Annotated in this window: 56 protein-coding genes and 1 riboswitch (1 of these 57 only partly in view); of the genes, 35 read left to right on the top strand and 21 right to left on the bottom strand. The window is 61.0% G+C overall.

The genetic code is table 11. From position 1 onward, the window contains the following. Positions 1-353: 353 nt before the first annotated feature. From AC1D2R_RS20195 to AC1D2R_RS20205, 3 genes are read right to left on the bottom strand one after another with little or no spacing between them, the layout of a single operon-like run. Positions 354-1,454, bottom strand: coding sequence for a D-TA family PLP-dependent enzyme (locus AC1D2R_RS20195; protein ID WP_477969762.1), 1,101 nt, complete (start codon positions 1,452-1,454; stop codon positions 354-356). Position 1,455: 1 nt separating this feature from the next. Further along, positions 1,456-2,931 carry a M81 family metallopeptidase gene (locus AC1D2R_RS20200; protein WP_477969764.1) on the bottom strand — a complete coding sequence of 492 codons (1,476 nt, stop codon included), beginning with the start codon at positions 2,929-2,931 and terminating at the stop codon, positions 1,456-1,458. Between the two features lie 20 nt (positions 2,932-2,951). Continuing rightward, positions 2,952-3,437 carry a hypothetical protein gene (locus tag AC1D2R_RS20205; RefSeq protein ID WP_477969766.1) on the bottom strand — a complete coding sequence of 162 codons (486 nt, stop codon included), beginning with the start codon at positions 3,435-3,437 and terminating at the stop codon, positions 2,952-2,954. A gap of 110 nt (positions 3,438-3,547) precedes the next feature. Here AC1D2R_RS20205 and AC1D2R_RS20210 point away from each other — a divergent pair, with 110 nt between their 5' ends. From AC1D2R_RS20210 to AC1D2R_RS20235, 6 genes are read left to right on the top strand one after another with little or no spacing between them, the layout of a single operon-like run. Beyond that, positions 3,548-3,937 carry a RidA family protein gene (locus AC1D2R_RS20210; RefSeq protein WP_477969768.1) on the top strand — a complete coding sequence of 130 codons (390 nt, stop codon included), beginning with the start codon at positions 3,548-3,550 and terminating at the stop codon, positions 3,935-3,937. A 27-nt stretch (positions 3,938-3,964) separates the two neighbouring features. Next, positions 3,965-4,828, top strand: coding sequence for a MurR/RpiR family transcriptional regulator (locus tag AC1D2R_RS20215; RefSeq protein WP_477969770.1), 864 nt, complete (start codon positions 3,965-3,967; stop codon positions 4,826-4,828). A gap of 27 nt (positions 4,829-4,855) precedes the next feature. Further along, entirely contained in the window at positions 4,856-5,632 is a 777-nt protein-coding gene (locus AC1D2R_RS20220; RefSeq protein ID WP_477969772.1) for an SDR family oxidoreductase, read from the top strand. Positions 5,633-5,658: 26 nt separating this feature from the next. After that, positions 5,659-7,578, top strand: a complete 1,920-nt coding sequence (locus AC1D2R_RS20225; RefSeq protein WP_477969774.1) for a beta-N-acetylhexosaminidase — start codon at positions 5,659-5,661, stop codon at positions 7,576-7,578. A 10-nt stretch (positions 7,579-7,588) separates the two neighbouring features. Continuing rightward, positions 7,589-9,025 carry a M81 family metallopeptidase gene (locus AC1D2R_RS20230; protein ID WP_477969776.1) on the top strand — a complete coding sequence of 479 codons (1,437 nt, stop codon included), beginning with the start codon at positions 7,589-7,591 and terminating at the stop codon, positions 9,023-9,025. After that, a complete protein-coding gene (locus AC1D2R_RS20235; protein ID WP_477970028.1) occupies positions 9,022-10,323 on the top strand; it encodes an MFS transporter in 1,302 nt (433 codons plus the stop codon). The genes AC1D2R_RS20230 and AC1D2R_RS20235 overlap by 4 nt, the downstream gene beginning before the upstream one ends. A 121-nt stretch (positions 10,324-10,444) precedes the next feature. Here the strand turns inward: AC1D2R_RS20235 and AC1D2R_RS20240 are convergent, their stop codons facing one another. The 4 genes from AC1D2R_RS20240 to AC1D2R_RS20255 all read right to left on the bottom strand — a co-directional run bounded on the left by AC1D2R_RS20240 (position 10,445) and on the right by AC1D2R_RS20255 (position 13,448). Beyond that, on the bottom strand, positions 10,445-11,236 hold the full coding sequence (locus tag AC1D2R_RS20240) for an amino acid ABC transporter ATP-binding protein (protein ID WP_477969778.1): 792 nt from the start codon (positions 11,234-11,236) through the stop codon (positions 10,445-10,447). Further along, positions 11,233-11,901, bottom strand: coding sequence for an amino acid ABC transporter permease (locus tag AC1D2R_RS20245; RefSeq protein WP_477969780.1), 669 nt, complete (start codon positions 11,899-11,901; stop codon positions 11,233-11,235). Before AC1D2R_RS20245 ends, AC1D2R_RS20240 begins: the two co-directional genes overlap by 4 nt. Further along, on the bottom strand, positions 11,898-12,539 hold the full coding sequence (locus tag AC1D2R_RS20250; RefSeq protein ID WP_477969782.1) for an amino acid ABC transporter permease: 642 nt from the start codon (positions 12,537-12,539) through the stop codon (positions 11,898-11,900). Before AC1D2R_RS20250 ends, AC1D2R_RS20245 begins: the two co-directional genes overlap by 4 nt. Positions 12,540-12,620: 81 nt before the next feature. Then, a complete protein-coding gene (locus AC1D2R_RS20255; RefSeq protein ID WP_477969784.1) occupies positions 12,621-13,448 on the bottom strand; it encodes a transporter substrate-binding domain-containing protein in 828 nt (275 codons plus the stop codon). Between the two features lie 238 nt (positions 13,449-13,686). Here AC1D2R_RS20255 and hutC point away from each other — a divergent pair, with 238 nt between their 5' ends. The 4 genes from hutC to AC1D2R_RS20275 all read left to right on the top strand — a co-directional run bounded on the left by hutC (position 13,687) and on the right by AC1D2R_RS20275 (position 17,367). After that, complete coding sequence (gene hutC / locus AC1D2R_RS20260) at positions 13,687-14,430, top strand: histidine utilization repressor (RefSeq protein WP_477969786.1); 744 nt, start codon at positions 13,687-13,689, stop codon at positions 14,428-14,430. Continuing rightward, positions 14,427-15,356, top strand: a complete 930-nt coding sequence (locus tag AC1D2R_RS20265; protein ID WP_477969788.1) for a LysR family transcriptional regulator — start codon at positions 14,427-14,429, stop codon at positions 15,354-15,356. The genes hutC and AC1D2R_RS20265 overlap by 4 nt, the downstream gene beginning before the upstream one ends. 105 nt (positions 15,357-15,461) lie before the next feature. Then, positions 15,462-16,814: an LLM class flavin-dependent oxidoreductase gene (locus AC1D2R_RS20270; RefSeq protein ID WP_477969790.1), complete on the top strand. Its 1,353-nt coding sequence runs from the start codon at positions 15,462-15,464 to the stop codon at positions 16,812-16,814. A gap of 16 nt (positions 16,815-16,830) precedes the next feature. Next, entirely contained in the window at positions 16,831-17,367 is a 537-nt protein-coding gene (locus AC1D2R_RS20275) for a flavin reductase family protein (RefSeq protein ID WP_477969792.1), read from the top strand. Positions 17,368-17,407: 40 nt separating this feature from the next. Here AC1D2R_RS20275 and speB read toward each other — a convergent pair whose 3' ends face one another. After that, complete coding sequence (gene speB / locus AC1D2R_RS20280) at positions 17,408-18,382, bottom strand: agmatinase (protein WP_477969794.1); 975 nt, start codon at positions 18,380-18,382, stop codon at positions 17,408-17,410. A gap of 180 nt (positions 18,383-18,562) precedes the next feature. Continuing rightward, on the bottom strand, positions 18,563-22,276 hold the full coding sequence (gene putA, locus AC1D2R_RS20285; RefSeq protein WP_477969796.1) for a trifunctional transcriptional regulator/proline dehydrogenase/L-glutamate gamma-semialdehyde dehydrogenase: 3,714 nt from the start codon (positions 22,274-22,276) through the stop codon (positions 18,563-18,565). Between the two features lie 118 nt (positions 22,277-22,394). Here putA and AC1D2R_RS20290 point away from each other — a divergent pair, with 118 nt between their 5' ends. After that, a complete protein-coding gene (locus AC1D2R_RS20290; protein WP_477969798.1) occupies positions 22,395-22,865 on the top strand; it encodes an Lrp/AsnC family transcriptional regulator in 471 nt (156 codons plus the stop codon). Positions 22,866-22,887: 22 nt separating this feature from the next. On the opposite strand, the gene AC1D2R_RS20295 is transcribed toward AC1D2R_RS20290, so the two are convergent. Beyond that, positions 22,888-23,847 carry a LysR family transcriptional regulator gene (locus tag AC1D2R_RS20295; protein ID WP_477969800.1) on the bottom strand — a complete coding sequence of 320 codons (960 nt, stop codon included), beginning with the start codon at positions 23,845-23,847 and terminating at the stop codon, positions 22,888-22,890. A 118-nt stretch (positions 23,848-23,965) separates the two neighbouring features. On the opposite strand from AC1D2R_RS20295, the gene AC1D2R_RS20300 reads away from it, so the two are divergent. The 5 genes from AC1D2R_RS20300 to AC1D2R_RS20320 all read left to right on the top strand — a co-directional run bounded on the left by AC1D2R_RS20300 (position 23,966) and on the right by AC1D2R_RS20320 (position 28,629). Next, complete coding sequence (locus tag AC1D2R_RS20300) at positions 23,966-25,366, top strand: MFS transporter (protein ID WP_477969802.1); 1,401 nt, start codon at positions 23,966-23,968, stop codon at positions 25,364-25,366. A 102-nt stretch (positions 25,367-25,468) separates the two neighbouring features. Beyond that, positions 25,469-25,565: riboswitch (TPP riboswitch) on the top strand. 49 nt (positions 25,566-25,614) lie between these two features. Further along, positions 25,615-26,418 (top strand): hydroxyethylthiazole kinase, encoded by an 804-nt coding sequence (gene thiM / locus AC1D2R_RS20305; RefSeq protein WP_477969804.1) that lies wholly within the window; start codon positions 25,615-25,617, stop codon positions 26,416-26,418. After that, entirely contained in the window at positions 26,415-27,050 is a 636-nt protein-coding gene (thiE, locus tag AC1D2R_RS20310; protein ID WP_477969806.1) for a thiamine phosphate synthase, read from the top strand. The genes thiM and thiE overlap by 4 nt, the downstream gene beginning before the upstream one ends. After that, positions 27,047-27,868 (top strand): bifunctional hydroxymethylpyrimidine kinase/phosphomethylpyrimidine kinase, encoded by an 822-nt coding sequence (gene thiD / locus AC1D2R_RS20315; protein ID WP_477969808.1) that lies wholly within the window; start codon positions 27,047-27,049, stop codon positions 27,866-27,868. The genes thiE and thiD overlap by 4 nt, the downstream gene beginning before the upstream one ends. Beyond that, positions 27,865-28,629 carry a 3-oxoacyl-ACP reductase gene (locus AC1D2R_RS20320; protein ID WP_477969810.1) on the top strand — a complete coding sequence of 255 codons (765 nt, stop codon included), beginning with the start codon at positions 27,865-27,867 and terminating at the stop codon, positions 28,627-28,629. The genes thiD and AC1D2R_RS20320 overlap by 4 nt, the downstream gene beginning before the upstream one ends. A gap of 16 nt (positions 28,630-28,645) precedes the next feature. Here the strand turns inward: AC1D2R_RS20320 and AC1D2R_RS20325 are convergent, their stop codons facing one another. The 3 genes from AC1D2R_RS20325 to AC1D2R_RS20335 form a co-directional block, all read right to left on the bottom strand. Then, positions 28,646-29,494 carry a carbohydrate ABC transporter permease gene (locus AC1D2R_RS20325; protein WP_477969812.1) on the bottom strand — a complete coding sequence of 283 codons (849 nt, stop codon included), beginning with the start codon at positions 29,492-29,494 and terminating at the stop codon, positions 28,646-28,648. Beyond that, positions 29,487-30,425 carry a carbohydrate ABC transporter permease gene (locus AC1D2R_RS20330; protein ID WP_477969814.1) on the bottom strand — a complete coding sequence of 313 codons (939 nt, stop codon included), beginning with the start codon at positions 30,423-30,425 and terminating at the stop codon, positions 29,487-29,489. Before AC1D2R_RS20330 ends, AC1D2R_RS20325 begins: the two co-directional genes overlap by 8 nt. Before the next feature lie 66 nt (positions 30,426-30,491). Then, complete coding sequence (locus AC1D2R_RS20335; protein ID WP_477969816.1) at positions 30,492-31,802, bottom strand: ABC transporter substrate-binding protein; 1,311 nt, start codon at positions 31,800-31,802, stop codon at positions 30,492-30,494. Positions 31,803-32,013: 211 nt separating this feature from the next. Here AC1D2R_RS20335 and AC1D2R_RS20340 point away from each other — a divergent pair, with 211 nt between their 5' ends. The 5 genes from AC1D2R_RS20340 (at position 32,014) to AC1D2R_RS20360 (ending at position 36,140) form a co-directional block, all read left to right on the top strand. Further along, positions 32,014-33,213, top strand: a complete 1,200-nt coding sequence (locus AC1D2R_RS20340; protein ID WP_477969818.1) for an ROK family protein — start codon at positions 32,014-32,016, stop codon at positions 33,211-33,213. A 33-nt stretch (positions 33,214-33,246) separates the two neighbouring features. After that, positions 33,247-34,347, top strand: a complete 1,101-nt coding sequence (locus tag AC1D2R_RS20345; RefSeq protein WP_477969820.1) for a Gfo/Idh/MocA family protein — start codon at positions 33,247-33,249, stop codon at positions 34,345-34,347. A gap of 18 nt (positions 34,348-34,365) precedes the next feature. Continuing rightward, positions 34,366-35,007 (top strand): ThuA domain-containing protein, encoded by a 642-nt coding sequence (locus AC1D2R_RS20350; protein ID WP_477969822.1) that lies wholly within the window; start codon positions 34,366-34,368, stop codon positions 35,005-35,007. Positions 35,008-35,097: 90 nt separating this feature from the next. Beyond that, positions 35,098-35,373 (top strand): hypothetical protein, encoded by a 276-nt coding sequence (locus tag AC1D2R_RS20355; RefSeq protein ID WP_477969824.1) that lies wholly within the window; start codon positions 35,098-35,100, stop codon positions 35,371-35,373. Between the two features lie 95 nt (positions 35,374-35,468). Continuing rightward, positions 35,469-36,140, top strand: coding sequence for a spermidine synthase (locus AC1D2R_RS20360; RefSeq protein ID WP_477969826.1), 672 nt, complete (start codon positions 35,469-35,471; stop codon positions 36,138-36,140). A gap of 2 nt (positions 36,141-36,142) precedes the next feature. Here the strand turns inward: AC1D2R_RS20360 and AC1D2R_RS20365 are convergent, their stop codons facing one another. From AC1D2R_RS20365 to AC1D2R_RS20375, 3 genes are read right to left on the bottom strand one after another with little or no spacing between them, the layout of a single operon-like run. Continuing rightward, positions 36,143-36,940: an HpcH/HpaI aldolase family protein gene (locus AC1D2R_RS20365; protein ID WP_477969828.1), complete on the bottom strand. Its 798-nt coding sequence runs from the start codon at positions 36,938-36,940 to the stop codon at positions 36,143-36,145. A 19-nt stretch (positions 36,941-36,959) separates the two neighbouring features. Continuing rightward, positions 36,960-37,820 (bottom strand): sugar phosphate isomerase/epimerase family protein, encoded by an 861-nt coding sequence (locus tag AC1D2R_RS20370; RefSeq protein WP_477969830.1) that lies wholly within the window; start codon positions 37,818-37,820, stop codon positions 36,960-36,962. Between the two features lie 51 nt (positions 37,821-37,871). Further along, on the bottom strand, positions 37,872-39,242 hold the full coding sequence (locus tag AC1D2R_RS20375; RefSeq protein ID WP_477969832.1) for an amidase: 1,371 nt from the start codon (positions 39,240-39,242) through the stop codon (positions 37,872-37,874). A gap of 219 nt (positions 39,243-39,461) precedes the next feature. On the opposite strand from AC1D2R_RS20375, the gene AC1D2R_RS20380 reads away from it, so the two are divergent. The 4 genes from AC1D2R_RS20380 to AC1D2R_RS20395 all read left to right on the top strand — a co-directional run bounded on the left by AC1D2R_RS20380 (position 39,462) and on the right by AC1D2R_RS20395 (position 43,185). Then, positions 39,462-39,770, top strand: a complete 309-nt coding sequence (locus AC1D2R_RS20380) for a hypothetical protein (protein ID WP_477969833.1) — start codon at positions 39,462-39,464, stop codon at positions 39,768-39,770. A gap of 78 nt (positions 39,771-39,848) precedes the next feature. Next, complete coding sequence (locus tag AC1D2R_RS20385) at positions 39,849-40,286, top strand: DUF1810 domain-containing protein (RefSeq protein ID WP_477969835.1); 438 nt, start codon at positions 39,849-39,851, stop codon at positions 40,284-40,286. Between the two features lie 74 nt (positions 40,287-40,360). Beyond that, entirely contained in the window at positions 40,361-41,431 is a 1,071-nt protein-coding gene (locus AC1D2R_RS20390) for a DUF6492 family protein (RefSeq protein ID WP_477969837.1), read from the top strand. A 299-nt stretch (positions 41,432-41,730) separates the two neighbouring features. Beyond that, a complete protein-coding gene (locus AC1D2R_RS20395; protein WP_477969839.1) occupies positions 41,731-43,185 on the top strand; it encodes an O-antigen ligase family protein in 1,455 nt (484 codons plus the stop codon). A 52-nt stretch (positions 43,186-43,237) separates the two neighbouring features. Here the strand turns inward: AC1D2R_RS20395 and AC1D2R_RS20400 are convergent, their stop codons facing one another. After that, positions 43,238-43,426, bottom strand: coding sequence for a hypothetical protein (locus AC1D2R_RS20400; RefSeq protein ID WP_477969841.1), 189 nt, complete (start codon positions 43,424-43,426; stop codon positions 43,238-43,240). A gap of 82 nt (positions 43,427-43,508) precedes the next feature. Continuing rightward, complete coding sequence (locus tag AC1D2R_RS20405; protein WP_477969843.1) at positions 43,509-44,132, bottom strand: TetR/AcrR family transcriptional regulator; 624 nt, start codon at positions 44,130-44,132, stop codon at positions 43,509-43,511. Between the two features lie 130 nt (positions 44,133-44,262). Between AC1D2R_RS20405 and AC1D2R_RS20410 the strand changes: the two genes are divergently transcribed. Then, positions 44,263-44,472, top strand: coding sequence for a hypothetical protein (locus tag AC1D2R_RS20410; RefSeq protein ID WP_477969845.1), 210 nt, complete (start codon positions 44,263-44,265; stop codon positions 44,470-44,472). Positions 44,473-44,557: 85 nt separating this feature from the next. Here the strand turns inward: AC1D2R_RS20410 and AC1D2R_RS20415 are convergent, their stop codons facing one another. Beyond that, positions 44,558-45,433, bottom strand: a complete 876-nt coding sequence (locus AC1D2R_RS20415; RefSeq protein ID WP_477969847.1) for a sigma-70 family RNA polymerase sigma factor — start codon at positions 45,431-45,433, stop codon at positions 44,558-44,560. A gap of 112 nt (positions 45,434-45,545) precedes the next feature. Between AC1D2R_RS20415 and AC1D2R_RS20420 the strand changes: the two genes are divergently transcribed. Further along, positions 45,546-46,004: a carboxymuconolactone decarboxylase family protein gene (locus AC1D2R_RS20420; protein ID WP_477969849.1), complete on the top strand. Its 459-nt coding sequence runs from the start codon at positions 45,546-45,548 to the stop codon at positions 46,002-46,004. A gap of 57 nt (positions 46,005-46,061) precedes the next feature. Here AC1D2R_RS20420 and rhaI read toward each other — a convergent pair whose 3' ends face one another. After that, positions 46,062-47,354 carry an L-rhamnose catabolism isomerase gene (gene rhaI, locus AC1D2R_RS20425; RefSeq protein ID WP_477969851.1) on the bottom strand — a complete coding sequence of 431 codons (1,293 nt, stop codon included), beginning with the start codon at positions 47,352-47,354 and terminating at the stop codon, positions 46,062-46,064. An 81-nt stretch (positions 47,355-47,435) separates the two neighbouring features. On the opposite strand from rhaI, the gene AC1D2R_RS20430 reads away from it, so the two are divergent. After that, on the top strand, positions 47,436-47,594 hold the full coding sequence (locus AC1D2R_RS20430) for a YqaE/Pmp3 family membrane protein (RefSeq protein ID WP_477970030.1): 159 nt from the start codon (positions 47,436-47,438) through the stop codon (positions 47,592-47,594). Between the two features lie 3 nt (positions 47,595-47,597). Here AC1D2R_RS20430 and AC1D2R_RS20435 read toward each other — a convergent pair whose 3' ends face one another. Next, positions 47,598-49,694, bottom strand: coding sequence for a bifunctional rhamnulose-1-phosphate aldolase/short-chain dehydrogenase (locus tag AC1D2R_RS20435; protein WP_477969853.1), 2,097 nt, complete (start codon positions 49,692-49,694; stop codon positions 47,598-47,600). 198 nt (positions 49,695-49,892) lie between these two features. Here AC1D2R_RS20435 and AC1D2R_RS20440 point away from each other — a divergent pair, with 198 nt between their 5' ends. The 7 genes from AC1D2R_RS20440 to AC1D2R_RS20470 all read left to right on the top strand — a co-directional run. Continuing rightward, positions 49,893-50,702 carry a DeoR/GlpR family DNA-binding transcription regulator gene (locus tag AC1D2R_RS20440; protein WP_477969855.1) on the top strand — a complete coding sequence of 270 codons (810 nt, stop codon included), beginning with the start codon at positions 49,893-49,895 and terminating at the stop codon, positions 50,700-50,702. 51 nt (positions 50,703-50,753) lie between these two features. Next, complete coding sequence (gene rhaS, locus AC1D2R_RS20445) at positions 50,754-51,749, top strand: rhamnose ABC transporter substrate-binding protein (RefSeq protein ID WP_477969857.1); 996 nt, start codon at positions 50,754-50,756, stop codon at positions 51,747-51,749. Between the two features lie 71 nt (positions 51,750-51,820). Next, positions 51,821-53,356: a sugar ABC transporter ATP-binding protein gene (locus AC1D2R_RS20450; RefSeq protein ID WP_477969859.1), complete on the top strand. Its 1,536-nt coding sequence runs from the start codon at positions 51,821-51,823 to the stop codon at positions 53,354-53,356. Positions 53,357-53,366: 10 nt separating this feature from the next. Then, the gene (locus AC1D2R_RS20455) at positions 53,367-54,368 is read left to right on the top strand and encodes an ABC transporter permease (RefSeq protein ID WP_477969861.1); all 1,002 of its coding nucleotides are present in this window, start codon (positions 53,367-53,369) and stop codon (positions 54,366-54,368) included. Beyond that, positions 54,365-55,378 carry an ABC transporter permease gene (locus tag AC1D2R_RS20460; RefSeq protein WP_477969863.1) on the top strand — a complete coding sequence of 338 codons (1,014 nt, stop codon included), beginning with the start codon at positions 54,365-54,367 and terminating at the stop codon, positions 55,376-55,378. Before AC1D2R_RS20455 ends, AC1D2R_RS20460 begins: the two co-directional genes overlap by 4 nt. Beyond that, positions 55,375-55,695, top strand: a complete 321-nt coding sequence (rhaM, locus tag AC1D2R_RS20465) for an L-rhamnose mutarotase (RefSeq protein ID WP_477969865.1) — start codon at positions 55,375-55,377, stop codon at positions 55,693-55,695. The genes AC1D2R_RS20460 and rhaM overlap by 4 nt, the downstream gene beginning before the upstream one ends. Continuing rightward, positions 55,692-55,914 carry the start of an FGGY-family carbohydrate kinase gene (locus AC1D2R_RS20470; protein WP_477969867.1) on the top strand. 1,160 nt of this gene lie beyond the right edge of the window, so only the first 223 of its 1,383 coding nucleotides appear in the window; the start codon lies at positions 55,692-55,694; the stop codon falls past the right edge of the window. The genes rhaM and AC1D2R_RS20470 overlap by 4 nt, the downstream gene beginning before the upstream one ends.

Raw genomic sequence — 55,914 nt, forward strand, 5'->3', positions numbered from 1 at the left:
GCTGGTGTTCGGTCCATTCGCCGATACCGCGCCGCAGACTGAAATAGTAGAGGTCGTGCAGTGAGACTCTTACCACCAGGTCGCCCTTCGACAACCTGCGGAAAACATGATGGCCGCCCGCGAAGCCGCCCGCTCGCTACAGCGCTATTGAGGGCGCGCTCGCGAGCGGCTTCGCTACCTCTGTCACCTTGCAACACGTGCGGGGACACGAGCGTAGCAACACGTGAGGCATTCAAGAACATTCGAGTGAGGCAACGGCATTATTCTCAGGGACATTCTTGGGTGAGGCAATACGGCCTCTCATCCAGATCGCCGCGCTATAGCCAAGCCACAAACAATGTGACATCACCGATTTACCAGACGAGGCCGCGAGCCGCGATGTCCTCGACCCTTGTGACGATGCCATCGCGATGGAAAACCATCGTGTCGAAGAGGTTCGAGACGACGCAGGTGTGGTTAGGGATGATGCGGATCTTCTCGCCGATCTCCGGCCGGCGGCCGGTGCACTTCGACAGATCGATCACGCCATGCTCTTCGGAAAGGCCGGTGATGACAGCATCGGGATAGCCGATCACCGTGCCGTAGTCGGAAAAGCCCAAGAGATCGGAGGTCAGCGCCTTTGAGCCGGCATCGATCACCGCGCGATCGCCGGTCGGCCGCGACACCACAGTGGCCAGCACATGCATGGCGCATTCGTCCTCGCTACAATGACCGGCCCGCACCATCGAGCGGTCGTTGTAAATGTAGGTGCCGGCGCGATGCTCGGTTGCCGCAGGCACAAGGTGTGCTTCGAACAGGCTCGGGCTGCCGCCGTTGCTGACGATCGGGCAGTCGATTCCCGCAGCCTTGAGCAATGAAATGGTCTCACTGAGAAACGCCTGTACCTCGGCTGCAGCGCCTGGCTTGGGGTAGTTCAGGAGGCCGGCAAATGCGAGCCCCTGTGCGGTGTGCAGGCGGCTGGCAAGGGCTGTTGCTTCTGCCGGTGTCTGGACGCCGCAGCGGCCGCCGCCGGTGTCGCATTCGACAAGAACTGCCAGCGATTTGCGCTTGGCGAAATAGGCAGACAGCCCGTCGACCGTCGTGGTGCTGTCTGCCACGACCTTCAAGCCGGAGATGCGCTCGTTGAGCGCGGCAAGGCGCGCAAGCTTCTGCGGCCCGAGAATGTTGAAGGTGATGAGGATGTCCTCGAATCCCGCAGCGGCGAAGACTTCCGCTTCGGTGACCTTCTGGCAATTGATCCCCTTTGCGCCGGCCGCGACCTGTTCGGCGGCAAGTGCCGGAATCTTGTGCGTCTTGATGTGAGGGCGGAAATTCAGCCCGTGCTGGTCCATGTAGGCCTGTGTGCGCGCAATGTTCGCGGCCAGGCGATCCTCGTCGATGATCGGCCGTGGTGTCGAGAGATCGGAGACCTTGTCCCCCGGGCTGGCGACGACGGCAAACGGATTTTCGTGCATGTCAGGCTGCTCCCCGCTCGGTGCCGTGTGGATCGGCGATCATCGGCCAGATGTCCTTTCGTGCGCGACGATAGGGCGTCTTGGCCGGATTGTTGGGATAGGGTGTACCGGCCGCGCAGTAAATGATTTCCGCGGCGATCTTGGAGAAGGATGCGTAGAAGTGATTGGTGGATTTGATGACGAGGATCTTCTTCGACATCGGGTCGATGCCCATCACGGAGAACAGGCTCGGATCGAAGCTCTGCGCGCGGGTCGAATTCAAAATGATGTCGATTCCGTTGAGAACGATATGAGCGGAATCGCCAAACGGTGCGAAGCTTTCGCCGAAACGCATCTCGGCGTTGAGAACGACCTTCACGATCTTGACGAGGCCGTCGACCGGATTGCCCGTGCCAGGTGCGGACTTGGCGCCGAAGCGCAGGGGAATTTCAGCTCCCTCTCCCGCAGCGATGCATATCTGCACCGCCATCGGATCCCAGATCGTGCCGATCGCGGTGTTGGTGACGCCGCGTGCCAGCAGTTCCTCCAGAAGGACAGTCGCATCGCCTGCGGTGCCGCCACCAGGATTGTCCCACATGTCCGCGATCACCACCGGCCAGGCGGTTGCAGCCAGCGCTTCGTCCACGGCCGCTTTCTCGTCGATCTGCGGCATGATGAAGGTGCCGCGCTTCGAGAAGAGCTCGAGGCCCAGATCACGCGCAAGCGCCTCACCCTTTTCGGGCTTGTCGTTCGTCACCACCAGAAGCTTGGTGCCCATCTCGGGCACGTCGCCGGCCATGAAGCCATGGATAACCGAAATCGACAGGACATCGTCATCGTCGCGCTCGATCTGCATGAGCTTATCGACGAAGGAACGCATCGGGTCGCGAGACGTCGGAAAGACGTCGATCATCCGGCAATCGAAGACGGACATGACAGGCTTCACCCGACCCTCGATCGTATCGACAGCGATTCGCCAGAGGTCTTCGGCCCGGTCTACGAAATCCGTGTGCGGGAATTCCTTGAAATAGACGAAGACATCAGCGGCGGCGAGCCGCTTGGCGGTCAGATGACTGTGCGGATCCAGCTCGGCAAAGACGAGGATATCCGGGCCGACGATCTCGCGTACGCGTGCGAGAATGTCGCCCTCGGTATCTTCGTAGCCTGCGGCCACCATTGCCCCGTGCAGGCCGAGCACCACTGCATCGACCGGCATCGCAGCCGCCAATTGACCGAGGACCTCGTCGCGCAGCCCTTCATAGGTCGCCTTGTTGACGAGCCCGGCAGGATCGGCCCAGGCGGCGGTTCCCTCGATCAGTTCCCATCCTTTTGCCGCGCAGACCTGCCGGCCGACGGTGATCGGCGCCGAGCAAAGCGTCGGCGTATCCGGATGCTGACCGGGCGGAGCGTAGAGAGATGCTTCGAACGCGCGTCGATCGACGCAGATAGGGGAGAAGGTATTGGTCTCGGTTGCGAGTGCCGCCGTGAAAATCCGCAAGGTTTCGGCCTTTTTGTTGATCAGCCCATAGGGTTCGGCAGATAGCCGGTGAAGCCGCTGATCTTCCAGCGGCCCTCGTGCAGGCGGCAATAGTAAAGCGTCTGCCACTGCATGATATCGCGGCTGCCATCAGGTTTGGTAATGCCGCCGTCGAACTTCTTGCGCACGAGCGCCATATCGCCCTCGATCTCGATGTCCTCGAGCGTCGTGGTCGTAAAAATAGCCGAGCGCGTGTCATCGGCGAATGATTGGGTGGCGAAATCCTTGGCCTGGCGTACCCATTCGTCACGGTAGGCAGACAATGTCGGAAATGCCAGGCGCCACTTGTCTGGGCTCGTTTCCTTGCGACCGTCGATGCCGATGAATCCCTCCTCGACGAAATCGTGCTCGACCAGGGACCAGTCGGCTGCCAGGAAGGCGTCGATATCGCGGGGCACGAGCATCTCCCAGATCGAGTGGCGAGCGAAGTCGGAAGCAGGGAAAGGGTTCTTGAAAGGATCGCGCATGGGGTTCCCGATTGAAATTCTTTTCATGATTGACGTTTTTCGCTGGTCAAATTCCCCTTTATATGGTCACTTGTCAACTTATCACGAAAATAATTTGCAAGGATCGGTCAATGTCCATCAAGCGTTATGGCACGGTTCAAAAGGGTGCGGGCGGTAAGCCTCTGCCTTTCGCGCGTGCTGTCGAAGCCGACGGCTGGCTCTATGTGTCAGGCCAGGTTGCCATGGAAAATGGCGAAATTATCGACGGCAACATCGTTGCCCAGACTCACAAGACGATCCAGAACGTGCTCGCGATCCTCGAGGAGGCCGGCTATGGCGTCGAGCACGTCGTGCGTTGCGGCGTCTGGCTCGATGATCCACGCGACTTCTGGACCTTCAACGGCATTTATCAGCAGTACTTCGGCGAGCACCCGCCAGCGCGTGCCTGCGTGCAGTCTTCGATGATGGTCGATTGCAAGGTGGAGATTGACTGCGTCGCCTATAAAGCGAAAGACAAATAGCACGGATAGCCGAGGGGGAGCTGGGGCATGGATATTTTCTCGACACTGCAGGAAGAGAAGGCCCGGCTTTCGCCATCCGAAAATCGTATCGCCGACATTCTGCTCAACGACTTCGAATTCGCCGTGAATGCCTCGATCATCGAGCTTGCCGAAAGAGCGGATGTCTCGCCGCCTACGGTCACGCGTTTTTGTCGGCGTGTCGGCTGTGAGAGCTTTTCGGATTTCAAGGTCCAGCTCGCCCGCACCGCCTATGTCGGCATGCGCTATCTCCGGCCGGAGCCCAAAAGCAGAAATCCGGCGGACGTCGCCCAGGACATCATCACCAAAGCGCAGAACGCCCTCTTTCTTCTCCACCGCTCGCTTGATCTTGGTGCCGTCGAATTGGCGGCCGAGCATCTGGCCAAGGCTAACATGATTTATGCCTTCGGCTCCGGCGGCAATTCGTCGATGATCGCAAGCGAGCTTCAGAACCGACTCTTCCGTTTCGGCCTGCGCGTGACGGCGAGTTCCGACCACAGCATGCAACTCATGATGACGGCTGCGGCAAAGCCCGGGGATGTGCTGATCGGCTCGTCTTTTTCCGGGCGCAATGCCGAACTTGTGCGTTCGTTCACGCTTGCGCGTGAAACAAAGGTGACCTCCATAGCCCTCACACAGGCAAACAGTCCCGTCGCGCATGCTGCTGACATCGTCGTGCCAATCGACCTTGCGGAAGGCAACAACATCTTTCGGCCAACCTCGACACGGATCGCCTATCTTGCTGCCGTGGATATCCTCGCCAGCCTCGTTGCTTACAATGTCCAGCCACAGGCAGCCGTGACGCTTCGCCGTATCAAACAGCAACTCGTGGCCCACCGGGATGGCGATGACCGCCAGCTTCTTGGGGACTAAGAATTTCATGCCAGGAAAGGACGTAGAATGACACAAACGGTAGCGATCGTAACCGGCGCTGCGGGCGACATAGGTCGGGCCATTGCGAGCCGGCTTGCGGACGATCACGATGTCATACTGCTTGTCGATATCGACATGGCGGCCGCCGAGAAGGCTGCCCGCGGGCTCGGCCCCGCCGAGCGTTTCGTTGCGATGAGCTGCGACGTGACGAATGCGCAGAGCGTTGCCGAAATGGCCAAACGCGCAGCCGCCCTCGGGACCGTCAAAACGCTCGTCAACAATGCCGGTGCGGCTCGCGCCGTCAGCCTGCAGGCTACCACGCCGGAGGACTGGCGTGCCGACAATGCGCTGAACCTGGAAGCTCCGTTTCTCTGCTTCCGGGCCGTCGCCGACCTCCTGAAGGCGTCCCAGGGCTCGGTCGTCAACATTGCTTCGGTCAACGGCATGAGCGTCTTCGGCCACCCGGCCTACAGCGCCGCCAAGGCCGGGCTCCTGCATTTCACCAAGCTGGTTGCCGTGGAATACGGCAAGTTCGGCGTCCGCTCCAATGCGGTCGCGCCCGGCACGGTGCGCACCCAGGCCTGGGAAGCGCGTGCGGCCGCAAACCCGAATGTCTTTGAGGAGGCGCGTCGCTGGTATCCGTTGCAGCGTGTCGTCGATCCAAAGGACGTCGCCAACGCTGTCGGCTTCTTTGCCGGCCCGCAGGCTACAGGGATCACCGGCGTCTGCCTGCCTGTCGACTGCGGTCTGACGGCCGGTCAGGCCGAGCTTGCCCGTACCTTCTCCCAATCCTCTGACTACTGACATCAGATATAAAGAGAGTAACAGCTATGGAAACGGCTTCCTATCGCCTCGAAAGCGCGTGGCAACCGGAGGGTGGCCCGCATGGTCGCTTCACCTTCACCCTTTTCAACCTGTCGGATGCACCGCTCGCCGGCTTCAAGCTTGTCTATACGTCGCTGACGCGCGTGATTGACAAGAAGGCATGCGAGAACGCCACGTTCCTGCGCCGCAACGCGAATTTCCACGAATTCGCGCCGCCGACAGGCCTGTCGATCGCCCCGGGCGGGAGCTGGACGTTTACGGTCAGCGGCCTGCATCGGCCGGCCAAGCACTGCACCGATGGCGCCAAGTCTGGCTATTTGACACTTGCCGACGGAAAGCACGTCGCGGTCGCAGTGTCGGACCTCCTGCTCGAAGGCCGTGTCAACGAACCGCCGCCGGTGCTGTTGCCGGAGGGCAGGCTTGACCTGCCCTTCGCGCTGCAGCCGTGGCCGGCCGAGATCGACGCCAGGCCTGGCGAAGGTTTCCCGGTCGTGCTCTACCCGGCCGACGGTTCTTCTCCGGACGAACTTCGCGCGATCTCGACGGTGCTTGCGCTCGTCCGTCGTCTGTTCGAAAGCGCTCATGCGCCGTTCAATCTGTCGCCGTCGCCACAGGGCCGCGCGCTGCGTTTCATCGCCGATGCGTCGATTGATGGTGAGGGCTACAAGCTGGGCTTCTCGGCTGATGAGATTACGCTCTCTTACGGCGATGCGGCCGGCCGGCAGTATGGTCTGACCTCTCTGGCACAGTTGCTCGAAGGAGCGCGAAGCCAGCCCGGCAAATTCCGCTTTCCTGTTTCGGGCACGATCGCGGACAAGCCGCGCTACAGCTGGCGCGGCTGCCATCTCGACGTGTCGCGCCAGTTCTATCCGGCCACCGACATCAAGCGGCTGATCGACATCCTGGCCTGGTTCAAGCTCAACATCTTCCATTGGCACCTGACCGACGACGAGGCTTGGCGCCTCGAGATCAAGGCCTATCCACAGCTGACGACCACGGGCGTGGTGCGTGGCCCCGACGGACCGCTGCTGCCGCAACTCGGTAACGGCGCCGAGCCTGTCGGCGGTTTCTACTCGCAGGACGACGTCCGCGAGATCGTCGCCCACGCGAGTTCCCTGAGCGTCGAGGTTGTTCCCGAGGTCGATATCCCCGGCCACAATTCTGCAACGCTGACCGCGCTCCCGGACCTCACCGACGGCCAGGAGGCGCCGGAGAGCTATCACTCTGTGCAGGGTTATCCCAACAATGCGCTGAATCCGGCCATTCCGCTGACCTACGAATTCCTGGAAAAGGTATTCGACGAGATGGTCGAGCTCTTCCCCTCATCCTACCTCCATATCGGGGGCGACGAAGTCGCCAACGGTTCCTGGCTTGCCTCGCCGATGGCAAAGACGTTGATGGAGCAGGAAGGCATATCGGGAACGTTTGCCCTGCAGTCCTACTTCCTGAAGCGCATCAAGGACATGCTGACGGCGCGCGGCCGCAAGCTTGCCGGCTGGAACGAGGTCGCCCATGGCGGCGGCGTTGCGGCCAAGGATACGCTGCTGATGGCCTGGGAAAATCCGCAGGTCGGCATCGATCTCGCGAGGGAAGGCTACGAGGTCGTCATGACCCCGGGCCAGGCTTACTATCTCGACATGGTACAGGCCGAAGAGTTTCAGGAGCCGGGCGCAAGCTGGGCCGGCACGGTGCCACCGGCGCACACCTACGGCTATGAGGCCGAAGGAGACTTTCCGGAAGAGCTGAAGGACAAGATGAAGGGCGTGCAGGCGTGCATCTGGTCGGAGCACTTCCTGTCGCGCGGCTACTTCAACCGTCTCGTCTTCCCGCGCCTTCCGGCCATCGCTGAAGCTGCATGGACGCCGAAGGCACAGAAGGACTGGGATCGCTTTGCCGCCATCGTGCCGTTGAGCCCGAAGCTGTAGGAGAATGACCATGCGGATTGCAGTGGGTGGAATTCATACGGAATGCAGCACCTATTCTCCGGTGCTGATGGCAGTCGAGGATTTCCGGGTCCTGCGCGGAGCGGATCTTCTCGGCGCTGAGTATTTCAACTTCCTCAAGGCGCAGGGTGTCGAACACCTTCCGCTTCTCCATGCCCGGGCCGTTCCTGGCGGCCCGGTCTCGCGCGTCGCCTACGAGGCGTTCAAGACCGAGTTTCTCGATCTCCTGAAAGCGGCTTTGCCGCTCGACGGGCTTTATCTCGCCATGCATGGCGCAGTGAATGTCGAGGGAATGGAGGACGCGGAAGGCGACTGGATTTCGGCGGCCCGCGAAGTCGTCGGTTCAAAGTGCGTCGTGGCCGCAAGCTACGACCTGCACGGCAATGTCAGCCAGAAGATCATCGATCAGCTCGATATCTTCGCAGCCTATCGCACGGCGCCGCATATCGATGTGCGTGAAACGATGGTCCGCGCCTGGTCGATGCTCGTCGATGCCTTGAAGAGCGGCGAGCGTCCGGGTGTGGCGTGGGCGCCGGTGCCGGTTCTGTGGCCAGGCGAGCGCACCTCCACGGAGGACGAGCCGACGAAGGGCCTTTACGACGTCCTGCCCGAGGTCGATCGTCGCGACGGAATTCTCGATGCCAATCTCATGATCGGCTATGTCTGGGCAGACGAGCCGCGTGCAACGGCCTGTGCTGTCGTGACGGCCTCCAACAAGGCGGCGGCCGTCAAGGCTGCGGAAGAGATCGCGCTCTCCTATTGGAAAGTGCGCGAAGAGTGTGTCTTCGGTCCGGTCACCGGACCGCTCGAAGATATGCTTGAGATCGCCGAGAAGGCCGAGACCACGCCTGTCATCCTCGCTGACTCGGCTGATAACCCGACCGGCGGTGGCGTCGGCGATCGGGCGGATGTCCTGAACGCGCTGATCGGCCGCCGCTTCGACGGCGCGCTGATTGCCGGCATTACCGACCGGCCGGCCGTGGAGACCTGCTTTGCCGCCGGCAAGGGTGCGAAGGTCGCGCTGACGATCGGCGGCAGCCTCGATCTGGCGAGCACGCCTGCAAAGGTTGACGCCGAGGTGGTTATTCTCGACGATCCCGGCCCCGCAGCGGAACGTCAGGCGGTCGTCAAGCTCGGCGGCATCACAGTCGTCCTTGCCGCCCGGCGCCGGCCCTATCACAACATCGCGGATTTCACCCGCCTCGGGCTCGACCCCAAGGCAGTGCGTCTGCTCGTCGTGAAATCGGGCTATCTTTCGCCGGAGCTGGCGCCGATCGCCAACCCGAACCTCATGGCGCTGACGCAGGGCGTGGTGAACCAGGATATCGAGGGCTTGGTCAGCAAGCGCAGGGCACGGCCGGTTTTCCCCTTCGATCGTGATTTCGATTACCAACCGCAAGCGCGCTTTTCGGCGCGCTGGCAGGACTGACATCATCTTGCTTTGGCAGGTTTCGGCTCCCCGCCGAACCTGCTAAGGCGCAGTCACCCGCAGCGACGGGTGATTTGCGAGCCCCCCCGATACCCATCATGACCCGTCTCTTTCCCGATGTTTTCCGCAACCCGACGATCCGGGTGAGCATGCTTGCGATCTTTGCCTTCGGCTTTGCGGGCGCCGCAACCTCGCCCTATCAATCCGTTGTGGGCATTCGCGAGCTTGGCCTGAGCAATGGGCTCTACTCCGCGCTGATCTTCTCTGCCGCCGCCGTCAACGTCATCGTCAGCATCCTGCTTGGCAACCTCGCCGACCGGCTCGGCGAGTACCGCACCATGATGGTCTCTGTCGCTTTCTTCGGCATTCTCGGCTATGGCGCAATCTATGTGATCCCGACGCAGGTGACGTTCGTCGTCAGCGCGCTTTTGTTGTTGCCGATCTACGGCTCCATGAATTCGCTGCTTTTCGCCAACGTGCGCGCGACGACCCACGGCATGCCGCGCGATGATGTCGCGACGGTAAATTCAGGCGTTCGGGCCATGATCTCGCTGTCCTGGGTGCTCGTGCCCGGCATCACCGGCGCACTTCTGTCGCGATCGTCGAGCATGCTCCCCGCCTATCTCTTCGCGGGCCTTGCGTGCGTCGTCTGCCTTGCCTTGATCGCCGTCTTCCTGCCGCGCCAGAGCGGCACGGACAAGGCCGCGACCCGCCACCTGTCCTATCTGGCCGCTCTTGGAGAAGTCGTTTCGCCGCCTGTCTTCGCAAGGGTGATCGCGGTGGCGCTGATCAGCAGCACACTGCATGTCAATGGCGCCATTCTGCCGCTGATCGTCACCGGCGCCGCCCACGGGACCGTTGCCGACATCGGTGTTCTCGTCGGCATTGTCGCCTTCCTCGAAGTCGTTTTCATCGTCGTCTGGGGCCGCGCGCAGCGGCTGATGAGCCACGTGACGGCACTTGCGATCGGCACTATCATCTACGTCAGCTATCTCCTCCTGCTCGGCTTGGCTTCGGCGCCCTGGCATGTCTACGCGCTGACGTTGGTAAGCGGCATCGGCGCTGCTGCCCTGATAAGCATTCCGATCACCTATCTGCAGGATCTGATTTCCGAACGCCCCGGCCTCGGCAGCGCCCTGATTTCGGTGAACATTTTTCTCAGCGCCGGACTGAGCGCCCTGTTGTTTGCGATCGGCACCGGCATCAGCAGCTACTCCGGAACAGCGGTCATCGGCGCGGTCGCCGGAATGTTCGGCCTCGGCCTGTTGCTGTTTTTTGAACGGGGCAAGCGCCGCTGAAGGCGTTTTTTCTTCGATACGTTTCGACTGCGTCCAGGCTGTCGAACTATAAACGATAGGTCAGTGAGGACATTTTCGGTAAATCGCCCGAGAACGGACGGAGCGCCCGGTTATTCCACGTCTACAGCAGCATCGAGGCGCCGCGATCGAGATAGGTGTCGAGGAATTGCTCGAGGCGTGGGTTTCGCGGTTTCCTGAATACGTCCTGGGGCGCACCGGTGAAGAGCACCTTGCCGTGATCGAGGAAAGTGATCTGCTGGCCGACCGTCGCAGCAAAGCCAATCTCATGGGACACGACCACCATCGTCATGCCCTCGGCGGCGAGATCGCGCATGACGTTCAGCACTTCGCCGGTCAGTTCCGGGTCGAGCGAGGATGTCGGCTCGTCGAACAGCATGATCTTCGGCTTCAGCGCTAGTGCGCGAGCGATGGCGACGCGCTGCTGCTGGCCGCCCGACAGCTGTGAAGGGTAGTGCCCCGCGCGGCTTTCCAGCCCTACCTTGATGAGCTGCGCCATGGCGCGCTCCTCGGCGTCCCTGCGGCTCATCTTGTGGACTGTCTTAAGCGCCTCTGCGACGTTGCCCAGCGCCGTCATGTGTGGCCAGAGATTGAATTGCTGGAACACCATGCCGATCTGGGCGCGGATCGCGCGGTTGGCCGTCGGCGATATGCGCTCACGCACCCCTTGGGCGTTCTCGGTGAAACCAAGCACTTCCCCGTTGACCGTAATGGTGCCGGATGTCGCCTCCTCCAGAAAAGCCATGCAGCGCAGAAGCGTGCTTTTGCCGGAACCAGACGGGCCTATCAGGCACGAAACCTGTCCCTGCGGAATCTCCAGGTCGATGCCGTGCAGGACTGTTGAGTCCCCGAACTTCTTGACGAGATTTCTGACTGCGATCGCGGGGAGGTTCATGCGTTGAAAAACCTGAATCTGGTGAGTTTCGTTTCGACGAGATGGCCAAGCCGGCCGGTGATTTCGACGAGCACCCAATAAAACAACGCGAGCACCGACAGTGCTTCGACAAAGGCATATTGCTGGGCACCAATCGCGCTCAGCGTTGCTGTCAGCTCGGGTACGGTGATGATTGACAGGACCGCCGTCTCCTTCATCAAAAGGACGGCCATATTGAGTGATGGCGGCAGGACCAGCATGGTCATCTCAGGAAGCAGAATGCGGCGGATGATCTGACCTTGCGTAAGGCCAACACATTCGCCGGCCTCGATATGTCCCTTGGGGACGGCGAGGAAGCCGGAGCGGAAGATCTCGCTGTAGTAGGCTGCACCGTAGATCGAGATGCCGAGGAGACCGGCCGGTAGCGGGTCGAGGGACAGGCCGATGAACGGACCGCCGTAGTAGACCAGAAATACCTGGATCAGGAACGGCGTTCCGCGCAGAATGGCGACGACGAAACCGAGCAGATTGTCCAGTAGCACGCCGCCAAATCGTCTGCCGACCGCAACGAAGAAGCCGAGTACGGCGGCGGCGATCGTGCCGACGATCCAGATGAAGATCGTCACGGCGGCACCGCTGGCGATGGCCGGCCATGCATCGAAAATGACGTTGATGTCGAAGCTCATCTGGGAACTCCCGGAAGGGAGCGCTCGATCATGCCGCCGGCGAGCGCCACGATCCAGTTGATCGCGAGATAGATCAGACCAGCGCACGCAAAGATCTCAAGCGGCAGGAACGTGCTGCCCGCCAGGTCCTGCGCCATCCGGGTCAATTCGACGATACCGACGACGGAAACAAGCGAGGATGCCTTGAGGATGAGGATTGCCTCGTTGACAAGCGCGGGAAACGTCAGCCTGAGGGCAATCGGCGCCTTGATGCGGCGAAAGATCTGGCTGGGCGTCAGGCCGACCATTTCTGCCGATTCAATCAGCCCGACCGGGACGCTGGCAAAGCCTCCACGCAGGTTTTCTGCCTGATAGGCTGCGGTGCAGAGCGATAGGCCGACAATGGCCGCCACGGTGCTCGGCACGTTCAACCCGATGGCCGGAAGCATGTTGTAGATGAGCAGCAACTGCACCAGCAGAGGCACGCCGCGGAAGAAGCTGATGAAAATCTGGGCAGGCAGGACAAGGATCCTCTTCTTCGAGAGAAGCATGCCTGAGAGAAGGATCGCGATCGCAAAGCCGATCAGGATCGACACGACACTGATCGTTACGGTGTAGATCGACGCTTGCAACAGCAATTCGAATAGCTTGATGGACATGTCCGGCTTGTTCCGCCTGGCCGTCTGAGATCTGATCGCGCCGGGATGTCCCGAGCGCGATCGATTATCGATCCGGACTGATTAGAATGCCGGATCCTTGACAGCATCCGGGGTCTCGAAGGATGCACCGAACCACTTCTTCTGGAGCTCGGCCATGCGCCCGTCAGCCTTGATCTTCAGCAGTGCCGCATCGATTGCGTCCATCAGCGGAGCATGATCGGCATCCTTCAGGCCGATGAAGCCGAAATAGGACTTCTTGCCGAAGGGCGGGAGGACGACCTCGAAGGTGCCTTCGCGCTGCTTGGCGACGAATGCGATGTTGGGCAGCGAGTTCGCAACGCCGGCGATACGGCCTGCTGCCAGATCGGCGTAGGATTCAGTGAAAGCGGGATACTCGCGGATATCGACCTTGGACGGCAGCGTTTCGGAGAATTCCTTGAGCTGGTCGAGCTGGGACGTGGCCTTGCCGACGCCGATCTTCTTGCCGGCAATGTCTGCAGGCTTGCTGATCGACGTGTCGCCAGCCTTCTTCAGGACGGCAATCGTCGCTTCAGCGATCGGGGGGGTAAAGCGATAGCGCTCCATGCGCTTTTTGGTGATTGTTGCCGGTCCCGCAACGACATCGAACTTGCCCGCTTCGAGCGCAGGAAAGACGCCGTCCCAGGGGAGCGCCACCCACTCGATCTTGACGCCGAGTTCCTTGCCGATCTCGGCGAAGAGATCGACGTTCAAACCGGCGTGTTCGCCGGCGTCGATAAAGTCGAACGGCGCAAAGGCCGTCTCGGTGCCGACCTTCAGCGTACCGGCCGTCTTGACAGCGGCGAGCGTGTCGGCCGCCTGTGCTGACAGCGTCGCCCCGAATAGGAATGCAGCACCGACGAGGCCCTTAAGCAGTGAATTTGCAATCATGATCATCTCCAGTTTTTCACTCCCCGGCGGAGGAGTTCGAGTTCCCGATTTCTTAGTCCCGTTGAACGGACTTCTGTGGTCCGCTTTTGACTATACAAATAGATATAGGCTAGCCTAAGGTGTCAACGCCAAAGTCGAAAGACGCAAATTTTGTGCCGGACGACAAATGTTGGGAGCACGCAACATGGTCATGCTGCGTGCGATCAGGGTATTTTGTGTCGCTGGAAGAGGTGGCGTCTTGGTGGCAATTCATCAGAGAATTTTCAAAGATATCGAGATGAAGATCCTGAGCGGCGACTGGCGGCCCGGCGACCGTATTCCGATAGAGCACGATCTTGTAGAGCAATATGGATGCTCCCGCATGACGGTGAGCAAGGCGCTGTCTACTCTGGTGGAGCGCGGCCTGATCGTGCGGCGGCGAAAAACCGGTTCGTTCGTTGCCAGTCCCCAAATCGATCGCATGGTCATGGATATCCAGGACATCAGCACCGAGGCGGTTCTGGCGGGTTACGAGCATCGCTACGAAATCCTTCGACGCAAGATCGACAGGCTGGGCCCGGCGGAGGCAGCGAAATTGCGCAGTCGCGAGGGCGAAGACGTGCTGAGGCTTCAGTGTCTCCACATCGTCGACGGCACGCCGACGGCGATCGAACGCCGCATTATCCTTTTGGATACCGTACCGCTCGCGAGGCACGAGAGTTTTGCAGAGGTGCCGCCGGCAAAGTGGCTTCTGTCGCAGGTGCCGTGGTCGGAGGCCAGGCACATCATCCGCGCAGTCTCGGCCGATGCTGCAACCGCGCGCATCCTGCAGATCGAGCGCGGCGAACCCTGCCTCAATCTCATTCGCCAGACATGGCAGAACGAGCGCATGGTGACCTATGTTGAGATCACCCATCCTGGTGACCGCTTTCAGTTTGCCGGTGTGTTTCATCCGGCGGACAAGCGCGCATCGCTCCGCCAACCTCAACGAGGCACCGATTGACCGACCAGCAACACGCCAGGCCCCTTCCGCTCAAGTCCCTCCAGGCCTTCGAGGCGGTCGGTCGCTGTGGCAGCGTGACGGCCGCAGCCATGGAGCTCAACGTGTCGCCGGGCGCGATCAGCCAGCAGATACGCAAGATCGAGAGCTTTCTCGGCGTCACCCTTCTGGAGCGCAGCGGCCGCACGGCAGAGCTGACGGTGTGGGGACGGCTCTATCACAGGGAAATCTCGAAGGGCTTCGAGCAGTTTACCATCGCCGAGCAGGTCCTGGAGCGCGCACGCAACGAAAATGCGCTGGTGTTGAGCGCCTTGTCTTCCGTCGTCAACAAGTGGATCGGTCGGCGCATCTTCGACTGGCAGGCGCTTCATCCTGATGCTCACGTCAGGGTGACAGGACGAGACAGGGAGCCGCGCATGGGGTTCGACGAGGTCGATTTTCGCGTCAGCTACGGATCCGACGTCCTGCAACACGACCACTACGCGGAACTCTTTCGCGATTGGGTCGTGCCTGCCTGCTCGCCGGCGCTGGTCGAAGGCCGCACGCTCGCGCCCGCGGGACTGTTTCATTATCCCCTCCTGCACGTCGAATGGGAAAGGCATTTCACCCCATACCCCAGCTGGGCGGAGTTTGCCGCAAAGGTCGGCGTTCAGCTGAAGGAGGCATCACCCGGGCTTTCCTTCACACTGTCGAGCAGCGCCATTGATGCGGCCGTCAACAAGCGCGGCATCGTGCTTGCGCAAATGTCGATGATTGCCGACGAACTTGAAGCGCAGACATTGGTCATCCCGGTCGATATCCGGATTGCGCTACAGGAGAGCTATTTCCTCGCCTGGGACCGGTCAGCGCTTCAAAAGCCCTACGGGCGGGAATTTCGCGACTGGGTCATCGCAATTTCAAGGCAGCAGGCGCAGCTCTCCGCGCCATGATCCTTTAGAAAAACTAAAACGGAAGTCAGCTCAGCGATATTGATGAAAAAAATCGCATGGCGCTAATTTGCGCGATCCGAAACGATCAGCCTGCGGGAGAGCGACATGGCACGGACCGACAAGATGAAACTGGGTACGTTTGTCTACACGTTCGGCTTTCATCCCGCCTCCTGGCTGCATCCCGCCAGCAATGTCCATGGCGCCAACGATTTCGCCCATCTCCTCGATGTCGCGAAGCGCTCCGAGGCTGCCAAACTCGACTTCATGTTCATGGCCGACTCCCCGGCTGCGGCGGTCGGTGATCCCGACGCGCTCTCTCGCATCCCGACAAAGATGAACCGCTTTGAGCCGCTGTCGCTTCTCTCGGCTCTGTCGGTGACCACCGAGAGGCTCGGGCTCGTCGCCACCGTTTCGACAAGTTACTACGAGCCGTTCAATGTCGCCCGCCTCTTCGCCTCCATCGATCATCTGAGCGGCGGTCGCGCCTGCTGGAATGTCGTGACATCAGATCACGACGAGACCGGCTATAACTTCAATCGCGAAGGACTGGATCCGCACGCGCTGCGCTACGAGCGCGGCAACGAATTCGTCGATGTCGTATTCGGTCTCTGGGACAGTTTCGAAGAAGGCGCACTGCTTCTCGACCGGGAAAGCGGCGTCTACTACGACAAGTCGAAGCATCACACGCTCAATCACAAGGGCAAGCACTTCCAGGTTCGCGGGCCGCTCAACATCGCCCGCACGCCGCAGGGTCGGCCGATCATCGCCCAGGCAGGCGGTTCGGAACCTGGCATGGACATGGCGGCGCGCACGGCCGAGATCGTCTTCAGCCTTGCCTCCAATATCGACCGAAACCGTGCCTTCTACGAGAACGTCAAGTCTCGCATGCCGGCCTATGGGCGCAATCGGGACGATCTGAAAATCATGCCGGGCGTCGTGCTGAACGTCGGCGAGACGGAAGCCGAGGCAAAAGCGAAGGTCGACTATCTGATCGACAAGATGCACCCCGAGGTTGGAAGGCTCATGCTCTCGGAATTTCTGGAAGCGGATCTGCGTGGCGTGCCGCTGGACAAACCGTTTCCAATGGACCGGCTGCCGGAAGCGCCGAAGGGCTCGCGCGCGCTGTTCGACGAACTCGTCGACTTCGTCAGAAGCGGGCGCACGGTCGGTGAGCTCGTTCGCCACTATGCCGAGAAGCACACCGGCAATGGCATCACCGGCACGCCGGCCCAGATCGCGGATTTCATGGAAGAATGGTTCGAAACGCGCGCAGCAGACGGCTTCATACTGATGTTCCCGACGCTTCCCTCAAGCCTTGACGATTTCGTCAGGCTGGTGCTACCGGAACTGCGCCGCCGCGGGCTTTTCCGCGAGGAATACGAAGGCACAACGCTTCGGGAGAACCTGGGGATTTCGATGCCGGCCAATCGTTTTGCCAAAGACCCCGTCACGGCGTGAACATGGAGACGCAAAGATGGACACGGTGATGATGGGCAGGATGGCCGTCGATCAGTCTGCATTCAAGCTCTCCATGCGCCAGTTGGCTGGTGCGGTCAGCGTCATTACGGTTGGCGAGCGCGAGGAACGCACGGGTTTTACCGCAACGTCGGTGTCGTCGCTCTCGGCCGACGTCCCCTCGGTGATTGTCAGCGTCAACCGGACGTCTTCCTCCTGGCCCGTCGTTGAAAAATACCGCCGCTTTTGCGTCAATGTGCTTGCCGCCGATCAACAGCACGTGGCGCAGTCCTTTGCGGGTTTCGGCGGGCGGAAGGGCGCTGCGCGGTACGCCGACGCGCAATGGTACTGCCTGGCGACCGGGTCGGCTGCGCTCAAGGATGCGCTGACGGTTCTCGACTGTGAGCTCGAGACGGTCTTCAACCACCATTCGCATGCCGTTTTGATCGGGCGCATCTGCGCGATCGATACCCGCGAGGACGTCGAGCCGCTGCTTTACTGGCGCGGCGGCTATCGTCGCCTCTCGGACGACGCGGTGGTGAATTCCCCGGCTTGACGCCTGCGGCCAAGTCCCGATCGTCTCCGATCGACAGCCATCAGCCAGAGGCGATTGACTGGCGGCGATCATCGACCTGCCTGGCGAGGACGCATAGAAGCTCGAACATCATCGTTGCCCCGGCCAGAGCAGTCATTCCAGCCAGGTCGAAGGGTGGGGAGACTTCAACGACGTCAGCGCCGACGATGTTCACGCCCTCCAGCAGCCTGATCATCTGCTGTGCCTCGCGGGTGGTGAAGCCGCCGGCCTCGGGCGTGCCAGTTCCCGGCGCCATGGACGGATCGATGCTGTCGATGTCGAAGGTGACATAGGTCGGCTGATTGCCGGCGATTTCCCTGGCCTCCTGCATGACGGCTTTGACGCCGCGGTCGACAAATTCCTCCATGTAGATGATGCGCACGCCTTGCTGCCTTGCCCAGGCATGTTCATCGGGCTCGTAGACCGAACCACGAATTCCGATTTGCACGATCCGTTTCGGATCAAGGAGGCCCTCTTCGATGGCGCGGCGGAACGGCGTCCCGTGGGTGTACGGATTGTCGCCGAAATACCGGTCGTTGGTGTCGGAATGGGCATCGAAATGGATGAGCCCGACAGGCCGCTCCCTTGCGATGGCGCGCAGAACCGGAAGCGTCGTCAGGTGGTCGCCGCCGACCGAAAGCGGAATGGCGCCCGCTGCAATGATCACTGCCATGCCGCTTTCGATACGGTTCAGGCCATCGACAAGGTTGATCGGGTTGACCGGCAGATCGCCGACATCGGCAATGTTTGCAATGCTGAACGGCTCGGTGCCGGTGACGTGATGAACCCGGCGCATCAGGCTGGACTGGCTGCGCACCTCGCGTGGGCCGTGCCGCGCCCCCGCCCTGTTCGTCGTTCCGCCGTCCCACGGAATTCCCACCAGCGCGATATCCAGTCCTTCGGCGGTTCTGGCGACCGGCAGCCGCATGAAGGTCGCGTGCCCGGCAAAGCGCGGGACGTCGGCGGCGTCGATCGGCTGGTGGAAAGTCTCGTTCATTGCTCTGTCCTGTCGGGGCTGTTTGGTCGCTTTCGAAATTGGATCGCCGCTACCCGTTGCGCAAGTCCAATCTCTACAATTCCCGTACAGCGCTGGCCGGCGCTTCGTTCGAACACGCAAAAAGGCCGAGCCACCATGGCTCGACCTTGTCCTGGTTCGGATATGCCTCAGCGGCAGCGATCAGCCGATCGACATCAGGCTGGCGTTTCCGCCCGCAGCCGCCGTGTTGATCGACGTCGACACTTCCTCCAGCAGCCAGTTGAGGCAATAGGCCTCCGGATCGTTTTCGAGCTCCAGCGTCGAGGCCGATTGTACCAGCAACAGCGGACCCGGCATTGCGGCAATCTTCTGGAGCATTGCGGAGACGAAATCGGGATCGCCCTCGATGAGCGCACCGGACATCGGCGCGCCGTGGCCCGCCGTGTCCGCGAAGGCAATACGCTGGGCAACGCTTGGCGGAATACCGTTCAGGCTGGAACGAAGACTATCGCCACAGTCGATGACCGCGCTGTTGCCGGTGGCAAGTACCGACGACACCTGCCGGCGCAGGCCGACAGCAGAAACCGGCGCACAGTAGATCGCGCCTCGGGCGTGGAGCGCGTAAACATTGCGTTCCCCGACCGGACCGGGAAGGTCGGCCTCGAGGCCGAGCGCTGATTGACCGCCGAGATTGCGCGCCATTTCGGCCTCGTTCGGAAGCCCTTCCTGGTCGAGCCACTTGGCGAAATCCGACAGGGCCGGATCGCTATAGACCGAGCTGTGCTGCGGCGGGATGGGCTGCGTCCTGACGAGGCGCCCCAGATAGAGCGGCCCACCCGCCTTGGGTCCGGTGCCGGACAGGCCTCGACCGCCAAAAGGCTGTACGCCGACGACAGCGCCGATGACGTTGCGGTTGACGTAAATGTTGCCGACCTTAATGCGCGACGTCACATGGGCGATGGTTTCATCCAGGCGCGTATGCAGGCCGAACGTCAGGCCATAACCGGTCGCGTTGATGTCGTCGATCAACCGGTCGAGATTCTGGCGGCGCCATCGGATAACATGGAGGACCGGGCCAAACACTTCCCGTTTGAGATCGGAAATGGTGCGCAATTCGACGATGGTGGGGGAAACGAAGGTTCCCTGTTGCGTTGCTTCAGGCAGTTCTACCCGCTCGACTGCGCAGCCAAGGTCCCGCATGGCCTGGACATGGGTTTCGATGATCTCCTTTGCCTCGGCGGTGATGACAGGGCCGATATCGGAGGACAGGCGATTGGTGTTGGCTATCGTCAGTTCACGCAGCGCGCCCTTCAGCATCGAGAGCGTCCGGTCCGCCACGTCTTCCTGCAGGCACAGGACACGCAGTGCCGAGCAGCGCTGTCCGGCGCTGTCGAAGGCTGAGGCGATGACGTCGCCGACAACCTGCTCGGCGAGCGCCGACGAGTCGACGATCATGGCGTTCTGGCCGCCGGTCTCGGCGATCAGCGCAATAGGTTCCCCGCTCGCAGACAAGCGCTTTGCAAGCTCCGCCTGAATGAGCCGGGCGACTTCGGTCGATCCAGTGAACATCACGGCAGCGGTTTCGGGCGCCGCAACGAGTGCGGCTCCGACCCGGCCATCGCCGGGCACGAGCTGGACGACGTCAAGCGGGATGCCGGCCTCGTGCAGAATGCGGACCGCCTCGGCGGCGATCAGCGGCGTCTCTTCGGCGGGCTTTGCCAGAACGGGGTTGCCGGCCACCAGTGCTGCCGCAACCTGCCCGGTGAAGATTGCCAGCGGAAAATTCCACGGGCTGATGCAGACAACGGGGCCAAGCGGCGCATGCGACGGACCGAGCGTGCGGCGAGCCTGCTCTGCGTAGTAGCGCAGGAAGTCGATCGCCTCGCGCACCTCGGCGATGGCATTCTGTACGGATTTTCCGGCTTCGCGAATGATCAGCCCGAGCAGTGTCTCGATCCTGGCCTGCATGATGTCTGCGGCGCGGTCGAGCATGGCCGCCCTGTCGCCCGGCGATACCGAAGCCCAGCTTGACGAGATTTTCAGCGCAGCCGCGGCGGCCACTGCCGCCTCTTGCTCCGTCGTCTCGCGCACGGTGCCGACGACGTCACGATTGTCGGCGGGGTTGAGAACCTCGCGCGGCTTGCCTGCTGCGAACGTCGTCTGGCTTGGAACCGCTTCCCAGGCCTGAGCCGCGCTCGCTTTCAACGCGTGGGTCAACCCCGCCAGCACCGCTTCGTTGGAAAGGTCAAGGCCGCCTGAATTCTGGCGCAGGTCGTAGAGATCGGCCGGAAGAGCGATCCTGTCGTGCTTCTGGCCGACGACAGCCATCGTCGCGACGATGTCGACCGGGTCGGCGACCAGTTCGTCGATCGAGACGTTGGGGTCGGCGATCCTGTTGACGAAAGACGAGTTGGCGCCGTTTTCAAGGAGACGACGCACGAGATAGGCGAGCAGCGTCTCATGCGTGCCGACGGGTGCATAGATGCGGCACGGACGGTTCAGGTTCTGGCGCCCGACGACCTCGTCATAAAGTGGCTCGCCCATGCCGTGCAGGCACTGGAATTCGTATTTGCCGACATGGTAGTCGGATCCCGCCATCGCGTAGATGGTCGCCAGCGTCTGGGCGTTGTGCGTGGCAAACTGCGGGAAGACAGCGTCTGTCGCCGCCAGCAGTTTTTTCGCGCAGGCGATATAGGAAACGTCCGTGTAGATCTTGCGCGTGAAGACCGGAAAATCATCAAGACCATCGACCTGGGCGCGCTTGATCTCGGCATCCCAGTAGGCGCCCTTGACGAGCCGCACCATGATGCGGCGCCCGGCACGACGGGCAAGATCGATGATGAAATCGAGGACGAAGGGGCAACGCTTGCCGTAGGCCTGCACCACAAATCCCATGCCGTTCCAGTTTGCGAGATCTGCGTCCAGGCAAAGGCTCTCCAGGATATCGAGCGACAGTTCCAGCCGGTCGGCCTCTTCGGCGTCTATGTTCAAGCCGATGTCGTAGGACTTGGCGATCAGCGCCAGCGCTTTCACCTTCGGGAGCAGTTCATCCATCACGCGGGCGCTCTGCGCACGGGCGTAACGCGGATGCAGTGCCGAGAGCTTGATGGATATGCCTGGACCCTCATAGATGCCGCGGCGATCGGAGGCCTTGCCAATCGCGTGGATTGCGGTCTCGTAGTCCGTGTAGTACCGCTTAGCATCGGCGCCGGTCGTGGCAGCTTCGCCGAGCATGTCATAGGAGTATCGGAAACCGCGCTGCTCGAGCGTCCTGGCACGCTGCAGCGCTTCGTCGATGGTCTCGCCGGTGACGAACTGCTCGCCCATCATGCGCATCGCCATGTCGACGCCCCGGCGAATGACCGGCTCGCCGCAGCGCGCGATCAGCCGCGTGAGAGCCGCAGACAGGCTGCGATCGTTGACCGTCGATGTCAGCTTGCCGGTAACCACGAGGCCCCAGGTTGCGGCATTGACGAAGAGCGAGCGACCACCGCCGAGATGGGCTTTCCAGTCGCCCTCGGAGACCTTGTCGCGGATCAGTGCGTCACGCGTTGCGGCGTCGGGAATGCGCAGCAGAGCCTCGGCAAGGCACATCAGCGCCACGCCCTCCTGGCTGGAAAGCGAGTATTCGTGCACAAGACCTTCCACTCCTGTGCCCTTGTGCTTGGCGCGTAGCGCTTCGATCAGCTTGCGGGCAGTTTTTGCGGCGGCTTGCCGGATCTGATCGGGAAGAACTGCGGCATCGACGAGGCGGGGAACGCACACGGTTTCAGGCGTGCGATAGGCTGCCGTGATCGCCTGCCTCAGATTGCTCTGAGGGCGGATGGCCGGTGCAAACCCGTCAAAGGGATTTGCAGCGCCATCTGCCTGCTTTATGGTGGCCTCAGCCGCTACCGCGCCATTGATGATCGTCATATCAGCTCCTATCGGGACAGGCGGACAAACTAGCAGATTTCAAAAGGTCAATTTCACTTGATTTGTGGCTCACAAATCTGTATTTCGCCATTGATTTATCATTCCCGAGGGAATTATCGTGATTACTTCAAGCCACGGCAGAGAAATCGACCAATTCGACCATAGGATAATCGAAGCGCTGATGGCTGATGGCCGGATGTCGGTGACGGACCTTGCAAAGCGCGTCGGACTCTCCAATACCCCTTGCCAGGTCAGGCTCAAGCGACTGATTGAAGATGGCTACATCCTGGGCTTTCGCGCCATCATCGACGTCAACAAGCTCGGCAGGAACCATGTTGCCTTCACCGAGGTCAAGCTTTCCGATACGCGTGAGAATGCCCTGAACGCCTTCAACATCGCGGTCAGGAAGCTGCAGGAGGTCGAGGAATGCCACATGATTGCCGGCGCCTTCGATTATCTGCTCAAGATCCGGACGTCGGACATTGCAAATTATCGTCAGGTTCTCGGCGAGAAGATCTCCAGCCTGCCGTTTGTTGCAAACACGTCGACCTTTGTGGCCATGGAAGCGATCAAGGAAGCCGGCGTTTAGGGCCGACGGAACAGTCGGGACACTAAGCGGCTCGGGAAACGCTTGACGTGCAACCGGAAGCCTTCAGCGCCGCCACAACGATGTCGACAAACAATCTGCGGAACCATACCGATCGGCCGTCAGCACGGTCGACGCGCCGATAGAGCATGGTGACCGGGTCTGCGGGCAGGTCGAGCGGCGGCACCGAGATCGAAAGTCCATGGAGTTGCGCCATGCATCGGGCAATCGATTCCGGAATCGTCGCGATGGCCGGCATTGCCCTTAGCGCCGTCGGCAGGGCCGAAAAGCGCGGTACGGTCGCAACCACCTGACGGCGCAGACCGACGCGGCCAAGTGCGACATCGAGGTTGTTGGCGCTGTTGCCTTCGAAAGACACGGTCACGTGCGGCGTCTTGACGAAGTCCTCGAGCTTCAAGGGAGCCTTCAACCTCACCTGCTCGGGATCGAAGACGCAGATCGAAGACTGGTTGAAGAGTGGCGCACGAATGTGCCAGGACGCGGGTTCCTCATGCACCGACACGCTAAAGTCATAGGCGCCTTCATCGAGCATACGCGCAGCGTCGCGTTTGTCGGACGCCACGCCGACCAGTCTGGATCCGGGCGAGAGTTCGCGCAGGCGCGCCACCAACGGGCCGAAAAACGCCGACTCCAGATTGTCGCACATGCCGATCCGGAATTCGCCCTGCCAGCTTGCGGGATCGAATGCCGTCGGCGGACGAATGGCCCGCTCGATGCCTGACAGTGCGTCTTCTATCGCCGGTGCGATCGCAAGAGCCCTTGGTGTCGGCTGCAGCCCTCGTCCCACCCTGACGAACAACTCGTCGTCCAGCGTCTCGCGCAACCGCTTCAACGCAGCCGACAGACCCGGCTGGCCGAGCAAAAGACGCTCGGCGGCACGGCTGACGTTCCGTTCCTGCATCAGCACGGAAAATGCCAGCAGCAGGTTCAGGTCTATCTTGCGCAGGATCACATCATTCATCATCGCTAGTAATACCTGACATAGGTACTATCAATTTGCAATAGGTTCGGAAGGTGTACATTTTCTCGTTTCTCTGTCGCCAGATCCTCGCGCGGCGTCAGCACGAAAGGTACGATCACCGATGACTATTTCCAAACCGAAAGGCGGAGCCGGCCTGGCTCTGCTGCTGCTCTGTGCTGCCAATTTCCTTGATGCCATGGACGTATCGACCATCGGCGTGGCGCTTCCCGCCATCCAGGCGGAACTCGGCATGAAGGCCACATCCCTGCAGTGGGCGGTGAGCGCCTACGTCCTTGGATACGGAGGCTTCCTGCTCTTGGGGGGCCGTGTTGCCGATGTCTTCGGGCATCGTCGCACCTTCCTCTGGTCTCTCGGTATTTTCGCTGCGGCCAGTATCGCCGGCGGTTTCGTCGACAGTGGGCCGACGCTGATTGCCGCACGCCTGGTGAAGGGGATTGCCGCCGCCTTCACGGCGCCAGCCGCCCTTGCGTTGCTGCTCTCCGTATTCGGCGAGGGCAATGCGCGCGCAAAGGCGCTCGGGGTGTTTGCCTCCACAGGGGCCACCGGATTTGTGCTCGGTATGGTCCTGGGCGGCGCGGCGACCATCGTCAGCTGGCGGGCAACGCTCGTTATGGGCGCGCCTGTCGCCATCATTGCGCTTGCGGTCGCCCCCTTCGTTCTCCCTGCAGATCAGCGAAAGGAAGGCCCGCGCCCGACGTTCGATTGGGCTGGCGCCCTGACGATCACCCCCGGCCTCCTGCTCTTCGTCTTCGGTATCACCAACGCCGCAGCCGCGGGCTGGGACGCGCTACCGACATGGAGCTCGCTTTTCGCCGCCGTTGTCCTGATCGGCCTCTTCCTGGTCGTCGAGGCGCGTCATGCCGATCCGATGGTGCCGCTTGCCATCTTCTGTCGAGCCAAACTCAGCCATGCCAACGCCGTCGCCGCGCTCTTCCAGGGCGTCTATGTCGGCTTCCAGTTCATCGCGACGCTTTACTATCAGAACGTCTTCGGCTGGTCGGCCTTTGCGACCGGCTTCTGCTTCGCCTTCGGTGGCGTCTGCGTGATGATACTGGCGCCGCGCTTTGCGGCAATCGGGCAGAGCCGTGGCACAACCGCCCTCATGACATTAGGCGTCGCGTTGCAGGCGGCGAGCTATATCCTCTGGATCTCGACGGTCGGTCACATCCATCCTGTGCTTCTGGTGGCGCTCTCGCAGATTCCGCTCGGCGTCGGCTATGCCATGACCTATCCTTCGGTACAGGTCGCAGCGCTGTCGGACGTCGAGGAGGACAAGTCCGGTCTGGCGTCAGGGCTGCTATTCGCCTCGTTCCAGATCGGCGGCGGCATCGTGCTCGCCGCGGCATCGGCGGTATTTGCAGCCGCACCGGGCTTCGGCTGGGATCCGTATTTTGCTGGCATCTCCTTCGTTGCGACCCTGTCTGTCGCGGTGACGCTTGCCGCTGCCTTGGGGCCGCGAACATCGGCTCGCCGGGCAGACGTCTACCAGGCAGCCGAATAGCCGGGCTGCTGCGAGGCCCGACCAAGGTGTCACGGCCGGTATCTCCTGTCGTGACAGACTTTTGAAGTGACAGGCGGCGTGTTTCCTGCAACAAGATGGTCCATTGAGAGACAGGGGCGTTCGCCGGAAGGCGGACTGAGAAGCACCCTTGGAACCTGAACCAGATAATGCTGGCGGAGGGAGTCGCTCGGGACCTTCCGCGATCGTGCGTTTCGTCTCTGCGTCTTGCTCCGCGTGAAAGGGGCAACATGCAAGACCAGACCTCGCCGGGTGAAGCTCTGAACGCGATGCGAGCGCAGACGCCGCTCGTGCAATGCATCACCAATTTCGTCGCCATGAACATCGCTGCCAATGTGCTGCTGGCTGTCGGCGCCTCGCCTGCCATGGTGCATGCCGAGGAAGAGGCCGGCGAATTTGCCCGCATTGCCGGCGCGCTGACCATCAACATCGGCACCATTTCCTCGGCGTGGATGAAGGGGATGCGCGCGGCTGCAGAAGCGGCGAACGAGAGTGGCAAGCCCTGGGTTCTCGATCCGGTTGCCCACTACGCGACCGGCTTCCGGCGGGAGGCAGTCGGCGCGCTGCTTGAATTGCGTCCCACCATCATCCGCGCAAACGCGTCCGAGATCATTGCCTTGTCAGGTGAAGCGAGCCGTGGCCACGGCGTTGACAGTCGCGATGCCGTCGAGCACGCCGAAACCTCGGCCCGGCACCTTGCCAGCACCCATGGGACGGTTGTTGCCGTCACCGGGGCGACCGACTTCATCACCGATGGCCAAAGAGCTGTTCGCATCGACGGTGGCTCGCCGCTGATGCCGCAGATAACGGCACTCGGATGCTCTCTCACCTGCCTGGTTGGCGCCTTTGCCGCGACATGTCCGCGTGCTCCTTTCGACGCAACCGTCGCAGCGCTCGCGACCTTTGCCGTTGCCGGCGAGGAGGCGGCTCGAAAGGCGGATGGGCCCGGCTCGTTTTCGTGGCGGTTCCTCGACAGCCTCGCCACGGTCGACGGCGCTTTCCTGGATCGCCATGCAAGGATCCGCACGGCATGACGCGCCTCGATCTCTCGCTTTACCTCGTGCTCGACCCTGATCTGTGCGCCGACCGCGGCATGGTCGAGACCGCCCGCGCGGCCGTTGCCGGCGGAGCGACCGTCGTCCAACTGCGCGACAAGCATGCGGACACGGCGCGGACAATAGAGACGGGCCGGGCTCTGAAGGCAGCACTTGCAGGCACCGGCGCGCTTGTCGTCATCAACGATGACGTGGAAGCGGCAATCGCCATTGGTGCTGACGGGCTTCACATCGGCCAGGACGACACGGGCGCATACGCGGCACGCCAACGGATCGGCACCGAGATGATCCTCGGCCTCTCCGTCGAGACGGAGGCGCTCGCGGCTTCAGTCGACCCGGAGCTCGTCAACTACGCCGGCATTGGCCCGGTTTTCGCGACGCCGACCAAACCCGACCACAAGCAGCCGATCGGCATTGCCGGTCTGGCGCGCCTCGTCGAGGTCTGCCCCGTGCCGGCCGTTGCCATTGGCGGGCTCAAGGCCGGGCATGTCCGTGACGTCTTCGCAGCCGGAGCCGACGGGCTGGCTGTCGTCTCGGCGATCTGCGGCACCCCCGATCCGGAAGCTGCAGCCCGCGGCTTCATCGACCTCATCAGAGAGGGAGCAAGATGATCCGCAATGTCCTCTCCATCGCAGGATCCGACCCATCTGGCGGTGCCGGCATCCAGGCCGACCTCAAGACATTCGCCGCCCGGGGGGTCTACGGCATGGCAGTGCTGACGGCGCTGACGGCGCAGAACACGCAGGGTGTTTCCGGCGTTCATCTTGTCCCCGACGCCTTCGTGGCTGATCAGATCAGAGCAGTCTTTGCCGATGTGCGTGTCGATGCCGTCAAGATCGGCATGATTGCCAATGCCGAGATTGCCGCTGCGGTGGCAGACGCGCTCCACCCACACAGGGGAATTCCGATCGTGCTTGATCCTGTTATGGTCGCCAAGGGCGGCGCCAACCTTCTGGATCCGGCGGCCGTCGACGCCCTGACGCACCGGCTTTTGCCGCTGGCAACGCTATTGACGCCGAATCTGCCGGAAGCAGGTGCACTTCTTCATGAAGCAGCAGCGGAAAACCGCCAGCAGATGGCGGATCAGGCGCAGCGGCTGCGCGCGCTCGGACCGGCGGCGCTCCTCGTCAAGGGCGGCCATCTCGTCGGCGATGAGAGCCCAGATGTGCTCGCAACGTCCGGTGGGCTGAGCTGGTTCGAGGCTGCCCGGATTGCGACTGCAAACACCCATGGGACAGGCTGTACGCTGTCGGCCGCGCTGGCTGCCGAACTGGCCAGAGGAGCAACGCTGTTTCAAGCAGTGATGGACGCGAAATCCTATCTCGTCTCTGCCGTCGCGCATGCCGATAGGCTCGACGTCGGTAAAGGCCACGGCCCCGTCCACCATTTCCACGAGGTTTGGAAGGCAAAAGAAGGATACGGGCAATGACACCGACAATCAGCCAGCAGACGGTCATCGTCACCGGCGCCGCCCGGGGCCTCGGAGCGGCCATCGCCACTGCATTTGCCCGCGAAGGGGCAAAGGTCGCGATCAACTATCGAGGAAGCAGAAGGGAGGCCGAGGCGCTCGCGGCCAGCCTCGGCAACCGCGCCAGGGCGTTCAAGGCGGATGTGCGCGATGGGCAGGCCGTCAGGCACATGGTCGCGGAGGTGACCGAGGCCTTTGGTGCGCCGACGACCGTCATTCATAACGCGCTTGCCGATTTCAGCTTCAACGGCGATGCCCGTCCGAAGCTTGACGAGCTGACGTGGGAGGACATGACCTCGCAGCTCGACACCGCGGTCAAAGGTGCGCTGAACTTGATCCAGGCGACGCGTTCAGCCATGGCTTCGACCGGTTTCGGACGGATCGTGACGATCGGCACCAACCTCTTTCAAAATCCGGTCGTGCCATACCACGACTATACCGCCGCCAAGGGCGCGCTTCTGTCGCTGACGCGAACGGCGGCGGCAGAACTCGGCCCTCTGGGTATTACCGTGAACATGGTCTCGGGCGGTCTGCTGCGGATGACGCAGGCGAGCAGCGCTACCCCTGAAGCCGTGTTCGATCTGATAGCGGCAAGCACGCCGCTTCGCCGGGTAACGACACCAGAGGAAGCGGCCGATGCGGTTCTCTTCTTCGCGAGCCCGTGGGCTCGCGCGGTCACCGGTCAGAACCTTATCGTCGACGGCGGGCTCGTCTTCGGCTGAGGCCTGGAGGCACCCGTCAGGATTTGACCGCGCCTGCGGTCAAGCCCGCGATGATGTGCTTCTGCGCCAGGAAGAACACGATGATCGTCGGGAGAATGGTGAGGGTAATGAAGGCGAGCACCAGCTGCCAGGCGGTACCGAATTCGCCGCGATAGACCATGACGCCGAGCGGCCAGGGGTACATCGCCTCCGAGTTCAGCATGATCAGCGGCAGGATGTAGCTGTTCCAGCTGCCCACGAATGAGATGATGCTGACGGTGGCAATGATCGGACGCGAGAGCGGCAGCGAGATATGCCAGAAGAAGCGCATGTAGCCGCAGCCGTCGACAATGGCCGCCTGGAACAATTCTTCCGGGAGGTTGCGAAAATAATTCCTGAACAGCAGGATGCTCATGCCAAGGCCGAACGCGACCTGCGGCAGCACCACGCCAAAGTAGGAGTTCAGCAGTCCCAGATCGCGGATGCGGATGAACAGCGGCAGAATTGCAGTGGCCGCCGGGAACATCAGGCCGATCAGGAAATAGTTGAGCAGGAAACCCGAGCCGAAGAATTTGACGTGGGCGAAGGTGAACGCCGCCATCGCCGATACCGATACTGTCAGGAAAACGGTGAGCACGGCGATGATCAGCGAATTCATCATCTGTCGCCAGTAGCGGTCGCCGAACAGGATGTCCGAGTAGTTCTCGAAATGCCACTCGACCGGCAGGCCGAAGGGGTTGGTGCGCAGGTCGCCGAGTTCCTTGAAGCCGCCCAGGGCCGTCGTCAACAGCGGTATGAGGACGATTGCGGCGATGATCGTCAGCGACGCGTAGAGATAGATTTTCGAACCGGCGGTCAGCCGGCCGGGTGAAACCACATCAGTCATGGCGCATGAATATCCGTTTGTAGCTGAAGGCGAGCGTGATGCAGATCACGAACAGGACAACGCCGACTGCGCTGCCGAGGCCGACCTGCATGCGGGTGACCCCGAAGTTGAACAGGAAGGTGACCATCGTCTGGGTTGCGTTGAACGGCCCACCGCCCGTCAGCGGCATGATCAGATCGAACAGCTGCAGCGAGCCGACGACGGCGAAGAATACCGACAGGCGCACGGTCGAACCCAGCAACGGAAGGGTGATGTAACGGAACCGCTGCCAGCCGCTGGCGCCGTCGATCTCGGCGGCCTCGAGCACGCTCTTGTCCAGCGATTGCAGGCCGGCGATGAACAGCATCATGTGGAAGCCGAAGTATTTCCACACGATCACGGCCAGCACCGCGTACATGGCGAGATCCTTGTCGGCCAGCACATAGGGGGTCTCGACCCCGAACAGGTGCGCCATGGAGGCAAACAGGCCGTAGTCGCCGTCATAGACGAAGCGCCAGATCAGGCCCGCCGCCACTTCTGCCAGAACGTAGGGCAGAAAAAAGATCAGTCGGAAGAGAACGACGCCGGCAATGCGGTGGGCCAGCATCATCGACAGCCAGATGGCGAGCGGTATCTGGATCGCGATGGAGACGACGATGATGAGCGCATTGTTCTTCAGGGCGGTAAGAAAGGCGCTGTTCTTGAACAGAACCTCGAAATTCCTCATGCCGACGAATTGCGTCGGCAGACCATAGCCATCCCACTTGTAGAGGCTGTACCAGGCGGCCTCCCCCATCGGCAGGATGACGAAGATTGTAAAGAGCAGCAGCGCCGGCGGCAAAAACAGGAGAAGCACGGGCAGTCGTCCGGAGACAGCCGGATCCTTGCGCCGAACGGACGATGCGGGTGTCGTGCGCGGACGAACAGCAGTCGCTACGCTGATATGGGTCATGGCATGCCAGCCTCGCTGGAAATGAAAATAGCGGCGCGGGCAAGGCCCGCGCCGCGATGATCTTCGTTAAAGCTGGTCCTGCTCGAAAGCATCCTGGATCTGTTGGGCGCCGTCCGACGGGCTCATCTGCCCCGAGACGATCGCCACAGACACGTCGTTGACGACGCGGCCGACGGAGGGCCCCAGATCCTGGTCGAAGAAATTCTGATGCCAGGTGGAGTGCGCCAGCTGCTCGGCCGACTCGTGCAGCAACGGGTTCGTTACGCCATCGAGCGCTTCGACCGCGACAGGAATGATCATGCCGGCCTTTGCCATGGCGCGCTCGTTTTCCGCATTGGTCAGATAGGCGAGGAAGTCGAGCGTTTCGGGCGGCGCTTTCTTCGTCACCGCCCAGCCGTTCAATCCGCCGAGCGTGTCGGTCACCGCACCTGCGCCACCGGTCACGGCCGGGAACGCAAAGCGGCCGATATTGTCGGGATCGAGCCCTTTGCCGTCGCCGGCATTCGTGCGCTGGTTGGCCGCGGTGTTTTCGAAGGCCAGGATCATCGCGGCCTTGCCGTCACCGAAGACACCGAGCGTTTGCGGCCAGGTTGCACCGAGATAGCCCGGCTGGAACGGCTCCAGCTTGCCGAGCTCGGCAAGCTGCTCTCCGGCCTTGATGATCGCCGGGTCGTTGAAACCTTCCCCCTCGCCGGTCTTGGCTGCATCGAAGACCTTCTGGCCGCCGTTGCGCATCACCAGATAGCTCCAGTAGAAGTGGATCGGCCACTTCTCCCCGCCACCGCCGGCGATCGGCACGATGCCGGCATCCTTGAGCTTCTTCACGGCCCCCAGATAATCGTCCCAGGACTTGATGCTGGCGGCATCGACGCCGGCCTTGGCGAACAGTGCCTTGTTGTAGAAGAAGGAAACGGTGCCCATCTTGAGCGGAACCGCGCCAATCTTTCCGTCATAGGAAAGCCCCTTGATCGCCGCCGGGTTATAGGTCTTCACCCAGGCGCCGTCCTTGGCATTCATCGCCTCGGTCAGATCCATGAGCGTGCCGGTGGCAAGCTGCTGCTTCAGCACGCCGCCACCCCAGCTGTAGAAGAAATCCGGGGCATCGCTCGACTGCAGCAAGGTCGGAAGCTTCGCCTTGAAGGCCTCGTTTTCCAGGAATTGCATTTCGATCTTCACGCCGGGATGCTCGGCCTGGTATTTGTCGGCTATCTTTCGCCAAATCGCCACATAGTTCGGATCGAGCTCAAGATGCAGCCACTTCACGGTGGTATCGGCCGCGGCACTGCCGGCGGCAATCAGAAGCGCCAGTCCGGTGGCAGCGGAGCGGGCGATGAAACGACTGCGAAACAGGGCTTTCGCCCTTAGATGATCAAACATAGGTTCTCCTCCTCAAGGGAAAAACCGTCCTCTTCAATTTTTTCCCTTATGCGGATTAAATCATCGGGAGGTTTGCCGGAATGTCAACTCCCCACGTTGAAATTGATAGATTTGCCTTGACAGAGGTGCGCTGACTCGCGCTATTTAATTCGCATACCGTTGAAATTAATTGCCTGTTTCGACAAACGCAGGAAGAGCCCGGCCAGACCTCATGAAGACCGCAGATCCGGAATTGATGCGCGCGATCAATCGCTTGAACGTGCTGGATACGATCCGTCGGCATGGGCCGATATCGCGCGTCGAGATGAGCGAGCGCACGCAGCTGTCGACGACGACGGTTTCGGCCATCACCGCCTCGCTGCTCGACGACGGGCTGATCCTGCCGCGTCATGAAGGCGATATTCGCAACGACGCCGCCCGCGGCCGGCCGCGTGTCATGCTGGAGCTCAATCCGGACGCGGCTCGCGTCGTCGGCGCCAAGATCGCGGCAAACCGCCTGGTTTTCGTCGTCACCGATTTTCGCGGCGACGTGCTATCGAAGCTAACGCTGCCGATCCGCATCGATCGCCAGCCCATCGGCGTCATTGCCGATCTTGTCGAGGACGGGGTGCGACGCTGCGTCGTTGACGCGGGCCTGTCGCTGGAGGATGTCGACACCGTCTGCCTCGGCCTGCCCGGCGTCATCGAACATCGCACGGGCCACGTGCGCAGCAGCCCGATCTTCCGCGATGCGAATGTCGATTTCGCAAGCGAAATGACGGCGCGGCTGCACACACCGACGATCGTGGAAAGCGATGCCCATGCCATCACGCTCGCGCACCACTGGTTCGGCAAGGCACGCGATCTCGAGGACATGGTGCTGATTTCGCTGGAGCAGACGCTTGGCCTGGGCGTCCTCCACGGCAATCAGCTTTTCCGCGGTGCCGGCGGCCTCAGCCACAATCTCGGCGACCTGGTCCTTGGCATGGGGCCGCGCGGCATCGTGCGGTTGTCCAGCCAGGCCGGCGAGAGCGAGATCCTGGGCGATCAGCCGGCCGGCGGCCGTTTCGCCGAGGCAATCCGTCTCGGCCGCGGCATGACGCACGCTCAAGCGCTCATCAAGGCCGAAGACAACTTGCTGATCGCTGCCGCCATTCGCGCAGGCGAAGCCGTTGGCGTGGCGGTAGCCAACATCGTCACCATTTTCGCACCACCGCGCGTCATTCTGGTCGGCTCCAGCCTTGCGCTTGGCGAGCCCTTTCTGGAGAGCCTGCGCAACGCCTATGCGCTCGCCATTCCGCCGTCGCTGAAGGGCGTCGCCGAACTTGTCTTCGACGATTCGACGGACGATTTCTGGGCACAGGGCGCCGCCGCTGTCGCCCTTTACGAACTCTACGAGTCGCCCTGGAACACCACTGGACCGGCGCTCTGATCCTGGCATCACAAAATCCATCGGGAGGAAATCATGGAAAAAGTCGGCATAGGCATCATCGGGTGCGGCAATATCTCCGGTGCCTATCTGAAGGCGATGGCCTCATTCCCCATTCTTGACATCAGGGGAGTGGCCGATCTCAATCAGGCGCTCGCTGATGCGAAGGCGGCCGAATTCAGTGTGCCTGCCAAGACCATCGATCAACTCTTTTCCGATCCGGCAATCGAGATCATCGTCAATCTGACGGTGCCGAAGGCACATGTGGCCGTTGGCCTGCAGGCGCTGGCTGCGGGAAAGCACACCTATTCGGAAAAGCCGCTCGGCATCAATTTCGCGGAGGGCAAGACGCTTGCCGATGCCGCCAGGGCGAAGGGCTTGCGCATCGGTGCAGCACCCGACACATTCCTCGGTGGTGGCCACCAGACGGCGCGCACCCTTGTCGATCAGGGTGTCATCGGCCAGCCGGTCGGCGGCACAGCGACTTTCATGTGCCCCGGCCACGAGCGGTGGCATCCCAATCCCGGGTTCTACTATGAGGTTGGCGGTGGTCCGATGCTCGACATGGGACCTTACTACATCACCGACCTCGTCAACCTGTTCGGTCCGGTTTCGCAGGTCGCGGGCTTCGCGATCACGCCGCGCAGCGAGCGTGTTATCACCAGCGAACCCAGAAACGGCGAGCATATCCCGGTACATGTGCCGACGCATGTGTCGGGCCTCATGGCCTTTGCCAACGGCGCGGTGGTGCAGATCGGGATGAGTTTCGATGTTGCCGGCCACAAGCATGTACCGCTGGAGATCTACGGCACCGAGGGCACGCTGATCATGCCGGATCCCAATCATTTCGGCGGCGAGGTCGAACTTCTGAAAAAGGGCGGTGCGTTCGAGCCGCAACCGCTGACAGCGCCTTACGCAGATGGAAACTACCGCTCGATCGGCGTCGCGGATCTCGCCCACGCCATCCGCTCGAACCGGCCGCACCGGGCAAACGGTAGTCTGGCGCTCCATGTCCTCGAAGTCATGGAGGCCTTCCAAACGGCATCCGACACCGGCCGCACGGTCGCCATCACCACTCAGACCGACCGGCCCGCGCCGCTTTCGGTCTCCCTCGTCGACGGACGGCTGGGCAAGTAATCATCAGGAGGAAAAACTATGCGTGAAGCACTGATCGTTTGGGGCGGATGGAGCGGCCACGAACCGCAGGAATGCGCGGCAATCGTCAAGGACATCCTCGAGGAGGATGGCTTCAAGGTCTATGTCGAGCACACGACGGAAGCGTTTGCCGATCCTTCCGTGCATGATCTCTCGCTTGTCGTTCCGATCGTGACGATGTCGAAGATCGAAAAGGAAGAAATCAAGAACCTCGCCGAAGCGATCGAAGGCGGGGTGGGGCTTGCCGGATATCATGGCGGCGCGGGCGACAGTTTCCGCGAATGCGTCGAATACCAGTTCATCGTCGGCGGCCAATGGGTCGCTCATCCCGGCAACATCATAGACTACAAGGTCAACATCACCCGGCCGGACGACCCCATCATGAACGGCATTGCTGACTTTCCCTATACGTCCGAGCAATATTACATGCATGTCGACCCATCGAATGAAGTGCTGGCAACAACGACATTCACGGGTGACCATGCCTACTGGATCGATGGAGTTGTGATGCCGGTTGCCTGGAAACGGAAGTACGGCAAGGGCCGCGTCTTCTATTCCTCCCTCGGTCACCAGGCCAAGGAGTTCTCCGTGCCTGAAATGAAGACCATCTTCCGCCGGGGCGCAAACTGGGCGGCTCGTTGAACTAATCCAAATAGGTAAGCGCGCATGTCTTTAACAAACCGGGCAGGCGCGCTATCTTTTCAGGTGTTCCAACAGGAAGGGATTTCGATCATGTACAGGCTTATCGCAATGACCTCCATCGTTCTCCTCGGCCTTGCCGGCAGCGCCTTTGCGCAAGCCAGTATGGGCATGGACAGCAGCGGCCGCTACGATGGTTCCGCGCCGCTTGGAACGGGCCGTGCGGACCAGGCGCCGAGCGGCGGTTTTTCCATCCCGCTCGACGCTTTCGAAACCGGCAGCACGAGCTCTGGAACCATTCAGTGGAAGTGCCCGCAGCAGCAATCGAAACGCACCCCCGCGAACCAGGTGTGCTCGGACAACCAGTAAGGCGCTGCACGATGATGAACCCGCGATCCTAGTTTGAGGTTCGCGGGACAGGTCTTTTGTGCTACGGGGGCCGCTCAACGTGAGGCCCGGTTTACATGCTCCCCTGGATCCAGCTCGATTCCGCTCCCATTCCCGGCGAAGCCGGCGAACTGCGCCTGAAGCAGCGCGGCAGCGAGTTTTCGATCATGCTGGGCTCGAACGAACTGATGAACAGTCGCTTGAGCGGTTCGGAAGAGGCGCTTGCGACGCTGTCTTATGAGAAGATCAAGGGCCGACCCCGCCCCGGTATCCTGATCGGTGGCCTTGGCATGGGCTTCACCCTGCGCGCGGCACTTGCCGTTGTTGCCCAGGATGCCCGCATTGTCGTCGCCGAACTGGTGCCTGCTGTCGTCAGCTGGGCGAGAGGGCCGATGGCGGAGGTGTTCAAGGGTTGTCTCGACGATCCGCGTGTGGCTGTCCACGAGTGCGACGTTGGCGAACTCATCCGTTCCAGCAAGGCCACGTTCGACGCGATCCTGCTCGACGTCGACAACGGCCCGGATGGGCTGACCCGCAAGTCAAACGACAGCCTTTACGATCTCAAAGGCTTGCGCGCGGCCCGCGATGCGCTGCGGCCGGGCGGTGTGCTGGCGGTCTGGTCGTCCGGCCCGGATACGAGCTTTACGCGCCGCGTGCGCGACAGCGGGTTTTCGGTCGAGGCAATCAATATGCGGGCCAACGGAAAACGTGGCGGCGCGCGCCACGTCATCTGGCTCGCCGTGAAATAGCGTCAGCCGGCCTGAACTTTGCGGGCTGCGGCAATGGCGCTTGCCGCGCCCAGGCGCAGCTGTTGCGTATCTGCTCCCGCGATCACGAAGTCGAAGCCCATTTTCAGCAGCTCACCTGCACGCTCGCCATTGCTGCCAAAGATGCAGGCAAACTTGCCGTGCGCGCGGCAGCGGGCAACGAGATGCTTGAGAACACCATCGATCTCCGGGGTATCGGGCGCCAGCTTCGCGCCATTGGAAAGCGCGATCGAGAGGTCGGCAGGCCCGATGAAAATGCCGTCTATGCCTGCGACGCGCAGGATCTCATCGGCGGCGTCGAGCGCTGCGCGCGTCTCGATCATGGCGATGGCGACCGTCTGCTCGTTGGCTGTCGCAAGGTAGTCGCTCGCGGAGAGGCCTCTCTGGTTGATCGCCAGGGTCGGCCCCCAGCTGCGCTCGCCGAGCGGCGGATACTTGGTCGCCCTGGCAAAGGCCTCGGCATCGGCGACGGAATTGATCATCGGGGCGATAACACCCGAGGCGCCGGCATCGAGCAGACGCGAGGCGAGCGCGAAGTCGCCAACCGGAATTCGTGCCACCACCGGCTTGCCGGCCAGTCTCCCCTGGCCGATGCCGTTGGCTGCCGATGCCATGTCCCAAACGCCATGCTGCATATCGAGTACGACCGCGTCGAAGGCTTCCTGTGCCAGATGATTGACGAACAGGGGATCGGGAATTCCGATCCAGGCCGAAATCATCCCGCCCCCCTCGCGGCTTCTGATGCGCTTTGCAAAGCCATCGATCGTGCTTGAACCGCTCATTCCAGTCTCCTCATGCAGCTCAGCCGACAGCGCGCTGCTTCTCCTGATAAAATTCCTCGATGAAGGCCTTCTGCAGCAGGATGCCGTCCCACTCGTCGGCAAAGAAGGGCGAATCGTAGATCAGCGTATACGGACCGACATAGCCTGCCTGCCGGCACGCCTCGAGGGACTTGCGATAGTCGTCCGCGTCGAGGCCGGATGCACCATAGTTTGCCTTGGCGTGGCAGATTTCCGCGCGGCTCATGATGTCTGCCAGACCGGCATACTTTTCGGGCGCGGCCCAATTGCCAAGATCGCCGTTGAGGCCGACTTTGCCATCCAGCCGATCGAGCAGAAAGTTCATCTCCTTCGGCGACGGTAAGAGATCAAACCAGTTTTCGGTGACGACGCGCACGCCGTTTTCTTCAGCCCGATCTGCCAGCCACGACAGATGTCCGGCGGCGCGTGTCAGGTTCTCCCCGGTCGGCTGCTGTTTGCCGGCGATGACGCGCATCTTTCTGGCGCCGAGTGCTGCTGCAATCTCGATCCAGCCAGCGATCCAGTGGATGTCGCGCTCAGCGGTCGGCGCATGGCTCGGATCACCGTCTTCGACAAGCAGCGTCTGGAACAGAATGCCTGCATCATCGAGCGACGAACGCAGCTCAGCGAGATATCCGCGATCGAGCGCCGGCAGATGGAATGAGCAGATCTCAAGGCGGCCCACACCGCGATCGCTGAGCTGCTTGGGGATCTCCAGAAGTGCGGCGCTGCCGGGGCCATAGGGCTCTTTGCGCTCAGCGCTTTTGTCGGGATCCGGGCTATAGGGGTAGGTCGCGCCGAGAAGCCGGTGCAACGACCACGTCGAGACGGCGAACCGTCCGTTCTCCAAATTCTCAGTCATACCATACTCCTCCTCGCTCCGTGCCTATCTAGGCAACAACACCTTGGAACTTCAAACGAAATCTCCCCGAATGGTGGCTTCGGTCGAAAGCGCCGCACTCAGCAAGGCTTCATCGCGCCCAGGCAAAGCCGAAAGCAGGAACCCGACCGGCATATCCGCATCGCCCGTGCCGCAGGGGATAGACACCCCGCACCAGTCAAGAAAGTTGCCGAGCATCGTGTTGCGCAGCGTCTTGCCGTTGGCCGCAAAGAAAAGCTCGTCGTCAGCCTCGAGCGGCGCGATCGGTGGCGCAACGTGGGCAACCGATGGAAAGGCGACGAAACTGTCGCCGACAAGGCGCTCGACGTCTGCAATCAGTCGCTGGCGCGCCTCGAGAATTGCGAGGTAGTCAGGCAGGGTGATCCTTTCACCGAGACGCGTCCGCACCACGACGCGACCATCCATTTGCGCCGCCTCGGGTCCGGCCAGCCGCTCGCGATGCAGGGCGAAGGCCTCGGCGGTCACGAGCGCGCCGTGCTTTGCCATCAATGCCAGAATCTCGTCGAAGGCGGGGATGGTGACGCGGCTGACGGAGGCGCCCTCGGCGATCAGCCATTCGACTGCGGTCTCGAAGGCTGCGATGACACCGGCTTCGGCACCGTCGAACACGACGTTATCAGGGATGACAACATCGAGCCCCCTGATTGTACCTTGCGCAATGTTCGGAGCTGTCAATCCACGCATCGCGGCGTCGACCCAGACTGCGTCCTGAACGGTCCTGCAGAGAGGGCCGAGCGAATCGAGGCTTTTTGCCAGTGGATAGACACCACCCATGGGGTAGCGGCCGCGCGTTGCCTTGTAGCCGACGATACCATTGAAGGCGGCAGGGATGCGCACGGAGCCGCCGGTATCTGTTCCCATGGCCACCGGCACCAGGCCGGCTGCGACAGCAACGCCTGCGCCCGACGACGAGCCGCCGGGAATGCGCGGCACGTCGGTGCTCAGAGGATTGCGCGGTGTGCCGTAATGTGGGTTTATCCCGAGGCCAGAGAATGCGAACTCGCTCATATTCGTGCAGCCGATGGAGACCATCCCGGCTTGCTGGAGAGCGGTTACGACGACCGCATCGGCCTTCGCAGCCGGATCTTGGGCGAGCACGGTGGAGCCGGCGGTCGTGGCCCGTCTCTCGATGTCGAAGAGGTCCTTCCAGGCGACCGGGATGCCGTCCAGCAAGCCACGCGAGCGACCCTGTTTCAGCCGGGCCGATGATGCCTTCGCCTCTTCGATTGCGCGATCCTTGAAGAGCGCGGTGAAGACGGCTTGGTCAGCATAGGCTTCGATCCCATCGAGAACCTCTTCAGCGACATCGACCGGGTCGACGGCTGCACTCTGGATGAGGACGGAAAGTTGCGCGACGGACATGGCGCCAGGTGATTTTTTCATGGGGTTCCGCAATCTGGATGATGTCCGACCTAAGCCGAATTTTCTCGAAGAGCCAAGCCCTTAAAGTCACATCAAACCGATTGGTTCGATTTTATGAACACTGCGTTTGCGCATCCGGCCTTCAACTGGAGCGACGGCAATCACACATGCTGCTGGCGTGGAAACCGCCGGCGGAAAATCTGCGTTCGCCGGTCCACGCAGCATTGCAGGAGAAGGAAGATGACAAATGACGACAATTGGAACGCTGTCCGCGGCGACACCGTGCAACATCATGCAACGGACGAAGAGATGAACGGAATGAGTGAACGCGAATACGCCGAACATGTCAGCGCGCATCGACCATCGGTCTCGGAAAGGTTCATCGTTGTCGGTACCCTGCTGCTTCTGGGCATCGCAGGCTTTACAGCCCATATGGGGGGCACAATGGCATCTGGTGTCGACACCGAAACAGTGAGTTCGATCTCGGGGTCGCTTCCGGCACTCGACTTTTGCCGCGAGCATAGCCCTTACGCCGACAAGTTCTGCTGACGGCCCGCCGCGCGTGTCGACGCGCAGGCCATGGACAAACTCCCCTGCCGATATAGTTGACGGCAGGGAGGTGCCGAAATGTCCGCTGACATTGACTATGATCTCGATCGCTTCATAGATGCCCAGAACGGCATCTATGACAGAGCGCTGGCAGAATTGGAGGCCGGCCGCAAACAATCCCATTGGATGTGGTTCATCTTTCCGCAGGTCGCTGGTCTCGGCTCGTCGTTCATGGCAGAGAAATACGCCATTCGCTCGGCCGACGAAGCCTCGGCCTATCTGGCCGATCCTATTCTGGGCAGCCGCCTGCTGCGATGCGTGGAGGCGGTCCTTTCAGTGAAAGGCCGATCGGCGAACGACATTTTCGGTTCGCCTGACGATCTCAAGCTGCGATCCTCCATGACGCTCTTCTCGGCCGTCAGCGATTACGGGTCGCCGTTTCACACGGTCATCGATCAGTTGTACGAGGGACAATTCGACAGCCGCACGGTCGCGTTGCTGGATGCGGGCAAGTAGCAACAATTCCAGAGTTTTCCAAGAGAAGCTGCCGGTATACCTCCAATAGACAGCGTTCCACTCAATTGTAGTTCGTGTATAAAATAAAGCTGTCGGATTTTCTTAAAGAGAATGCCGTTCCGGCGAGTATTGAATATCCGGACGCATGGAATATGCAATGGGAGCGTCGTTTGCCGAATATAGCTGCACTTACCCCAACATTCCGACGTGATTTGCAGTGCTTTGGAGAGTTGCACAAATCGGTCCTTCGTTTTACCCCTGAAGACGTGGTGCATCACATCGTTGTTCCGCGGGAAGACGTAGCGTTGTTCTCTCGCTGGAAATCAAGCCGGCTGAAAATTCACACCACCAACGACCTTCTTCCTGCCGGTTTTGTGTCCGCATCATATCTGTCGAAAGCGCTTGGTTCCGCCCCTTTCGTTCAAAATATCAAGGCTCTGAATGCCATGAGCCGCGGCGAGCTTTTCATAAATCTGCGACGGCCATGGCCGCCGATACGTGGCTGGATTCTACAGCAGATACTTAAGCTGTCCGCAGTTGGCTCCATGGACGCCGACGCGGTTATCATGCTCGATTCTGATGTCGTTCTCATCAACGAAGTTCGGCCATGGCACTTGATCCGGGATGGGGCCGTAAGGCTTTACAGAAAGCCAAATTCGGTCTCTTCGCAGATGACCAACCACACATCGTGGCATGAGGGAGCCCGGCGCATCCTGGGCATACAGCATAGCCCCTCCGATCAGATTGCAGATTACGTCTCATCGTTCGTCGTATGGGACCCTTCCATCGTCCGTGCCATCCAGCGGCGCATAGAACTCGTGAACTCCACGAGCTGGCCATCTGTGTTGGCGTCTGAGCTGCGACTGTCGGAGTGGACGATTTATGGCGCATATGTCGACTTTCTCGGTACACAGAAGGACCGGTCCTTCGCCTCAGACGCATCGCTTTGCCTTAGCCACTGGGACACCAAGGCATTGAGCCGCGATGACATCGAGAATTTTGTGGCGTCAGTTGACAGCTCCGACCTTGCGATACTGGTTCAGTCCACGTCAGGGACACCCTTGGACGTCAGAGCGGAGATAATCGCCGCCGCGCTCTCAAAATTCGGGCGCGGAAAAAGCGGTTACCTGGGAGCGCAATCGTGACTGCTCGTCGGCTGCTGCAACAGCCTCGAGTCGATGTCTGGGCGCAAGCACGATGACAACCGGTTCGGCCACCAGCAGCGACCGAATCGGGAAACCGTATGCCGTCCTGGGCGAGCAAACAGGGCATGCTGCCGTTACCTCGAAAGGCTCGGTTTCTTACGACCATGTTTCCCACTAAAATTAGTTTAGTTTCACGAAGACGGATTCAAGCGTGATGTGCGGCTTTGGCTCCAAAAGCTTCAGGATATTGCAGTCGTGCTGAGCGAGCTGTCAGGGGACGACCAGGCTTTATGACGCGAATGAATCAAGTTACGCTCCATTCCGCAGCCGGCATTTTACCCGACGGATCATCATCGGTCGTGCGCCAGCGGTCCGGACAACTAACGCGGACGGGGCAATCACAGGAGAAACGAGCGGGGTTAAGCGTTGCTCTGGTAGTCGGTTTCATCATGCTTATTGGCGTCCCGTGGATTATCAACATCGGTCCGCTTCGGATGTCGGCGTACCGAATTCTCTTATGCCTCGCTTTCCTTCCGTGCCTGTTTTATTGGTTGTGTGGCAAAGCAGGTGGCATCAAGGCGGCGGATATTTCAGTTATCGCGTTCTCCGCGTGGATCGGCGTTTCGCTGATCGCAGTGAACGGCCAGGAAGGATTGCAATCCGCTGGGATTGCCCTGTTGGAAACGCTAGGCCCGTATTTCCTCGCTCGATGCTGCATTCGAAACGCGAATGACTTTCGATCGTTCAGTAAAGCCTTGTTTTCGCTGGTAGTGATTTTGCTGCCACTCGTGGCGATTGAAACGGCCACGGGGTGGACCGCCACTTTGCATATTTTCAGGATTTTGCACCCCACCTTTCCCGACGCAGGTATGACACCTCGCGCCGGCTTTTGGCGAGCTCAGGGTCCGTATGATCATCCGATCCTTCTCGGTGTCGTCTGCGGTAGCGCGTTGACATTCACCTATCTGGTGCTCGGTTATGGCAAGTCAGCTGCGCGAAAATACGGATTTGCGGGCGTTGTTGTACTTGCAACCGCCTGTTCCCTTTCGTCCGGCCCACTTCTTGGCATATTTCTGCAGGTTCTCTTGGTCGGCTGGAAACGTTTGGCCGGAGTCATTGGCCTGACCACTCTATGGGCCACGACCATCCTGGCACTCGCTGCCGCGCAGGTGATGTCGTGGGTGACAAACAGATCTATAGTGGACATGACCATCGGCCGCCTCACATTTGATCCGATGTCCTATTGGTTCCGCAATCTGATCTGGGAGTACGGCTGGTCGTCAGTGTGGAACAATCCATGGCTCGGAACGGGCCTGAACGAGTGGATAAGACCAGCTTGGATGCCGGCGAGCATCGACAATTTCTGGCTGTACGTCGCAGTCAAACACGGGCTGCCGGCGTCGTTGCTGATTGGCCTCTCGGTCGCGATCTGCGTCGTCTCAGTCGGAATGAAGGGCGGGCTCGATAAGCGCCTCAGCGACTACCGATGCGCTTATCTCGCCACAGTGCTGAGCCTGTGCATGATGGGCTTCACGGTCCATTTTTGGAATGCAGCCTATGTTTTGGTTCTGCTCGTTCTGGGAAGTGGTGTCTGGATTGTCGATGTTAAGGTGGACGAGTTGCTAAAAACAGACGGCCGATCATCAGCGCGATCCACTCGAGTGCGCACAAGTAGAACCACAGCCACTCCCCGGCTCCACGAAGCGAGACCAGGGTCAAGAGGCCGCTCTGTGGTAACCGCTAGTCCGAGTTGAGTTATGGACTTGACGGTGCAGGCAGAGGCAGCGCAGAGCCAGATCCGGGCAGCTAACCAGCGTTGGAATGTTCCAGTGCGTCTATCTCCGCTGAAGTCTCGTTGATCCGTTCGCGAAGATCACGATCCGTGCCATCGTTGACGTCATCGTCTCCGAAGCAGTCGCGCGCGTCGTAAAGCTCCAGCTTTGCTTCAAGCTCGGCGCGCCTGGCATACAGCCGATTGAGATAGATGTAGTTCATGTCAGTGCTACAATCTCGCTTTCCACGTCAGGTGGAAAACGCTACCGAAGCCGCAAGGTTCCCGTCTGTCGCGGGGTCGACCTCAGGCAAAAGCCGTGATAGCGGCGCTACAAGCCTTGGAGAAATGGTTGCAGCAGGTGTCATTGCCCATTGCCTGCCGCGTCACGCGCGCCCCTTCCAGTAGCAGCGTCAGTGTATCGGCAAGGAGCTGTGGTTCGCGCGCGCCGGCCGCGAGACAGAGCGCCTCCAGCTTGTCGCGCTGTTCGGCCTTGTGGCGCTCGATCACGCCGTAGGCCGGATGTCCTTCGCCCTTCAGCTCGATGGCAGCGTTGGCGAGATCGCAACCGACATGCTGGCCGCAGAGGCTTTGCGTGCGAGCTTCGACCCAGGCGATCAACTGCGCACGGGGCTCGCCCGGATGGGCCGTCTCCAGATCCCGCCAGATCGCTTCGGCTTTTTCCGATGCCCGGCGCAACGTCTCGCAGACCAGTTCGTCCTTGGAGCCGAAGTGGCGGTAGAGCGTCATCTTGTTGGTCAGCGCCGCATCCGCGATGGCGTCAACGCCAATGCCGCGAATGCCGTGCTCGCGAAACAGCTCCGCGGCGGTCGAGACAATTCGCTCCCGCGGGGGGATCTTTTCGTCTGAATTCGCCGGAAAGAGTACGCTTGAAGTTTCTGATTTTTTTGAGGACAAGGTCCTTGACATCCATGTGACCGATCGGTAACAAATGCATTGTTACTTACCGGTAACACCACTCCTTGCGAAAGTCAATGCCGAGAGGGCATTGCGGCAGGAGCGGAACACGGGCTTCTGCCCACGAAAGGAGGAATGAGCCATGAGAAAGACCAGAGACGACCTGACGATATCCGAAGCCCTTCGCGACCCCCTGATCGCCATGGTGATGCGCGCCGACGGCGTGAAGCTTGACGATTTCAAGCGCCTCCTCGAGACGGCGGCCGTCAAACGCGAACAGCGCGTTTCCCCGGCGGGCAAGTTTATGAACGCGATTACCGGCAATCCAGCTGCGACCTGCAGCTTCTGCTGACTTTCGGGCTTTTCCCTGCCCCGGAAAGAGCCGTCGCTCACTCGAGCGGCGGCTCTATCTGTTTGAGCCGCTCAAGGGAAATGGATCACTCCTCGAGGTACACGTAATTCATCCCGCCCAGGTGCTCGGGATCGGCGACGGCATCGATCGCCGAAATCTGGTTGTCGGCAAATGCCAGCAGCAGCACAACACGCAGCATCCCGTCGATCCAAACGACAAGCCCGAACTCGCCGTCCACGAGTGCCAGCCGGGCGGCCTGCGCTCTGCCCTTGAACGTCTCAGCCACAGCCGGCGCGCCCCGAAGCACTGCGGCTGCCCCCAGGCGCATGGCGGTTGCGTCCGGGGTGAAGACGACCTGCGGATCGAGCACGGCAAGCAGCGCCTGAAGATCGCCGGTGCGCGAGGCCGCCAGAAAGGCATTTACGACCTTGCGCTTTTGGGTGAGCTCGGCTGCCGGCACCTCGCGCTTGCCCTGGACCCTGCGTCGCGCCCGGCTGGCGAGTTGCCGGGTCGCGGCGGAGGACCGATGAATGATCGGCGCGATGTCGTCAAAGGGCAGATCGAACATGTCGTGCAAAACGAAGGCGACGCGCTCGGCCGGCGCCAGCGTCTGAAGCACGACGAGCAGCGCCACGCCGACCGAGTCGGCAAGGGCAAACTCGTGCTCCGGATCGGCGGTTCTTGTGGTGTCGGCAATGCTGCCATGAACAGGGAGGTCGAGCGGCTCCTCGCGCCGGCTCTTCCTCGACCTTAGCATGTCCAGGCAGATGCGCGCGACGACGGTGGTCAGCCAGCCGCCGATATTGTCGATGTCAGCGACACCGGAGCGGCCGAGCCGCAGCCATGCCTCCTGCACGGCGTCATCGGCCTCCGCACGCGATCCCAGCATGCGGTAGGCGACAGCCGCCAGATGCGCCCTCTTTTCCTCGAATTCCCCGGCCAGCCAATCTTTCTCGCTCATCCGTCACATTCCTCCAACCTGATCCGTCAACGCAATGACGAACGAAAACCGGCGGGTGTGACAGAGCACTGCCGGCGGCGTCACTTTGGAAAACACCGCAAGGAGACACATGATGCAAGCAAGAATGGGCAATCCGGCCCTCGTCATTCCCGAGGCCATGCAGGCGTTGACCGCGTTGGGCGGCGTACCGGCCAAGACGGGACTCTCGCCGATCCTTCTGGAACTGGTCAATTTGCGCGCCAGCCAGATCAATGGCTGCAGCGTCTGCATCGACGGGCACCCGCGCATTGCCAGGAAGGCAGGCGAAACCGACGAGCGGCTGTTTGCGGTCAGCGCCTGGCGCGACACACCCTATTTCACCGACGCGGAGCGCTCAGCATTGGCATTGACGGAAGCCGTGACCCGCGTCAACGATCGCCCCGATCCGGTGCCGGACGAGATCTGGGACGAGGCGACGCGGCACTTCGACGAAAGGAGCCTCGCCGCTCTCGTCCTCGCCATTGCCAATATCAATGTCTGGAACAGGCTGAACATCGCCACGCGGCAGATCGCCGGCGAATGGAAGCCGTAAAACGCAGACCGGCCGCTGCCGTGTCGGCAGCGGCCCGGCCGATGCACCTTGGGAGGCCTAGATGATGCCGCCACCACCGGCTGCGGAAGCCGGACGCTCCGCGGCCACCTTCTTGCGGTAGCCGCTGGCGCGATAGGTCGCGACCGGATCGATCGCACCACCTGCGCGGCGGCGGGCTTCGGCGAGGATCGGCTCGACGTCGGCTCGGTAGGCGCGTTTCAGCGTCTCCGTCGCCATCAGTGCGTCGTTTTCATCCTGGTAGCCGGCAAGAGCCTTGCGATCGACGATCAGCGCCTGCGCGTAGGCGCGGCGAATTTCGTTGGCGCTGTTGATGAGGCTTTCGATCGGATCGGTCACATTGTGCGACTGGTCGATCATATGGGCAGGATTGAAGTCGTTGACGCCGCGCTGCTCGGCCTCGACCAGCTCGTTGAACACCAGGAACAACCGGTAAGGATCGATCGATCCGGCATCCAGGTCATCATCGCCATACTTTGAGTCGTTGAAGTGGAAGCCGCCCAGCTTGCCGAACTGGATCAGGCGGGCCACGATCATTTCGATGTTGGTGTTCGGGGCATGATGGCCGAGGTCGACCAGGCAGTGGGCCTTGGGCCCAAGCGTCTGGGCGATCAGGTAGTTCGTGCCCCAGTCCTGAACGACGGTCGAATAGAAGGCCGGCTCGTACATCTTGTGCTCGGAGAACAGCTTCCAATCGTCAGGCAGAGCCTTGTAGATGTCGCCCATGGCTGCAAGATAACGTTCAAACGCCCTGGTGAAATTGCTCTGGCCAGGGAAGTTCGAGCCGTCGCCGACCCAGACGGTCAGCGCCTTGGAGCCGATCGCCTTGCCGATCTCGATGCATTCGATGTTGTGTTCGACGGCCTGTGCGCGCGTCGCCGCGTCGGTGTGGCTAAGCGAGCCGTACTTGTAGGAGTGCGCCTGGCCCGGTGCATCGGAGAAGGTATTGGAGTTCATCGCGTCGAAGCCGAGGCCGAGCGAATCGCCTTTCGCCTTGAGCTCCTTAACATCCGTCTTATCCCACGGAATATGCAGCGAGACGTTCGGGGTTGCGCGTGTCAGCTCGTTGATCACGGAGCAATCGTCCAGCTTGTCGAAGATGCCGCGCGGTTCGCCGGTGCCAGGGAAGCGGGCAAAGCGGGTTCCGCCGGTGCCGACGCCCCAGGAGGGAACAGCAACGAAGAATTCCGACACTCTGCGGGTAATCGCCTCGATATCGACGCCGCGGCGCGACAGGCTGGCGCCAAGCGCTTCGTAATCGGATTTGAGCGCGGACGCGCGCTTGTCGTTTTCCTGCGCAATCAGATCCTGCGCGATTCTGAACTCGGCCATCATATCCTCCCTTGACGCAACGAACCAACGGCTCCTGTCCGCGTTCTCATGCATGGAATGCTAATCATGAACGAGGCGGCCATGGACATCGTACGAATTCTTCTCGCAGTCATCCTGCCGCCTCTCGGCGTATTTCTGCAGGTCGGCCTCGGCCTGCAGTTCTGGCTCAATATATTGCTGACGCTGTGCGGTTACGTTCCGGGGATCATCCACGCGATATGGGTGATCCTCCGGAGGTAGATATCAGCGCGGGAAGCTCTGCGCGTTGCCGGCATCGACGTTGATGATGTTGCCGGTGGACTTCGCCGAAAGGTCGGATGCCAGGAAGTAGATCGCTTCGGCAATGTCTTCTGGAAAGACGTTGAGCTTCAGCATGGAGCGCTTTCGGTAATGCTCTTCCAGCTCGTTGATCTCGATCTTGGACGATGCCGCACGCTGCTCGCGCCACTCGCCGCTCCAGATTTTCGAACCGCGAAGGACGGCGTCCGGATTGACGGTGTTGACGCGAATGCCTGCTTCTGCGCCTTCGAGCGCCAGGCAACGGGCGAGATGGATTTCGGCAGCCTTTGCCGTGCAATAGGCAGCTGCGTTCGGCGAGGAGGCCAGGCCGTTCTTGGAGGCGACGAACACGACGTTACCGCCAAGGTTCTGCTTGCGGAACAACCGGAACGCTTCGCGCGACACGAGGAAGTAGCCAGTTGCGAGAATGTCCATGTTCTTGTTCCACATCGAAAGCTCGGTGCTTTCGATCGGAGCCGAGGAGGCAATACCGGCGTTCGAAACAAGGATATCGACACCGCCGAATTCGACGCAGGCTTCCGCGAAGGACGAAATCACCGCGTCTTCCTTGGTGACGTCGAGCTTGACGCTGCGAACGGCGTCGGCGCCGAACTGCTTTGCGAAATCCTGTTGGGTGCCGTTGAGCGCATCCTGGTCGATATCGGCCAGAACCACGCACGCACCCTCGCTGATCAGGCGGGCTGCCGTTGCGCGACCGATGCCGCCGGCACCGCCGGTGACGAGCGCGACCTTGCCGGCAAGGCTCTTCGGCTTCGGCATGCGCTGGAGCTTGGCTTCCTCGAGCAGCCAGTATTCGATGTCGAATGCTTCCTGTTCAGGCAGACCCTGGTAGGTTGAAACGGTCGAGGCACCACGCATGACGTTGATGGCGTTGACGTAGAACTCGCTGGCGATACGGGCGGTCGCCTTGTCGCGGGCAAACGACAGCATGCCGACGCCTGGAACGAGGAAGATGACCGGGTTCGCGTCGCGCATGGCGGGCGAGTTGGCGTGCTTGCAGTCGTTGTAGTAGCGGGCGTAGTCGGCGCGGTAGTCCTCGAGCGCCTTGTCCAGACCGGCGACGATGGCATCGACATCGGGCTTGGCCGGGTCGAAATCGACGATCAGAGGGCGAATCTTGGTACGCAGGAAGTGGTCTGGGCAGCTGGTGCCGAGCGCGCCAAGCGGCTGCAGGTCCTTGGAATTGACGAATTCGAGAACGGCGTCCTGGTCGTCGAAGTGACCGAGCTTGCGCTCCGCCTTGCCGATGCGGCCGCGGATCTCAGGCATCAGACGAGCAGCGATCGCGCGGCGCTCGGAAGCGGGCAGACTCTGCTTGACGGCGCCACCGAAGATCGTCTTGCCTTCGGTCTTTTGCGCAAACCAGATGATCGCCTTGTTGATGATATCGAGCGTCAGTTCGTAGCAGGCCTTGGCATCGTTCGCCCAGGTGAAGAGACCGTGGCTTTCGAGCACGACGCCCTTTGCATCGGGGTTTGCCTTGACGAAGGCTGCGAGATCGAGGCCGAGCTGGAAGCCCGGACGGCGCCACGGCAGCCAGCCGATATCGGCGCCGAAGATCTGCTGGGTCAATTCCTTGGAATTTTTCGAGGCAGCAATCGCAATAATCGCGTCGGGATGCATGTGATCGACATGGGTGAAGGGCACGAAACCATGCAGTGGCGTATCGATCGACGCTGCGCGGCTGTTGAGGTTATAGGTGCAGTGCGGGAGGAAACCGACCATGCGGTCCTCGTCTTCGACACCCTTGTAGATGGCCTTCAGCGAATCGAGCTTGTCCTGGTAGAGCGTCGCAAAGCCGTCGAGCTTGATCGTGCCGACATCGCCGCCCGAACCCTTGACCCAGAGGACCTTGACCTTTTCGCCGTTCAGCGGATCGGTCTCCATAACCTTTGCGGAGGTGTTGCCGCCGCCGTAGTTGGTGATGCGCTTGTCCGCACCCAGCAGATTCGAGCGGTAGAGCAGTTTTCCAGGCTCATCGAGGCCTGCTGCGTAAGAATCGTCCCAACGATTATCCAGAAGCCGGACGGTTGCCGCCATGTCATCCTCCCATGTAGAATTTCTTGGAAGCGCGAACGGATTGCGCCCCTTTGCGATGACGGTATCGCTCATCGAAACGCACATTGTCAATCGAAAACGATCAAATTCGATTATTGTGCAGCGCAATATGAAGTTTCTTGATCGTTTTTGATTGACACATTGCCACAACTGCGAAATAAGCAAGCTAGGAGGAACCCCATGCACGAACGCGAACGTCATCGCATCATATTGAGCGCCGTTCAGGAAAAGTCTGTCGTCACGATTCAGGATATTTCCGAATTGACAGAGGCTTCCGAGGCGACGATCCGGCGTGACATCGCGGCCCTTCATGTGCAGGGAAAGATCCGGCGTGTCCGCGGCGGGGCGGAAGCAGTGCATCCGCCGCAGCTCGGCAATCTCGCAGGCCGTCCGTTCCGGGTTTCAGAATCCGTCAATATCGACAAGAAACGATCAATCGCGCGTGCGGCGGTGGATCTTTGCGATCCGGGCGATGCGATCATCATCAATGGCGGAACGACCACCTTCCAGATGGTGCATTTCATGGCCGCGCACCGCATGCAGGTGATGACAAATTCGTTCGCCATCGCCGAGCACCTGGTCAAGCACTCCAAGAATACGGTGACGGTTCCTGGTGGTGTGATCTATCGCGAGCAGAGCCTGATCCTGTCGCCCTTCGACAATGACGCGATCCGCAATTTCTACGCCCGCCGCTTCTTCATCGGCGCGCAGGGCGTCGGTCCGCTCGGCATCATGGAGGCCGACGCTCAGATCATTCAAAGCGAACAGAAGCTGATGCATCAGGCCGACGAACTGGTCGTCATGGTCGATTCCAGCAAGTTCCACCGCCGGTCGAGCCTCATTCTTTGCCCGCTCGACCGCGTTTCGACAATCATCACGGACGATGGGATCCCTGAGGATTCCGTCCGGATGATCGAAGATGCGGGCATCAAGCTCGTGGTTGCGAGCACGGTCTCGCAAGCTAAGGAGGATTCCTCGTCGGTCGCTTGAGTGGCGCCGGCAGGATGTAGTCAAGTCATATCAACGTGGGAGGATGATACAATGAAACTCGCAAGGACACTGGCAGTAGGCGTCGCGTTTGCCGTCGCCTTGATGGCAGGCGCCGCCAGCGCCAAGGACATCAAGATCGGCCTGGTCGTGAAGTCTCTCGGCAATGGCTTCTTTGAAGCCGCCAACAAGGGCGCACAGGAAGCTGCCAAGGAACTCGGCGGCGTGGAAGTGATCTACACGGGTCCGACCTCGACGACGGCCGAGGGCCAGATCGAAGTCATCAACTCGCTGATCGCCCAGGGCGTTGACGCCATCGCCATCTCTGCCAACGACCCTGATGCCGTCATCCCGGCTCTGAAGAAGGCCAAGCAGCGCGGCATCAAGGTCATTTCCTGGGATTCCGGCGTCAACAAGGATGGTCGCATCCTGCAGCTCAACCCGTCGTCCAACGAACTGATCGGCAAGATGTGCCTGACGCTCGCCAAGGACCATCTCGAAGGCGGCAAGGGCGACTTCGCCATCCTGTCGGCAACGACGACCTCGACGAACCAGAACATCTGGATCGATCAGATGAAGAAGCAGCTCAAGGATTTCCCAGGTCTGAACCTCGTCACGACGGTTTACGGCGACGACCTTTCGGACAAGTCCTATCGTGAAGCCGAAGGCCTCCTGAAGTCGAACCCGAACGTCAAGGTCATCGTCGCTCCGACGACCGTCGGCGTTCTGGCTGCTTCCAAGGTTGTTGAGGACAAGGGCCTCGTCGGCAAGGTCTACGTAACGGGTCTCGGCCTGCCGTCCGAAATGGCCGGTGCGATCAAGTCCGGCGCGACGAAGGAATTCGCCATCTGGAACCCGATCGATCTCGGCTACTCCGCAACGCAGATCGCCTACCACCTCGTAAAGGGTGACGCGACCGGCAAGCCGGGCACCGAAATCGAAGCTGGCCGCATGGGCAAGATCAAGATCGACGACAAGGGCGAAGCCGCCATGTCCGACCCCTTCGTCTACAACGCTTCGAACATCGACCAGTTCTCGAAGGTGTTCTGAGCCTCGCTCATCCAAGCAAAACCCGGCGGTTCAAGCCGCCGGGAATTCCCACTGAACACTGGTAAACGCTGATGAACACTGCCCTTCAACAACCCGTCGCGGGCATCCATGCCGACGACGCGCCCGCCATTCTGGAAATGCGCGGCATTTCGCAGATCTTCCCCGGCGTGAAGGCGCTCGACAACGTCAGCATCTCTCTCTATCCGGGAAAAGTCACCGCGCTGATCGGCGAAAACGGTGCAGGCAAATCGACGCTGGTCAAAATCCTGACCGGTATCTACCGCCCGAACGAGGGTGAGATCATCGTTGACGGCAAGCCGACGACGTTCTCCAATGCTCAAACGGCAATCGACGCCGGCGTGACCGCGATCCATCAGGAGACTGTGCTCTTCGATGAGCTGACGGTTGCCGAGAACATCTTTCTGGGTCATGCCCCGCGTACCAAATTCCGCACCATCGACTGGAAGCTGATGAACAGCCGTGCCAAGTCACTGCTGACATCGCTTGAAAGCAACATCGACCCGACGATCCGCCTGAAGGACCTCTCGATTGCGCAGCGCCACCTCGTGGCGATTTCCCGCGCGCTTTCGATCGAGGCCCGCATCGTCATCATGGACGAACCGACTGCCGCCCTTTCGCGCAAGGAAATCGACGACCTCTTCCGTATCGTCGAGGGGCTGAAGGCGCAGGGCAAGGCGATCCTGTTCATCAGCCACAAGTTTGACGAGCTCTACGAAATCGCCGACAACTTCGTGGTCTTCCGTGACGGCCGCGCCGTCGGTCACGGCAAGCTCAAGTCAACACCGCAGGACGAGATCGTCCGCATGATGGTCGGCCGCGACGTCGAGAACGCCTTCCCGAAAGTCGACGTTGCAATTGGTGCGCCGGTCCTTCAGGTGGAGAAATACTGTCACCAGACCGAATTCCGCGACATCTCCCTGACGCTGCGCAAAGGCGAGATCCTGGGCATCTACGGCCTGATCGGCGCCGGTCGCTCCGAGCTCTGCCAATCCCTTTTCGGCATCACCAAACCGCTCTCGGGAAGGCTGATGCTGGACGGCAAGGACATCGCCATCAGATCGCCGCTCGACGCGATCCGTGCCGGTATCGTCTACGTGCCGGAAGAGAGAGGCCGCCACGGCCTGGCGCTTCCGATGCCGATCTACCAGAACATGACACTGCCGTCGCTTGGGCGCACGTCGCGCAAGGGCTTTCTGAAGGCCGCCAACGAGTTCGCACTTGCCCGCAAGTATGCCGAGCGGCTCGATCTGCGCGCCGCAGCCCTGTCGGTTCCTGTTGGCACGCTTTCGGGCGGCAACCAGCAGAAGGTAGTCATCGGAAAGTGGCTGGCAACGATGCCGAAGGTCATCATTCTCGATGAACCGACCAAGGGCATCGATATCGGCTCCAAGGCCGCGGTCCACGGCTTCATCAGCGAGCTTGCCGCCGAGGGTCTCTCGATCATCATGATCTCCTCCGAACTGCCTGAGATCATCGGCATGTCGGACCGGGTGCTGGTGATGAAGGAGGGACTTTCCGCCGGTCTTTTCGAGCGCGAGACACTGACGCCGGAAACGCTGGTTCGTGCTGCAACCGGCAATGCTTGAGGTATCCCTGATGTCCAGACTCCTGAAAAAACGCGAAACTCTGCTGTTCATCATCATCGCGGTGATGATCGCGGTCTTCTCGACGCGCGCCCAGGGCTTCGCAACGCCTGGAAACCTCGCCGGCATCTTCAACGATACGTCGATCCTGATCATCCTTGCGCTGGCGCAGATGACGGTCATCCTGACGAAATCGATCGATCTTTCGGTTGCGGCAAACCTTGCATTTACCGGCATGGCGATTGCGATGTTGAACGCGCACTATCCAGACCTGCCGCTCTTCCTTCTGATCATCGCTGCCGTCCTGATCGGCGCCTTTCTCGGCGCAATCAACGGCTTCCTGGTCTGGGCGCTGGAGATCCCGCCGATCGTGGTCACGCTCGGCACGCTCACCATCTACCGCGGCATGGCCTTTGTGCTGTCGGGCGGCGAATGGGTCAATGCACACCAGATGACGCCAACGTTTCTCAACGTCCCGCGCACCGTCGTCCTCGGCATGCCAGTGCTCAGCTGGGCCGCAATCATCATTGTCGCGCTGATATATGTGCTTTTGAAGCACACCCAGTTCGGCCGCGCGACCTATGCGGCTGGCGGCAATCCCACAGCTGCCGTCTATGCCGGCGTCGATGTCGGCTGGACAAAGTTCCTGGCGTTTGTCCTGTCGGGCGCGCTCGCCGGTCTTGCGAGCTATCTCTGGGTTTCGCGTTACGCTGTCGCCTACGTGGATATTGCCAACGGCTTCGAACTCGACAGCGTCGCGGCCTGCGTGATCGGCGGCATCTCGATTGCCGGCGGCGTCGGCTCGGTCATCGGCACCGTCCTCGGTGCACTGTTCCTCGGCGTTATCAAGAATGCTCTTCCGGTGATCGGTATCTCGCCATTTACCCAGATGGCGATCTCCGGCACCGTCATCATTCTCGCCGTCGTCTTCAACGCAAGGCGTGAGCGCAATCGTGGCCGCATCATCCTGCGCGACAAGGCCGCTTCCGAGACCCCAGCAGAGGTGGCCGCATGAGCACCGTCGTTTCCACTCCGAGCGAAAAGCGCGTCATCCCGGATCGTCTTGGCACGCCGTTCAAGCGCATCATGTCGAGCTGGGAAGTCCTGCTCTTCGGCGTCGCCGTCGTCATCTTCATCTTCAATTCCTTTGCGTCGCCCTATTTCCTCGACGCCTGGAACCTGTCGGATGCGACCTTCAACTTCACCGAAAAGGCGATGATCGCCTTTGCCATGGCGCTGCTCGTCATTGCAGGGGAAATCGATCTATCGGTCGCGGCTATCATCGCACTCGCCTCCACGGCGATGGGCGCGGCCGCCCAGGTCGGCGTCGGAGCTCCGGGCCTCGTCGCCATCGGGATCGGTGTCGGCCTTCTCTGCGGCATGTTCAACGGCTTCCTCGTATCCGTGCTGAAGCTTCCGTCGATTGTCGTCACGATCGGGACGATGAGCCTGTTCCGCGGCATCTCCTACATCGTGCTCGGCGACCAGGCCTATGGCGGCTATCCAGAGGACTTCGCGTTCTTCGGTCAGGGTTATGTCGTCTGGGTCTTTTCTTTCGAATTCGTGCTGTTCATCGTGCTGGCAGTTCTTTTTGCGATCCTGCTTCACGCCACCAATTTCGGGCGCCAAGTCTACACGATCGGCAACAATGATTTTGCTGCCCGGTTCTCCGGCATCCCGGTCGAGCGCGTGAAGTTCATTCTCTTCATGCTGACCGGAGCGATGAGCGGTATCGCCGCCGTCTGCCTGACCTCGCGTCTCGGCTCTACACGTCCGTCCATCGCTCAAGGGTGGGAACTCGAAGTCGTCACCATGGTGGTGCTCGGCGGCGTGTCGATCCTCGGCGGCTCCGGCAAGATCGGCGGTGTGGTCATCGCCGCCTTCGTGATGGGCCTCGTCACCTTCGGTCTCGGACTATTGAACGTCCCGGGCATCGTCATGTCGATCTTCATCGGCCTGCTTTTGATCATCACCATCGCGATCCCGATCATCGCCCGCCGCATCAAAGCCATGAGCGCCAAATGACTGTCGAAAAACACGCCTTCAAGATGAAGCTCAATCAAGGCATGGAAGCCGAATACAAAAAGCGGCACGATGAGATCTGGCCTGAACTGGTCGATCTCCTGCGCCAGTCCGGCGCCAGCGACTACTCGATCCATCTGGATCCTGAAACGAACACGTTGTTCGGCGTGCTGACGCGGACCGCCGACAACACCATGGCCAGCTTGCCGGAACATCCTGTCATGAAGAAGTGGTGGGCGTATATGGCCGACGTCATGGCGACAAACCCGGACAAGTCTCCCGTCCAGAGCGACCTCGTTACCGTCTTCCATATGCCATGACATCGCAGCCTACGCATACCCGCATTGCCGTGCTCGACATCGGCAAGACAAACGCCAAGGTTGTTGTGCTCGACGGTGCGACCGGCGCGGAAGTCGCCGTCGTCAAGACGCCGAACACCGTCCTCAGGTCTGGTCCCTATCCGCATTACGATATCGATGCACTATGGGACTTCACGATCGCTGCATTCAAGCGTTTTGCCGCATCGCCCGGCTTTGATG

The organism is Rhizobium sp. P1_C7 (assembly GCF_056406295.1).

Coding starts and splice junctions, on each gene's coding strand:
- AC1D2R_RS20195 (WP_477969762.1), bottom strand. CDS start 1,454: ATGCACGAAAATCCGTTTGCCGTCGTCGCCAGCCCGGGGGACAAGGTC.
- AC1D2R_RS20205 (WP_477969766.1), bottom strand. CDS start 3,437: ATGCGCGATCCTTTCAAGAACCCTTTCCCTGCTTCCGACTTCGCTCGC.
- AC1D2R_RS20210 (WP_477969768.1), top strand. CDS start 3,548: ATGTCCATCAAGCGTTATGGCACGGTTCAAAAGGGTGCGGGCGGTAAG.
- AC1D2R_RS20215 (WP_477969770.1), top strand. CDS start 3,965: ATGGATATTTTCTCGACACTGCAGGAAGAGAAGGCCCGGCTTTCGCCA.
- AC1D2R_RS20220 (WP_477969772.1), top strand. CDS start 4,856: ATGACACAAACGGTAGCGATCGTAACCGGCGCTGCGGGCGACATAGGT.
- AC1D2R_RS20225 (WP_477969774.1), top strand. CDS start 5,659: ATGGAAACGGCTTCCTATCGCCTCGAAAGCGCGTGGCAACCGGAGGGT.
- AC1D2R_RS20230 (WP_477969776.1), top strand. CDS start 7,589: ATGCGGATTGCAGTGGGTGGAATTCATACGGAATGCAGCACCTATTCT.
- AC1D2R_RS20240 (WP_477969778.1), bottom strand. CDS start 11,236: ATGAACCTCCCCGCGATCGCAGTCAGAAATCTCGTCAAGAAGTTCGGG.
- AC1D2R_RS20245 (WP_477969780.1), bottom strand. CDS start 11,901: ATGAGCTTCGACATCAACGTCATTTTCGATGCATGGCCGGCCATCGCC.
- AC1D2R_RS20250 (WP_477969782.1), bottom strand. CDS start 12,539: ATGTCCATCAAGCTATTCGAATTGCTGTTGCAAGCGTCGATCTACACC.
- AC1D2R_RS20255 (WP_477969784.1), bottom strand. CDS start 13,448: ATGATTGCAAATTCACTGCTTAAGGGCCTCGTCGGTGCTGCATTCCTA.
- AC1D2R_RS20270 (WP_477969790.1), top strand. CDS start 15,462: ATGGCACGGACCGACAAGATGAAACTGGGTACGTTTGTCTACACGTTC.
- AC1D2R_RS20275 (WP_477969792.1), top strand. CDS start 16,831: ATGGACACGGTGATGATGGGCAGGATGGCCGTCGATCAGTCTGCATTC.
- speB (WP_477969794.1), bottom strand. CDS start 18,382: ATGAACGAGACTTTCCACCAGCCGATCGACGCCGCCGACGTCCCGCGC.
- putA (WP_477969796.1), bottom strand. CDS start 22,276: ATGACGATCATCAATGGCGCGGTAGCGGCTGAGGCCACCATAAAGCAG.
- AC1D2R_RS20295 (WP_477969800.1), bottom strand. CDS start 23,847: ATGATGAATGATGTGATCCTGCGCAAGATAGACCTGAACCTGCTGCTG.
- AC1D2R_RS20300 (WP_477969802.1), top strand. CDS start 23,966: ATGACTATTTCCAAACCGAAAGGCGGAGCCGGCCTGGCTCTGCTGCTG.
- thiM (WP_477969804.1), top strand. CDS start 25,615: ATGCAAGACCAGACCTCGCCGGGTGAAGCTCTGAACGCGATGCGAGCG.
- thiE (WP_477969806.1), top strand. CDS start 26,415: ATGACGCGCCTCGATCTCTCGCTTTACCTCGTGCTCGACCCTGATCTG.
- thiD (WP_477969808.1), top strand. CDS start 27,047: ATGATCCGCAATGTCCTCTCCATCGCAGGATCCGACCCATCTGGCGGT.
- AC1D2R_RS20320 (WP_477969810.1), top strand. CDS start 27,865: ATGACACCGACAATCAGCCAGCAGACGGTCATCGTCACCGGCGCCGCC.
- AC1D2R_RS20325 (WP_477969812.1), bottom strand. CDS start 29,494: ATGACTGATGTGGTTTCACCCGGCCGGCTGACCGCCGGTTCGAAAATC.
- AC1D2R_RS20330 (WP_477969814.1), bottom strand. CDS start 30,425: ATGACCCATATCAGCGTAGCGACTGCTGTTCGTCCGCGCACGACACCC.
- AC1D2R_RS20335 (WP_477969816.1), bottom strand. CDS start 31,802: ATGTTTGATCATCTAAGGGCGAAAGCCCTGTTTCGCAGTCGTTTCATC.
- AC1D2R_RS20340 (WP_477969818.1), top strand. CDS start 32,014: ATGAAGACCGCAGATCCGGAATTGATGCGCGCGATCAATCGCTTGAAC.
- AC1D2R_RS20345 (WP_477969820.1), top strand. CDS start 33,247: ATGGAAAAAGTCGGCATAGGCATCATCGGGTGCGGCAATATCTCCGGT.
- AC1D2R_RS20350 (WP_477969822.1), top strand. CDS start 34,366: ATGCGTGAAGCACTGATCGTTTGGGGCGGATGGAGCGGCCACGAACCG.
- AC1D2R_RS20355 (WP_477969824.1), top strand. CDS start 35,098: ATGTACAGGCTTATCGCAATGACCTCCATCGTTCTCCTCGGCCTTGCC.
- AC1D2R_RS20360 (WP_477969826.1), top strand. CDS start 35,469: ATGCTCCCCTGGATCCAGCTCGATTCCGCTCCCATTCCCGGCGAAGCC.
- AC1D2R_RS20365 (WP_477969828.1), bottom strand. CDS start 36,940: ATGAGCGGTTCAAGCACGATCGATGGCTTTGCAAAGCGCATCAGAAGC.
- AC1D2R_RS20370 (WP_477969830.1), bottom strand. CDS start 37,820: ATGACTGAGAATTTGGAGAACGGACGGTTCGCCGTCTCGACGTGGTCG.
- AC1D2R_RS20375 (WP_477969832.1), bottom strand. CDS start 39,242: ATGAAAAAATCACCTGGCGCCATGTCCGTCGCGCAACTTTCCGTCCTC.
- AC1D2R_RS20380 (WP_477969833.1), top strand. CDS start 39,462: ATGACAAATGACGACAATTGGAACGCTGTCCGCGGCGACACCGTGCAA.
- AC1D2R_RS20385 (WP_477969835.1), top strand. CDS start 39,849: ATGTCCGCTGACATTGACTATGATCTCGATCGCTTCATAGATGCCCAG.
- AC1D2R_RS20395 (WP_477969839.1), top strand. CDS start 41,731: ATGAATCAAGTTACGCTCCATTCCGCAGCCGGCATTTTACCCGACGGA.
- AC1D2R_RS20400 (WP_477969841.1), bottom strand. CDS start 43,426: ATGAACTACATCTATCTCAATCGGCTGTATGCCAGGCGCGCCGAGCTT.
- AC1D2R_RS20405 (WP_477969843.1), bottom strand. CDS start 44,132: ATGTCAAGGACCTTGTCCTCAAAAAAATCAGAAACTTCAAGCGTACTC.
- AC1D2R_RS20410 (WP_477969845.1), top strand. CDS start 44,263: ATGAGAAAGACCAGAGACGACCTGACGATATCCGAAGCCCTTCGCGAC.
- AC1D2R_RS20415 (WP_477969847.1), bottom strand. CDS start 45,433: ATGAGCGAGAAAGATTGGCTGGCCGGGGAATTCGAGGAAAAGAGGGCG.
- AC1D2R_RS20420 (WP_477969849.1), top strand. CDS start 45,546: ATGCAAGCAAGAATGGGCAATCCGGCCCTCGTCATTCCCGAGGCCATG.
- rhaI (WP_477969851.1), bottom strand. CDS start 47,354: ATGGCCGAGTTCAGAATCGCGCAGGATCTGATTGCGCAGGAAAACGAC.
- AC1D2R_RS20430 (WP_477970030.1), top strand. CDS start 47,436: ATGGACATCGTACGAATTCTTCTCGCAGTCATCCTGCCGCCTCTCGGC.
- AC1D2R_RS20435 (WP_477969853.1), bottom strand. CDS start 49,694: ATGGCGGCAACCGTCCGGCTTCTGGATAATCGTTGGGACGATTCTTAC.
- AC1D2R_RS20440 (WP_477969855.1), top strand. CDS start 49,893: ATGCACGAACGCGAACGTCATCGCATCATATTGAGCGCCGTTCAGGAA.
- rhaS (WP_477969857.1), top strand. CDS start 50,754: ATGAAACTCGCAAGGACACTGGCAGTAGGCGTCGCGTTTGCCGTCGCC.
- AC1D2R_RS20450 (WP_477969859.1), top strand. CDS start 51,821: ATGAACACTGCCCTTCAACAACCCGTCGCGGGCATCCATGCCGACGAC.
- AC1D2R_RS20455 (WP_477969861.1), top strand. CDS start 53,367: ATGTCCAGACTCCTGAAAAAACGCGAAACTCTGCTGTTCATCATCATC.
- AC1D2R_RS20460 (WP_477969863.1), top strand. CDS start 54,365: ATGAGCACCGTCGTTTCCACTCCGAGCGAAAAGCGCGTCATCCCGGAT.
- rhaM (WP_477969865.1), top strand. CDS start 55,375: ATGACTGTCGAAAAACACGCCTTCAAGATGAAGCTCAATCAAGGCATG.